A 57671-nucleotide genomic window follows, 5' to 3' on the forward strand; every position below is an offset into this window, starting at 1 on the left:
CGTGGGCCGGTGGATGGCAGTGGCGGCCCGTGCGTGAGCGGCTGGAGGCCCGCGGGCACCGCGTCCTCGCGCCCACGTTGAGCGGGATGGCCGACCGTCACCACATCGTCGCCGACGACATGGGGCTGCACACCCATGTCGAGGACGTGAGGGCCCTCCTGGTCTGGGAGGACCTCCGCGACGTCGTCCTCGTCGGGCACAGCTACGGCGGGATGGTCGTCACCGGGGCCGCGGCGGCCCAGGGCGCACGGCTGTCGCACCTGGTCTATCTCGACGCGTTCCTCCCGCGCGCCGACGAGGCGGCGTGGGACGTGCTGCCCTGGCAGCGCGAGGCGTTCCAGGAGCTCCGGTTGCCGGAGAAGCCGTGGCTCATCCGTCCCGTCGACCAGAAGACGTTCTTCCCCGAGCTCGGGGAGGACTTCGACGCCGAGCTGCTGACGCCGATGCCGATCGCGACGCACACGGATGCCGTCGGTGCGGCGCCGGAGCCGGGGGCGATCCCCTCGACCTACGTGCACGCGACCGCGCCGGCGTACTTCGACGACAGCGCGGCCCGGGCCGCGGCGGACGGCATGCGGGTCGTCAACGTCGCCGCCGGGCACTACGTGCACTGGACGCACGCCGACGTCGTCGCCGACCTCCTGCACGAGCTCGCGACGCCGGTCACGGCGTCGGCCTGAGGGACGCCGCGCGCCTCGAGCGTTCAGCCGAAGAGGACCGGGTCCAGCTCGTCGATCGTGAGCAGGAGCCCGTCCGGGCTGACCAGCCGGAGCTGACGCCCGCCGGCCTCGTCCGTCGTCGGGCGGGCGATCGTCACGCCGCGGGCGCGCAGCCGCGCCTCGACCTCCTCCAGCGGGTCGGTGCACTCGAAGCCCAGCTCGACGGCGCCCTCGCCCTGGCCGGGGTAGGGCGGGTGCGCCAGCAGGCCGACCCGGGCGTCCCCGATCTCGATCAGTGCCCGGTCGCCGTCCCGGCGCCCGTGCACCACGCGGGCGCCCAGCTGCTCGTAGAACGCGAGGGAGGCGGTCAGGTCCTCCACGTGCACCATCGGGCGCAGTCGCACCCCGTATCCGTTGTCGTTGCGGTCGGTCACGGTGTCCTCCTCGTCGTGTGGTCGAGGGCCTTGCTCGCTGCTGCCCCGGCACCACGGCCGGGGCGGGTCACCGGACCCGGGCCTGCGCCGAGGTGGTGGCCGTGTCGGTGTCGTCGCTGTCGGTGTCGTCGCCGGGCAGGTGCAGGTCGACGACGTTGACGTTGACCTCGACGACCTCGAGGCCGGTCATCTGCTGGACGGCGGTGATGACGTTGCGGCGGATGGCGCGGGCGAGGTCGGCGATGGCGATGCCGTAGTCGACGACGATGGTGAGGTCGACCGCGGCCTGGCGTTCGCCGACCTCGACCGAGACGCCCTGGGTGGTGGAGGAGCGCCCGCCGGGGATGCGTTCGGTGATGGCGCCGAAGGCGCGGGCGGCGCTGGTGCCGAAGCCGTGGACGCCGTCGACCTCGCGGGCGGCGAGGCCGGCGATCTTGGCGACGACGCCGTCGGCGATGGTGGTGCGGCCCTGGGTGCTCTCCAGTGGCGAGGTGCCCGCGGTGGCCGGGCTGGTGGCGGGGCTCGTCGTGCTCATCGCGCTGTCCTCCCGCTCGACGGGGACCACGGCGCCGCCCGGGGCTGGACGGCGCTGTCCGTCGAACTCCTGGGTTGGACACACCGGCTCGGTGATCCTCACGAGATCGCACCGTGACCGCGACCACGCCGGCGCGTGGTGCAGGGCCGCGTACTAGGTCCGAGCGCGGAAGACCAGCTTGTCTGCACGGGGACGCCGTTGACGAGGGTGCCGCTGGTCGACCAGCGGTCGGGCAGGGTGGCCTGCCGGCAACGGTGCTGCTCACGAACCCGGACCGCGTCCACGGGCGGGGTGCTGGTTGATCTCGATGCCGGGTTCGTCCGCGGCTGGCCGCGGATCACCGGGCTCGGCCATCATGCTGCACGCCTGTGCCGTCGGGAACGAGCCGGAGGTCGACATGCCGCAGCCGGACATCTATCTGAGGTCCTACCCGATCCCCGACGGCATGGCGGCCCACGCGGCCGCGGTGGAAGAGGACGGGTGGGACGGACTCTTGTTCACCGACACCCAGAACCTCAGCATGGACGTGTACGGATCGCTCTATCTCGCGGCGGCGGCCACCTCGCGGCTCAAGCTCGGCACGGCGGTCACCAACCTGACGAGCCGCCATCCCGCGGTGGTCGCCTCGACCATCGCGACCCTGCACCACGTGAGCGGCGGCCGAGCGCACATCGGTGTCGGGCGCGGTGACACGGCGCTGGAGCTGATCGGGGTCGAGCCGCCGTCGGCCGGCACCTTCGAACGCCAGCTCGACGTGCTGCAGACCTACCTGCGCGGGGAGTCGGTCGATGCCGACGGTTTCGCCAGCCACATCACCTGGCTGCCGCTGCCCGGGGAGTCGAAGGTCCCGGTCGACGTGTTCGGTTCCGGACCGCACGTGATCGGGGCGGGCGCGCGGATCGGCGACCATGTCACCGCCACCGTCGGCGCCGAGCCCGACCGTGTCGAGTGGGCGATCCGCACGGCGCGGGACGCGTGCGCCGCGGGAGGAGGGGACCCGGCGGCTCTCCGGGTCGGTGCCTTCCTGGTCGTGTGCGTGGGCACCGACGAGGAGGCCCTCGACGAGCTCGTGCGCGGCAACGCCAGCATCTCGGCGCACTTCCAGCGCAACGTCACCGCATCGCTGTCCCGGGGCGACGTCGCCGCCGTGGACCGGGTGACGGGGGAGTACGACCTCTATCACCACGGGCTCGAGCACGCCACGCAGGCGGCGACGCTCCCCGACGACTTCCTCCGCAGGTTCTGCGTCATCGGCACGCCGGACGAGTGCATCGCACGACTGCACGAGCTGATCGGGCTGGGCCTGTCGCACCTGGTGTTCGTCGGCGCCTCCCGCGACGTCGACCACACCGTGCGCGAACGGTCGGACCATCTCCTCGCGACCGAGGTGCTCCCCGCGCTCCGCCAGGTGACATGAGTCCCACGGTGGGAGCACCGAACTCCTGCGACCCGCGCCGCGCATGCCGTCCGGGCCGCCGGCCAGCGAGACTCGCCGAGGGGGTCGACGACGCCCGCGGCGTCGAGGACGCCGTGGTGCACGGCATCACCCCGCGGCGGACTCGAGGGCCGGGGGCAGCGCCGCGAAGCCGGCCGGCACGGCGCCGTGGAACGGCCGCAGCCGCCGCAGGTTGGCCAGCGTGGTCGCGAGGTGCTCGGGCCGGCCCGCGGCCTCGTCGACGTGCAGGGTGCCGCCGAGCGCGACGACGCTCTCCGGGGCGTCCTCGCCCCAGATCAGCTCGCCGCGGCTGACGGGCCGGCCCGCCGCCGGAGGATCGACAGGCGAAGCGCCCCACCCCCCACGTCGGCCACGGCGCCAACTCCACCGCACCGTCGCGCCCGGCGCCACGGCCTCGCCCGACCACGTACCGTGCCGATCGGCAACGACGGTGACGAGCAGCGGGGCGAGCTCGCCGCGATGTCGGGACGGCCGACTGTGTCGAGCTCCTTCAGCAGGTTCACCGTCCTCGGACCCGGACAACTTTTCTTGCCCTTTCCGACGAGGACCTGGAGCAGTGGGCCCGTTTCGACGGCGACAGATTCCCCCGACGAGCCCGGAGGCCGTCCCGGAGATGCTCGGTTCCGGGCGGGAGGATCAGGGCATGAGCCGCAGTCCACATTGTGAGAATTGCAGCGAAAGTCCCGACTGGTGATGACCGCTCGCCAGCGCCTCGGCACGGCAGGGGCATCACGGGCGTTTCCGCGACGTGCACCGAAGACGGTGCGTAGGGCCCGGAGCAGGGCCACCCGTCGGTGAGAGACCTTAGTCTGACGGCCGCGAGGCGGAACGTGCCCGCGTCGGAGCGGGCCGGCAGGGGAGGCGACGTGGGGCGAGGCGGCGTCGGAGCTGAGCAGCGAGGAGACGGGCGGGTACGGCCGCGATCGGTGGGGGAACGACCGCCGATCACCGCCAGGCTGTGATGAGCGAGCCGATCGGCCCCAGGGCCTCCAGCGCTCGGCGCCGCTCGACCGAGACGGAAGCGCTCGTCCGGCTCGGCGTCGGCGTCATCGCTCTCGCGGCGATCGTCCTCGGGATCGTCGGTTTCGAGCGCTTTCTCCCGGCACCCGGCATCGAGGCCGGCCAGGGGTGGACCGACATCCTGTACTACACGCTGCAGCTCTTCCTCCTCGACTCGGCACCGCTGCAGCAGGCGTCGAACCTGCCCGTCGAGCTCGACGTGGCCCGCTTCCTCGCACCGTCGACGACATTCCTCGCCGTGTGGTTGACCGCGAAGGCGGTCTACGACTCGACATACAACGCGGTCCGCGCGCGGCGGCTCCGCGATCACACAGTGGTCTGCGGGAGCGGTACCGCGGCACTGCTGCTCGCGCGCACCGTGACCGAAGAGGGCCGCACCTGCGTGGTGGTCGACGGTTCCACCCCGGGGGCCGGGGGTCTGCGCCACACGGACACGACGAAGGCCGACGCAAGGGTGCTGGGCGTGGACGGCGATCCCCGAGACGTGGACGTCCTGAGGGAAGCTCGCGTCCACCGGGCCCGGGAGATCGTCGTGATCACAGGTGACAGCACACAGAACGCTGACGTCACCGTCGGGCTCCGCTCGGCTCTCGCCGGTCTCGAGGAGCCACCACGGTGCTTCCTCGAGATGACGTCGTCGGCGCTGGGTGCCGCGCTCACCGCGCACGAGCTCACGTCGGACTCGCGAGTCCGTGTGGAGGTCTTCGTCCCCACCACCCGGGCGGCACGCCGCATGCTGGACGTCCATCTCCCGTCTCCGGGCCACGAGGGTTCGGTGCTGGTCGCGGGCTCAGGGGCGCAGTTCGACGCCGTGGTGCACGAAGTGGGGCGACGAGGCGACCACGCCGACGACCCGATCTCCTGGGCAGCGGTCACACCGGCCGACGCAGCCCACCTCGAACCGCCCGCGGATCTCGCTGTCGCGGTCGTCTGTCTCGACGACGACCTCATGGCGGTCCAGGTCGGACTCCGACTCATGCGGACCGTGCGCGACCGGAGCGTCGACGTGGTCGTGGCCGTCAGCTCGAGTACGGCACTCGGCGGAGCGGTCACCGGCAGCGACTTCGCGGTCTCCTCGGTCGGGCGCGCCCGCTTCCACCTGTTCAACACCACCGACTACGTCTACTCGGTGACGGCTCTCCGCGAGGGCCTCTACTCCGACATGGCCCGCGCCGCGCACGACGCCTACGTGCGGAACGCTCGCAGCCGTGGAGAGACAATGGACGACAACCCCTCCACCGTCCCCTGGGAGCAGCTCCCCGAGGACCTCCGACAGGCCAACCTCGCGCAGGCTTTCTCCGTCAGTGACAAGCTGCGCGCACTCGGTTGTGCGGTCATTCCTCTGGACGAGACCGACGGGTGGTTCGAGTTCGACGAGGAAGAGATCGATCAGCTCGCGAGGAACGAGCACGAGCGGTGGGTGCGAGAGCGCCAACGACGCGGGTGGCGCCAGGGTGCACGTGACGACGCGGCGCTCACCCACCCCGATCTCGTGGGGTGGGACCGGCTGACGGAGAAGGCACGCCAGAAGGACCGCGACGCGGTGGCGGCGATTCCCCAGCAGCTGCGGCAGGCCGGTCTCCAGATCATCCGAGGCGGACCCGGAGACGGGCGGCACCAATAGGATTCTCTCGTGCCGATGGTCGCTGTGCGCTACATCCTTCGGCGGAATCTCAGGTGATGTTCCCGAACGGCGGATTGACCACGTCAGCGCGAGCCTGCGACGGTCACTCTACGAAATCAGATGCCCGGTTGCGTGACGTCGCGGCGGGCTCGTGTCGGGGGTGCGCGAATGGTGACCGAGCAGCGGACGAACGCGGCCGGCGAAGCCGTGCGGAACATCGTCGGGTGGGTGCTCTTCCTCGCGTGGACGATCCTGACCGTTCTCTGGATCGCCAGCATCGTCCACGCTCTGGGTGAGGGCGAAGTCGCTCCCCTGATCATGGGGATCGTCGCGATCCTCCTGATGCTCCTGCTCGCGGTGATGGAGGGTCTGGAAGTCGCGGTGATCGATCGCTGGGACCAGCTGTACCCCGACCGTGCGCAATCGGAGCTCGCCGGCTGGCTCGCCGCTCGCCAGCTGTTCGTGGCACTGATCGTCACCACCGCGACCATCCTGGCGGAGCCGAGGTCCGTCCCGTTGCCTTTCAGTAATCTCACCGGGATCGCGGAGATCCCCGAGGGGGTATGGCTCAAGGCGTTCACGATCGTGTGGACCACGATCACGGTCCTGTGGTACATGCAGATTCTGCCGAAGCACATGGCCGCGACCAATCCGGACCGCTATCTGAGCCGCACCAGGCCCATCTTCTTCCCGGTGGTCCAGGTCGTACACCACCTCGGCATCGCCAAGCCTGCGGAGACAGTCGCGAAGATCATCGAAAAGCGTCTCGACTGGCACGCCACGGAGGGCGTCGAGACCGGCGTGGAGCTCGAGGGTCGCCGCGTCCCGAGCGGGAACCTCGCCAGTGCGTGGGCTGCCTTGATCCCGGAGAGCGCCCCGTCATCCGCCCGGCGACGTCGCGACGATGAGGCGGCCGGAGGCTGACTCCCGCTGAGCGACGGATCGCGGCCAAGACGATGCAACGGGGGACACGGGCGTGACCCGGCGGAACTGGGTCAAGGAGTTCCGTGCAGCCACTGCCACGTTCGACTGGACAGTCGTGGACGAGCTCGCGCGCTCCTACGCCGACCACCTCTATGCCGTGCCGAGCCTGCCCGACAACGTGGGGGTCGTCCTCCAGACCCTTCGCGAGGCTCTCCGGTACGCCGAGCTCGAGATCGTCGCCGACGCCGCTCTCGCGCACAGTCTCTGCCTGCCGGCGGTCCGGAGGCAGTACGCACAGGCTCTGGTCGACCGCGGCAAGCCCGCCGCAGCGCTCCGGCTCTACCGCGAGCTGGCCGACGACGAGGCACTATCGCTGTTCGACCACCTCGAGGCGCAGGGCGGGATCGGACGTTGCTACAAGGAGCTGTTCCTCGCCTGTACCGAGCCCGAACGCTCCAGGCAATTCTTCAGCCGCTCCCTCGACGCCTACTTGACGACCTTCTGGAAGTTCCCGGACCGGGTCTGGCACGGGATCAACGCGGTGGCGATGCTCGCCCGCGCGGAGCGTGACGGGCTCGCTCTCACCGTGCAACCACCGGCCGCGGCCGACCTGGCGGCGGCCGTGCTGCAGATCGTCGACGAGGCGCCGCGGGACACGTGGACCGAGCTGTCGGCGTGTGAGGCAGCCCTCGCGCTCGGTCGAGATGAGGACGCGGTCGAGCGGCTCGAGGCCTTCCTCGCCACGAAGCCCGACGGGTTCACGGTGGCGTCTTTCCACCGTCAGCTCCTGACGGTCTGGGAGCTCGACACGTTCAGTTCGCCGGGTACAGAGCTCCTCGCCCTGTTGCGGGCCGCACTGCTCGAGTTCACCGGCGGACAGGTCACGGTGGGGTCGGCAGACGTCCGGGCCTCGCGTCTCGACGACGACCCGCGAGGGGTAGGTCTGGAGCACATCCTCGGAACCGAGCGCTTCCAGTCCCTCGAGTGGTACCGCAGGGGACTCGTCCGATGCCGGGCCGTGACCAGCATCCAGAACCTGAGCGGCGTCGGCATAGGCACCGGCTTCCTCGTCGCAGGACGCGATCTGCACCGGGACCTACCGCCGCTCGTCGTTCTCACGAACCATCACGTGGTGCCGGGGACGCTCGAGCCCGAGGACACCCTCTTGGCGTTTCACGGCCTCGACGACGATCCGGGGCGGCAGGCTCGCTTCCGTGTGAGGCGTGAGTGTTGGTCACAGCCTGCGGAGCGCGGAGGGCTGGACACGACGATCCTGGAGCCGGACGGCCAGCCGGAAGGCGTCGTGCCTACCCCGCTCGCCGCGAAGCTGCCTCGCAAGCCGCTCAAGGACCGGCGGGCGTACCTCATCGGACATCCGCGCGGATTGTCCCAGCCTCAGTTCTCCCTCCAGGACAACATCCTGCTGGACTACGACCGACAGTGGGTCCACTATCGCTCGCCCACGGAGCCGGGCAGCTCCGGCAGCCCCGTCTTCAACGACGACTGGCAGCTCATAGGGCTCCACCACGGCGGTGGCCACGAGCTGAAGCAGTTGAACCACCGCGGTGGAATCTACGCGGCGAACGAGGGAGTCACGATCGAGTGTATCCGCAGGTGGCTGAAGACAGTTCCTCCGCTTCCGCGCTGATCGTGCTCATCGAACCGAATGATCGACGAGCAAGGTGGGATTGCTCTCCGGAGAGGAGGAGCCTTTCTGTCACTTGACGTGACCGCTGGGGGGCGTGGTCGGGTGGGAAGTCATGTCGCCTCGAGCGGTGGGATCGCTCCGCCAGCGAGCTAATGACCATGGAGCTGAGGACCGTGCTGACCAACACCTACCGATGCGGCCCTGACGAGCGATTGACTGTGACCTGGCCGAACGGGAACACCTCATCCGCGACGAGTTGCTCAATCTGTCGAAGGTCGTGCCGCCTTCTCAGCGGCCCTTCCCGGCGTGGGACCGCAGCAAAGGACACCGGAACTGGCGGCGCGCCGTGACGCCCCGATCGGCACAGAGAGCCGCAGTGTTGACCGCTGTGGTCCTGGGTCTCGCGCTCGGCGGATGCACTTCCCGTGAGCCGGCCCATCCGGCAGAGATGCCGGCACCGGGACCCGCCTTTCCCGCTAGCGGGCCACTGCAGCCCGGCGGCGTCCCAGGGTCGGCTTTGCCGCCCGATGTCGAGGTTGCAGCCGACGGTCCCGGCGTCCCAGGAGTCGGGGGTGGTCCGGCCGCAACCCGAGGGCCGGGCGCCCCCGGTGGAGCAGAAGTCCCGGCTGGAGCAGAAGTCCCGGGTGGAGCAGGCGGTTCGGGCGGAACGGGAGCGCCCGGTGGTGGACCTAGCTTCTACCCCTCGGTGTACACCAATTCGGCGTTCTTCAACGCGAACGGGTTGCCCTGTGAGAGTTCAAGCACCGATTGCACTATCGACTCATTCGACAAGGCGATAGATGCCATCCTCCATGCGCCCGATGACCCGACGGGTAGTGGGGGCGCACCGGACGACCCAGCCTGTTACACGCAGCCCCGATGTTTGCAGGGAGTTGTCGAGCTCTTCCTTTTCGCGGACTTCCATGAGAACGATACGATGATCGGCTGGGACCTGTCGACAACGCCCCCGACCTTCAACTATCCCTCGAGCTGGCACCTCCCATCCGGCCTCGGGAGTGCGTGGAGCAGAGAGCGCGTGCAGACGATGGTGCAGCTGTTCGCCAGCAAGAATGTACCGCTCGATACGGAAGCACTTCGAGGACTGCTCAAGACATTGCATGACAACGGCGGGTCCCCGGACACGGTGAGTGCATTCATCCAGGGGTTGTCAGCGACCAACGTGACGGTTCAGCAACTGCGGGATGCGGGTGTCACGGAACAACAATTGGGCGCGGCTGGAGTGGCGCATCAGCGTCCGTCGAACGCGGAAACTGTTCTTCGCGAACAGTTGGCTGCGGGAGTCACGCCGCAACAGTTGTTGGCGGCGGGGGCCACGCCGCAGCAATTGTTGGCGGCGGGGGCTACGCCGCAGCAACTCATCGATGCGGGGGTTCCCCAGCAGGCCCTCGTTGACGCGGGCGTTCCCCCTAGCAGCGGCTCGAGTGGCAGCGGCACCGCGAGCGCCGAGGGCTCCACGGGCAGTGACTCCAGCGGCAGCATCGATCCCGGCGGCACCACCAGTTCGAGCGGCACCGACGGCAGCAGCAGCGGCTCCAACGGCAGTAGCGGTTCCAGCGGCAGCGACGATGTCAGCAGCAACGGCTCCAGCGGCGATGCCGGGGGCCGCAGCGACCCCACCGGCAGCAGCGACAGCAGTTCCGGCGATGCGAGCGGCTAGCTGGCTCGAGCGGGTGGTGCGGTACGTGTTGCGCCGGAATTCCGAGGTGCTGTGGAGTTCCCTTCCCCGTGGCCTCGCGAGCGCGGTCGCCGTCCTTACTAGGCCTGAATGGCCATGCACTGCTTTCCTGTCGGCGGAGCGAGGGAAGAACACGCTCGCGGGCCCATCTCTCATCCACAGGTCACGTGGTCGTACCGTTAGCGATCAGAGGAAATCGACCGAGGAAGTGGAAGGACGGTTCAGTGGCGAGGGTCTTCGTCAGCCATGCGAGCGCTGACCAGAGGCTCCCCGAGTCGCCGATCTCTTGCGTCCGTGGACGGTTCCAGGGTCGCAAGGGCGACCAGACCGTTGCGAGCGCTGCGAGGAAACATGCTGTGATCATTCGTCGTCGTGCGCCCGAGCGGCTTGGGTTCCGAACGGCGGATTGACCACCTCGTGCTCCGCTGCGACCGTCATTGCGCGAAGTCAGTTTCGGCACATCGCCACGCGGCGGACAGACGTGTGAGGATGCGAGATGGTGACCGAACAACAGGCGTCCGGGGCCGCTGGAGACGTCGTGCGGTCGGTCGTGGGCTTTCCACTCCGCGCGGCCGATGTTCGTGGCTCTGATCGTCACCGCCAACGGCTTCCTCGTGGAACCGGACGCGATCTACGTCCCCTTCTCCTCTCTCGTGATCGACTCGAATCACAACAGCGCGCTGCTCCTGTGGTTCGCCATGGTGTGGTGCACGGTCACCGGTCCTGTGGTTCGCACGTCGTGCCGAAGCACATGGCCGCAACCGAAGCGGACCGTCATCCCACGGTCACGAAGCCACTGCTGTTCCCCGCCGCTCAGGTCGTCCACCACGCGGGGGTTCCCCAGCCCGCCGAGACCGTGGCGAAGCTCGTCGAGCGCCGGCTCCATCGGGAGCCTACGAGGGCGTCGAGGACCGGCGCCGAGCTCGAGAGCCTTCCGATGTCGCGGGGTCAGACCCTGGCGAGGGTTGATCCCGGAGGCCGGGTCAGCGCAGGGACGGCGGGCTCGCGACGACCGGGCGGGAGCCGGACCATCCCGCCGGGGGCTCTCGAACCACTCGAGCCGAGGGAGTTCGCGTGATGCGGCGGAACTGGATCAAGGAGTTCCGCGCGGCCACGGCCACTTTCGACTGGCCGGTCGTGAACGAGCTCGCCCACTCGTACGCGGCACACCTCTACGCTGTGCCGTCTCTCCCGGGCACCATAGGGCCGGTACTCCAGGAGCTCCGACAGACATTGCGCTACACCGAGCTCGAGCTGGTCGCCGACGCCGCCCTTGCGCACGGGCCGGGCCTACCGGTGGTCCGCCGGCAGTACGCGCAAGCCTTGGTGGACATCGGGAAGCCCGCTGCCGCGCTGGCTTTGTACTCCGAACTGGCCAGCGACGAGATGCTCGCCCCGGTCGACCGCGATGAAGCACGCGGCGGCGTCGGCCGCTGCTACAAGGAGCTCTTCCTCGCCTGTACCGAGCCCTCCCGCCGTCGTCAGTACCTCACCCTGTCGCTCGACGCGTACCTGGCCGCGTACCGGGCGGACCTCGAGCACACCTGGCACGGGATCAACGCGGCGGCGCTGCTGGCTCGTGCCGACCGCGACGGCATCGAACTTCCGCAGATGCCTGCGGCGGCCGAACTCGCCGGAGCCGTGCTGAAGACCGTGGACGCCACGGGCGCGCCGGATAGCTGGACCGAGGTGACGGCGTGCGAGGCAGCGATCGCGCTTCGGCGGTACGACGAAGCGATCGAGAGAGCCGAGGCATTCATCGAGTCGAAGCCCCACGGATTCACCGTGGCGGCGTTCCACCGGCAGCTCCGCACCGTATGGCAACTCGACACCGCGAGCGATCCGGGGAGCGAACTGCTCGCCCAGTTGCGGTCCGCGTTGCTCGATAGGGTCGGCGGGCACGTCACCGTGGAGCCCGAAGACATCCGCATCGCGCGTCTCGACAGGGACCTCCACGGCGGGCGGCTGGAGCGGATCCTCGGAGTCGACCGCTTCCAGTCGTTGACGTGGTACCGCAACGGGCTGCTTCGGTGTCGGGCCGTGGCCAGCGTCCAGACCCCGAGCGGCGACGCTGTCGGCACCGGATTCCTCGTCGCGGGCCCCGACCTTCATCCGGACCTTCCGCCGCTCGTCCTGGTGACGAACGGCCATGTCGTACCGGAGGGGCTGCGGCCCGACGACACCGTGCTGGCGTTCCACGGCATCGACGACGACCCGGTTCCGCGGGCCCGTTGTCGAGTGAAGCGCTTGTGCTGGCATCAGCCGTCGGCCCAGAACGGGCTGGACACCGCGATCCTGGAACCGCACGGGCACCCCCCGGGTGTCGCTCCCGTGCCCCTCGCCGCCGAGCTACCGAACAAACCACTCGATCATCGACGTGCCTACGTCATCGGCCACCCACGGGGACTGTCGCAGCCCCAGTTCTCCTTGCAGGACAACCTCCTTCTCGATTATGACCGGCGCTGGGTCCACTACCGCTGCCCCACGGAGGCCGGCAGCTCCGGCAGTCCGGTCTTCGACGACGATTGGCACCTGATCGGCCTGCATCACCTCGGCGGCAACAGGGTGAAGCGACTCAACGGGGCCGCCGGCACCTATGCCGCGAACGAAGGCATCACCATCGACGCCATCCGCAGAGCACTGGTCGAGGAACCCCCGACCGCCCGCAAACCTTGAGACACGAGCCGCAGATCATCTACGCTGCGCCCTCAGCCCTCCACCGCTTCTCCGAGGGGCACGCCGTGAACGAGTACAACGTCCTCGTCGCCGACACGGCGACCAACATCCACGACGAACTCGACCGGACCGGCGACAGCGCTCTCGAGTCCTTGCAGTTGGCCCTGGCCGAGCCGATGCTCACCGCCCTGGCCGCGAAAGCAACGGTAGGCATCGCATCTTCCTTCGCGGGGAGAATCCTCTACGATCGATGGAAACTTCTGCGGGAGAAGGAGGACGTCGATCAACTCGGCGACGAGGTCCTGGCCGGGGAGCATTTCGAAGGAGACCCGGAGTTGGTCGGCCAAGCAAAGGTCGATGTCGTCGATCTGCTGACCGCACACGGCTTGACGGGGGAGCAAGCGGAGCGAGTGACATCGCGTCTGGTGGAAACGATGCGGATGAACGTCGGCGACCTCGAGCACTGAGCGAAGATTCGGCGCTCCAGCTGGCCGAGCCCCGGTGTGCCGGCACGCCCCCGACCGTCGGTGCGCCGCATCTCGTCATGGCTGGCGGTTGCTCGCGGCACTATCGTGATGTCGTGCCCGGTCTCGAGGGCGTGCCCGCCCTCTGGTGGTCGCCGTCCCTCGGCGCGTGGCTGGAGGGCGTCGACGGGCGGTGGCAGGTCATCGCGTGGCGTCGCGGCATCGTCCGCGATGACTCCCCGATGGTCGACTTCCTGCCCGACGACGCAGTCCGTCTGGTGCTCAAGTGCTGCGCACTCCACGTCGCCACCGACCTCTACGCGGCGTCCGCCGATGTCGAGGTCGCCCGCGCGCAGGCCGGCGCGCACCTCGCCGACGCCGAGCGGGCCCACCCTGCTCACCCCTCGCGGTCGGGCCCGTCCGACGGCGGGTAGCTGTTCCAGCGCCTGCCTGTCCAGGCGCATGCCCGCGGTCTCGACCGACCGCGTGGGAGATCAGCTGCCGCCCAGCTCGCCCAGCTTCTTCTCGCGCCAGCTCCGCTCGAACGGCAGCCGCCAGGCGTGCGGGGCGACCAGTTGGTGGATCGCGTTCGGGCCCCAGCTCCCCGGAGCGTACGGCTTGACGGGCGGCGGGGTGTCGAGCAGCGGGGTCGATCTGTCCCAGAGCCACTCGATGCCCTCCGCCGTGGTGAACAGCGTGTGGTCACCGCACATCGCGTCGAGGATCAGCCGCTCATAGGCCTCCATGACGTCGTCGGCGTAGTCGGTCTCTCCCGTCGAGAACTGCAGGCTCAGCTTGTCGAGCTTCATCCCGCGGCCGGGTCGCTTGCCGTAGTAGGACAGGGAGACCTTCGATTCGTCGGCGAGATCGAACGTGAGATGGTCCGGGCCGGCCGCCCCGACCCCGGAGTCGGCCGAGAACATCGACCGTGGCGCTTCCTTGAACGCGATCGAGAGGATTCGCATGCCCTCGGCCATCCGCTTGCCCGTGCGGAGGTAGAACGGGACGCCGGCCCAGCGCCAATTGTCGAGCTCGCAGTGCAGGGCGATGAACGTCTCGGTCTCGGAGTCGCGCGCGACCCCGTCCTCCTGACGGTAGCCTTGGTACTGACCGCGGACCACGTGCGACGGCGACACGGGTAGAAGGGCCCGGAAGACCTTGTTCTTCTCCTCGCTGATCGAGGTCGGTTCGAGTGCGTTCGGTGGCTCCATGGCCACGAAGGCCATGACCTGGAACAGGTGGGTGACGACCATGTCCTTGTAGGCGCCGGTCTTCTCATAGAAGTCGGCCCTTCGGTCCAGCCCGAGGGTCTCCGGGACGTCGATCTGGACGTGGTCGATGAAGTTTCGGTTCCAGATCGGTTCGAACAGCCCGTTGGCGAAACGTAGGGCGAGGATGTTCTGCACCGCCTCCTTGCCGACGAAGTGGTCGATCCGGAAGATCTGCGATTCGTCGAACGTGCGGTGCACCTGCGCATTGAGCTCGACCGCGCTCGCCAGATCCGTACCAAATGGCTTCTCCATCACGACCCGCGAGCGCTCGACGAGTTTCGCCTCCCGCACCGTGTGGATGACATCGAGTGCGGCGGCGGGCGGCACGCTGAGGTAGTGCAGCCGCAGGCAGCCCTCGCCGAGCTGCTCCTCCGCCTCGGCGACCGCCGCCGCCAGCTTCTCCGGACCGGCCGAGGTCGGCACGTAGCGAAGCTTGGCGGCGAAACCCTCCCACTCCACTGGATCGAGTTGCTCGCGGAGCCTGCGTTCGAAGGTCACGGTCTCGAGGTGGCCGTACTCGGCCGCGGCGGCCTGGGCGAACACGCGGAAGTCCTCGTTGCTCATCTCCTCCAGCGACGATGCCACGATGCGGATCGGTGGGGCCAGGTCGGAGGCGGCCAAGTGGGCGAAGCCAGGCAGCAGCTTTCGGCGCGCGAGGTCGCCGGTCGCCCCGAAAAGGACGATCACGTGGGGCGGGATTCGCTCAGGTTGTTTGTGATATTGACCTGAACCCAGCGCGGGGTACGTAATGGACTGCGCTCGGTAGGTGTTCACAGCCGTCTATTCTGGCAGCGTTGTCGCTGTCGACGGAAGTGGTCGTTCGAGCCCTGGCTCGGCGAGAAAGATCAGTGGTTCCTGCAGCACCACTGTTCGTGCCGGGAAGTCTGACTCGCGGTCATGACCCTGTGTCAGGACCCGCGCACCGGCACGGACAGTGCGGACACGCGGACGTACGCTGTCCCGAGCCGAGCGTCTGGGTGACGAATTCCGAGCTCATCGGGGGGACTCCTCGGCGGCGGAACGGCGTGTATCCGAGCTCGAGATCCTCGTCAGAAGGGGCGAGGAAGGCAGCCAACCATCGGGGCCGGTGCGCCTGCTGAATGATCTCGACCAGGATGGCCGAACCGACGATGATCACCGCCACGGCACGCGGGACGTTCCAGTCGCCGGCTCCCGGGAGTGCCACACAGAGAAGTCCTGCCAGGAAGGCGAGGATGCCGGTGTTGTAGGCCAGGCGCGTGAGGAGGCGGTGGTGACTGGCTATGGCCTCGTCTCGCCACTGTTCTGATCGAATCTGATGGATTCGCTCCGGGTCGCGAATCTTCTCGGGGTACAACGCGACGCGTTCGGTCACCGAGATGTGGCGACTGGCCGCCGCCGATCCGGACTGGATGGCGAAGACCAGGCATGCGATGGCCAGTGAGAAGAACGCTATCGCGAGGTCACCCCTGAGGCCCCGGTCCGCCCTGCCGACGAGCGTCACGACCGCAGCGATGGAGAAACCCGCCAGCAGAGGCGCAGCGATGGACGCGAACGTCGTCGTGCTGATGGCGTGCCCGAGAGGCCGCGGTTTGCTCCAGAACTCTTCTCGTGAGGCCATGTTTCATTCCCACGGACGCAGGTCGGTCCAGCCGTTCAACCTCGTGCTGTGCGTGTCGTACGGATCATGGGGCCGGCGCTTCAGGTCGAGGTCGTCCGAGGCTCCGATGGCCTGCAGGGCCATGACGAGCTTCTCGAGCCCCTCGGCCGACACCTGGCCACAGATGTCGTACTTCGTCGACGCTTCCTTGGACGAACTCTCTGCTCCTTCCTGGCCTCGACCCGAGCGGAGATAGTCGATCGCCCGTCGGATCGCGCCGTCCACTCCTCGCTCGGGTGTCAAGGACTCGTAGGTCATCTCGGGCTCGGGGCGCCGATCCCTCACCATCGTCGACTGCCACCTCCATCGCCGAAAGGTGACCAACACCTTGCAGCACATGCGGTCTGCGTGGGAGTCCGGTCGGTGTCGGCGCCCGACGGCGCGCCGAGGTGGTCGACGCTCCCTCGACGCCGTCCGGTCGCGGCACGGTCCCGTGGATGACCCGAGTCACCGGGGCTCCGCGGCCGCGGGACAGGTGTCTTCGAATTCCAGGTCCGGCACGGCTGCCGCCCACTCGTTCGGATCGACACCCCGCGCGACGATCGCGCAGGCTCGGGCTGTGGGGTGGGCGCGGAGGTCGTCGAGTGCGGAGACGTCCCAGAGCCGCACCACCCCGTCCGCGCCCGCTGCGACGAGCCAGGGCCGATCGTGCGGGAGGGTCAGCGCTGTGATCGGTGACCCGGCGGTCGGGGTCGTCGGCCCCAGAGGCCGCGGTGCTGCGGGGACCGACACGTCCCACAGCGTGATGGAGCCCGAGGAGCCGGCCGCGGCCAGGGTCGCGCCGTCGCCGTCGAACCCGACGGTGTAGATGGCTCCGCCGTCGGTGGATGGTGCCGGTGTCCGGCGAGGAGCACCGGGCGTCGATCGATCCCACACCAGGACCGAGCCGTCCCACCCGCCGCTGGCCAGGGTCCCGTCCGGGTCGAAGGCGACGGAGAACACCGGGGGACCGCCGGCGGTGAGCCCCGGCGGGATCGGTCGGGGCGCACCCGGGCCGGAGACGTCCCAGTCCACCACCGCGCCCTCCGCGCCGGCGGTGACCAGGGTGTGCCCGTCGGCGGAGAACGCGGCGGAGTACACGGGCCCGGTGTGCACGACGACCGGCCCACCGTCGGGCGCCGGTCGGGTCGGGTCGTCGATGTTCCACAACGAGACGCTGCGGTCGTCGCGGGCGACGGCCAGCCTGGCCCCGTCCGGGGCGAACGCCACGCCGTTGACGGCGCCACCGACCGCGGGCACGGTACCGACGATCCGGGGCATGCCGGACCCCTCCAACACCACCAGCGCCACCGACCCGTCGTTCGTGCCCGCTGCGAGGAGCCGGCCGTCGGGCGAGATGGCGAGGCTGCCGACGTCGGCCGGCATCGGGATCGGGGGCCCGGAGGGGCGGGGGTGGGCCACGTCGGCGAGGTCCCAGAGTCGGACGGCGGGCTCCTGCCCGCCGGTGGCGAGCAGCCGGCCCGGGGGCGTGACCGCGACCGCTCGGCCGGCGCCCGCACCGCCGGTGGTCAGCGTGCTCAGGAGTACGGGATGCGGTGGCCCCGCGAGGTCCCAGAGCACAGTGGTGCGGTCGGGCCCGGCCGAGGTGAGCCAGCGACCGTGGGGGGCGAAGGCGACGGTGTACACCTGGTCGGCGTGGGCGCGCAGTGGCTCACCGATGCGCATCGGTCGGGTCAGGTCGGTGGCGGTGAAGAGCCCGACTTCGTGGTCGGCGCCGGCGGTGGCGAGCATCGTGCCGTCGGGGGAGAACGCGAGTTGGTAGGCCGCCCCGGCGTGCACGCGGACCGGCGCGCCGACGAGGCGCCCGGAGCCGTCCGTGGACCAGGTGACCAGCTCGCCGGACTGGTCGACCGCCGACACGGTGGCGCCGGTGGGCGCGAACGCCGTGGACCAGACGGCGTTGGAGGCTCCGGCCAGCGGCGCGCCGAGCGGGGACGGGTGCGTCCGGTCGGTCACGTTCCACAATCGCACGGTGTCGTCCGCGCCCGCGGTGGCCAGGGTGCGTCCGTCCGGGGCGTAGGCGACGTCGTAGACGTGGCCGGCGTGCCCGGTCGGGACCTCAACTGTCGTGGTGGAGCGGCGGGGGTCGGTGACGTCACGCAGGATGAGGCGGCCGTCGAAGCCGACCGACGCCAGGGTGTGTCCGTCCGGGGAGAACGCAACCGCGTGGGCCTCGGCGCTGTGACCGGTCAACGGCGTGCCGAGCGGGCGAGGCGCGGCCCGGTCGGTGATGTCCCAGAGGCCGACGGTGGTGTCAGACCCGGTGGTGGCCAGCGTGCGGCCGTCGGGGGAGAACGTGATGTCGTAGACGTAGCCCCGCTGCACCGGCATGGCTCCGATCTGAGTGGGGCGACTCGGGTCGGTGAGGTCCCAGATGGTCGCGCTGCCGTCCATCCCGCCGGTGACCATCGTCGATCCGTCGGGTGAGTACGCGGTGGTCGTGACCTCGCTGGTGTGGGGGAGGGTGCGGGCGTAACGGGTGTGGCTCAGGGTGTCGACGAGGTTGGCGTCCGCCGCGGGGTCGGGCGCGATCTGGGCGGCGGCGAGGCCGAGGCGCAGGGCGGCGCGGGTGTCGGTCGCACGGGCGGCGTCCGCTTGGGTGAGCAGTTGGCGGGCGACGGCCTGCCGTTGCGCGGAGGTGGCCGATCGCGCTTGGAGGAGGGCGGCGACGCCCGCGACCACCGCGACGAGCAGCAGGATCGAGAGCACGGCCACGGCACGATGGCGGCGACGCCGGTCACGGATGACGCTGGTCAGCAGGAACTCACGCGCGCCCGGGCTCAGTTGGATCTGATCGGTGGCGAGGCCGATGCGGTGCCCGGGCCGCGTTCGATGGGGGCGAGCGCCGAGGTCGGCCACGACGCCGGCGAGCTGCGCGCCTTCCCACAGCCCACCCGTGCCGCCGCCGCGTGCCGCCCAGTCGCCCGCGGCCTGCTCGACCAACCGTCGGGCGCGCAGCGCGGTGGATTCACGGTCGATCGCCTCAGCCAGCGGAGGCCACGCGCTCAGGAACGCCTCGTGCGCGACCTCCACGACCGCACCACTGCTGCTGGGCTCGGAGTGTGTCGTCAGCAGGCGTCGGCGGACGAACTCGTCGAGCTCGCGGGCCGCCGGCACGGACAGTTCGTGCCAGGGCACCCGCCATCGGACGGGACGTCCCTGCTCGTCGACGACCACCAGGCCGAGGAGCTCACGCACGACCGCGTCGCGGTCGCGTCCCCCGGCCTTCTCGGCGTCCGCCAAGGCTCGGTCGGCCTGCTGCGCGAGTGCTCCGCGCACCCCGCCGAGCTGGTCGTACCGGGTGAGGCTGATCTGGGCGTGCCGGTAGATCCCGTTCCGTGCGGCGCCCTCGGTGAGCTGGGCCAGCGTGTAGGCGAGCAGCGGCAGGGCGTCGCCGCCGCCGGTGTCGGCCACCAGACGGTCGACCAACCCCTCGTCGAGCTCGAGGCCCGCGAGCTGGGCCGGCTTGACGATCGCCGCCACCAGACCCTCGCGCCGCATCGGCGCGATGGTGTGAACGCGCGTCGGGAGATCGGCGAGTTCGGCGCTCGAGAGCAGCCGATCGAGGAACTCCGGGCGCAAGGTGGCGACCACCTGAAGGGGTCGACCCAGCGCCGGCAGGAGCACCCGGGCGAAGTCGGCCCGCGCCGCCGCGTCGGCCTGGGTCAGCAGCTCCTCGAACTGGTCGACGACCACGAGCAGGCGGTCGCGGCGGCCTCCCGGCACGGCCAGCAGCAGATCGTCCACGACGTCGGCGAGCCCCCCGGTGTGCACCATCTGTCGTAGGTCGGGGATGGAGCGCTCAGGTCGGCCCAGGGAACGGGCAGTCATCGCCAGCTCCCGCACGACCGCGCCGAGCGGATCGCGACCGGGACGACACGGAGCCAGCGCCCAGGCATCCGGCTCACTGGCGACCGCGGGCACGAGCCCCGCCCGGACCAAGGAGGACTTGCCGCAACCCGACGGCCCGACCACCACCAGCACCTCGGCCTCCGAGCGTGCGCTCGGAGTGCGCAACGCGGAGACCAGAGTCCGGACGTCGTCCTCACGACCGAAGAACGCCCGATGCCGGTCGGCGTCGAACGGGTCCAGCCCGGGGTACGGCGAGAGGTCGTCGGGCCAACCTCGCCCACCCGCAACGTCGATCTCCCGCAGCACGGCGTCGAGCCGGTCGCGAGCGGCGGCCTGGTCCTTGGTCAGATCGAGGTTCTGCAACGACTGCAGCAACTCATGTCTCACCCCCGGCTCGGCGAGCATCGGCAGCAGCCGCGCTCCCTGCGATCGGGCGATCACCACCTCGGCCGTGCACCAGGCAGATCGGCAGTAGGCCTCGGTCACCACACAGACCACCACGTCCGCCCATCTCAAGCTCGCATACAGACGCTCCTCCCATTTCTCTCCCGGTGTGATGCCATCCTGCGGGTCCCGGTCGAGAAAAACGTCATGGCCTGCGTCGACCAGCCATCGACGCAACCGTCCGGAGGGTCCCCGGTCCGCGCTCGCATGGCTGACAAACACCCTCGCCACGGGACCGTCCTCTCAATTCCACAAGCGACATTGCCCTGATCAGAAAGGGTGGGTGTCCTGGCTAGCCTATGGGTGAGCCGATGGACGAGCGCGCCCGTCGGTGACGTGCTCGTTCGGGTGGCCCTCGTTGGTTGGTGGTGGTCGTCGAGGTCTCCTTGGCCGAGAGACTATTTCCGCTTGCGCATGGCTGGTCATTTGCACGACGAGTGAGGCGCGAGCCACCGCAACCGCCTGATCTGGATCAAGCGGCTGCGGCGCTACGTCCACCCGGTCCGCGAGATGCGGCGTGGCCGGCGCGAGGACCGGCCCTTTCTCCGGCAGACAGAATCAAGACCTCGGGCTCGAGCAAGCTAGTCGCTGGACCCGCCGCTGCTGGTGTCGCTGCTGGTGTCGCTGCTGGAGCTGCTGTCGCTGGAGCTGCTGTCGCTGGAGCTGCTGTCGCTGGAGCTGCTGTCGCTGGAGCTGCTGTCGCTGGAGCTGCTGGAGCTGCTGGAGCTGCTGGTGCTGCTGTCGCTGGAGCTGCTGTCGCTGGAGCTGCTGGAGCTGCTGGTGCTGCTGTCGCTGGAGCTGCTGGTGCTGCTGTCGCTGGTGCTGCTGTCGCTGGTGCTGCTGTCGCTGGAGTTGCTGGAGCTGGCGCTGGTGTCGCTGGCGCTGGTGTCGCTGGCGCTGGTGTCGCTGGCGCTGGTGTCGCTGGCGCTGGTGTCGCTGGCGCTGGCGCTGGTGTCGCTGGCGCTGGTGTCGCTGGAGCTGGTGTCGCTGGAGCTGGTGTCGCTGGCGCTGCTCTCGCTGGCGCTGGCGCTGGCGCTGGTGTCGCTGGAGCTGCTGTCGCTGGAGTTGCTGTCGCTGGAGCTGCTGCCGCTCTCGCTGGTGCTGCTACTGGTATCGCCGCGGCTCGTGCCTGTAGCGCCCGCATCAACTAGGGCCTGTTGGGTGATACCCGCATCCAACAGTTGCTCTGGGGTGGCTCCTGCTCCCAATAGTTGCTGAGGTGTGGCTCCCGCTCCCAGTAGTTGCTGAGGTGTGGCTCCCGCGGCCAGTAGCTGCTCTGTCGTGGCTCCCGCGGCCAGCAGCTGCTCAGGCGTGGCTCCCGCGGCCAGCAGCTGCTCAGGTGTGGCTCCCGCATCCAATAGTTGCCGTGGGGTGGCTCCCGCTCCCAGTAGTTGCTGAGGGGTGGCTCCCGCGGCTAGCAGCTGTTCAGGTGTGGCTCCCGCATCCAATAGTTGCTGTGGTGTGTCTCCCGCTCCCAGTAGTTGCTGAGGGGTGGCTCCCGCGGCTAGCAGCTGCTCAGGCGTGGTCCCCGCGGCCAACAGTGGCTGAGGTGCAGTTACTATCTCCGACCGCTGCTGAGACGGGGCTTTCGCGTCGCGCAGTCGCGACAGTCCCTGGAAAAAGGTTTTCACCAGCTGCTCAGGGCTGGCTCCCTGGTCGGCCAAGTCTTCCAAGACGAACGAAGAAAACGCGCCATTAGCGCTCAACGAGCTCACTAATGCGTTGACGCGCTGCGGACTCCCTGCCTCTCCGGTGAAGCTGTCGCTCTGAGTTGGGTGGTAGTAGAAGATTGGCCGCGCCCCGGGAGGCACGGGAGACATGTCCAGGAAGATCGACAAGTCGTCGTTGTGCACGCACCCGCTACTGTCCACCCAGCCGCCCCAGCCGACCTCGCCGTCCGGGGCGGGCATGAACTCCGCAGAGAGGAACAGCGCGGCGACTCCTTGCACGCACTTTGGCTGTGTAAAGCAGTCCCCTTCCTCGCCGGGCGGGGGGTCTTCGCCGTTCGGTAGGTTGGGAGCAGTAAGAATGAGTCCTACCACCTCGGCGAGCGAACCATCGCTTCCTTCCGCATTGAAGAACGCGGTGTTGGGTCGGGGGTAGAACGTAGGTCCACCGGTACTGGTTCCTCCGCCGGTTCCTCCGCCGGTTCCTCCGCCGGTTCCTCCGCCGGTTCCTCCGCCGGTTCCTCCGCCGGTTCCTCCGCCGGTTCCTCCGCCGGTTCCTCCGCCGGGGGCGCCGGGTCCTACGGTGAGACCAGGTCCGCCGGTGGCGCCCGCTTCGCCGGTGGCGCCCGCTTCGCCGGTGGCGCCCGCTTCGCCGGTGGCGCCCGCTTCGCCGGCTCCCGCTGCGCCGAGGCCGCCTGATGCACCCAGGGCGCCCGCCACACCGAGGGCACCCGACGTACCGACGACGCCCGGCACTTCGGACGCACCCGGCGTACCGAGAACGCCCGCTGCACCGAGGACGCTGGGTCCGCCGAGAACGCCCACAACGCTGGGACCGCCAAGTGCGTTCGCACTAATGGGCCCGAGTGGTAAGGCGACCCCGGGGGGAGTACCGGGCCCGAGGGGCAGACCAAGCCCAGGGGTGCCACCGGGCCCGAGAGGCAAGCCAACCCCGGGGGGGCTACCGGGCGGCACTGGCCCGCCGCCCGGGGCGAAAGGACCTGGTGCTGCGACGTCAGGCGGATGCGCCGGTCCGCGGGAAGAACACGCTCCGAGCGAGAGACTGAGGACCAGAGCCGCCAGCGCAGCGATTCCCCTGGCTGATTTCGGCGACGACAGCCGGTGCGAGCTCCGCATTTCGGGTATGGCGGTCATGCGTTGGGGCGGATTCAAGTGCATTCGGACCGACCTTGTCCGGCACTTGGGGCAGCCCTCTGCGGGTGTGATGATCCCGGTCGACGTCGTCACAGCGAAGCGCCCGTCGACGTTGCGTCGATAGGTGTTGGTCGTCATGATCCGATCTCCATGGTTCTATCTCGCCATCGGGGCCCCACCGCCCTTACGCGACACGACCAGCCCCATTTTGACCAGCGGACCTCAGGATCACGCTAGGTGGCAAAGGGTCCCCCTTCGGGACCGACAACTCCAGCGTGTCCCCCGTAATGGACTAGTGCCTTTTTCGCTACGCAGCCGACCGACTGCGGGGAGTGAGACTGAGTGCGTTCTGCTACCCGCGCGCACCTCGCTTTCACCCGGACACGAGAACGGGAAATGACCGAGGGGCGAACGGGAGGGCCCACTGCTGTAACCCGACCGAGCGAGGTAGTCGATGGTGGGACGGTGTTCGTCAGTCGACACGTCCCGCGCCGGCGACCCGCTGGGCCAGCTCAACGGAGCGGCCCCGCCGAGCGACCTGACGCGCGGCGGACCCCGCGAGTAGAGCGCGCCGGGTCTGGAGGAGGCCGTGTAGTGTCCGGGTTGCGTGGAGTCGGAGCGCTGGCAGCTCCGAGCCAAGACGATCTTGTTCGTTCTCGCATTCTGCCGGCGACCGCCAGCCCAGGCGCTGTGGCGGCGGCGCCGGTTCTGCCAACTGTCGAGGTACTCGAAGATCGCGGTCAGATCGGCCTTGTCCGCGCTGGTCAGACCCGGCTGCAAACCCCTTGTCGATGCGGTCCTCCCGGCGCCACGTCTAGATCGACTCCGCGCTGATCCCGAGATCCCGCGCGACGTCGACGACCAAGCGGTCGGCCTCGACCAAGTCCAGCACCTTGCGCCGAAACTCGGCGGAAAGCCACGCCTGCCCATCGCAGGGTCACGCGACCAGAACCCCAGCTACCCGACTCCACCGATTCCGGGGCGAACCACTGCACGTCTGACGCGGGATGGTGACGGAGGTAGGTCCTTCGTTCGTGACTTCCGAACCGGATCGGTTGCTCTACCCCGTGCTGGTCCGGGGGGTCGTGCTCCTCGGTTGTGATTCGGTCGCGGGCGTCGTTGTTCGTGACCCGGTCGTGGTTGTGGTGGCTCGCGATCTAGGTATGGCTGTAGTGCTTTGGGGTTTTGTCGTGGTCAGGGTTCGTGATCTTGTTGTGGTCGTCGGCGTTGGTGTGGTCCGGCGGGTCGTCGTGGGCGTAGTAGTGGTGGCCCCGCCGGGGCTGAGTGCGTTCGGTGAGAGTGCACGCTCCTCCGGTCCGGGCGGTGCAACCGGGGAAGTTATCTGATGTGGCAAGAGAAAGCGCTCTCTGAAATCGGAGTAGGTGAGCGCATCCCCAGGGTCCTTGCGGTAATCATCCAGGCACGCCGCGGTGTCGAAGCACTTGAAGATCGCCTGGACAATTTCGTCTTTCTCCTCGTGATTTGCCAAGGTTAGATCGCTATCGACACATGTCGCGAAGTGAGTACGCCCGTTATCGCCTTTTCTCCACCCGCAATCTTCTGGGCCGCCAACAGCGCGCCTGATATCGACACGTCTGAAGTATTCCAGTGCTGCCTCTATGCACTCTGCCTGCGTTCCTTGATGTTCCTCAGGTGGGTTCCCGCACCCCTCGTCAAGAACACTCATGAGGGCCTGCGCGTAACTCCCCGAATTGGACGCCTTCTCGAAGGCCCACGGGTAGTCGTGTTCAAAGGATACGGGCGAATACGGGCCGCCCGGGCCGCCCGGGCCGCCCGGGCCGCCCGGGCCGACCGGACCGACCGGACCGACCGGACCCACCGGACCGACCGGACCGACCGGACCGACCGGACCGACCGGGCCACCCGGGCCACCCGGGCCACCCGGGCCGACCGGGCCACCCGGACCGACCGGGCCGCTCGGACCGACCGGGCCACCCGGACCGACCGGGCCGCTCGGACCGACGGGGCCGACGGGGCCGCCCGGACCGACGGGGCCGCCCGGACCGACGGGGCCGCCGGGACCGACGGGGCCGCCGGGACCGACGGGGCCGCCGGGACCGACCGAGCCGTCGGACGCACTGTCACGACCGGGCCCCGTAGGGTTAGCGGGTGCACTCGACCCAGAGTCAGGGCGTCCGGGCTGGAGTGGCTCGCTCCTGGAGGCCGAGGCCCCTGACGCCGGAACAACGGGCGGCTGGGCTGGTTGTTCGCCGGGAGAACACGCCCCGAGCGAGAGGCCGATAACCAGGGCTGCGGTTCCCGCTAATCCTCGGGCAGACCGTCGCGGGTCGGCGCGCCGCAACCGTCGGGAGGTTGTCATTTTGGTCACGGCATACTCCACGGCCGGAGCGAGCGCCTCGTGCAAAGCCAAGCCTCAGGGTGAGCAGGTCGATAGGGCTCGGAAACCGCCATTAGTGTGACGAAGCGTGATGACGTGGCGCACGAATAGGCGAGTCAGCCCGGCGCTGAGCCATGCCGTTCCCATGAGCCACGAGGGTGGCTCATGAGTAGGAGCCGCGCTGCAATCGGCGTGAGCGAGCGAACCGTCGATGGGCACATCAGGTCTGGTGCGATCTGCGGCCTCGTCCACCTCCCGAAGCGCTTGATCGCGGGGGAGGCGAATTGGTCGCCTCTACCTCGTACGGCGCGAAGCCGGATCGGCTGTTCGACCTCTCGACCGCGTCATGACCACTCGGCCGACCGCGCGGCGATCGTCGTTGCTGTCCTTGCAAGCCTCGGCGAGGCTCCCCCGCTCACCTCGGAACAGCACGACTCACCGGGCCACGCCTACACGTGCTGTCGCACGCGAACCGGTCGTCGCTGACCATCTCGACCTGAGACGGACGCGGCTGATGTAGTCGCGCTCGCCGACGACGGCCTCGCCCTCCCGGCCCCGCGCTTCCATGCCGACCTGCGTGGCCGCGCCCGGCGCGTCTCACGCAAGCGGGTCGAGCGCCTGATGAGCACCGCCGGGCTGCAGGGCGCCTACTTGCGCAGGCGATGGCGGAAGCCCTCGACCAGGCATGCCCCGCGCGCCTCACCGCCCGTGACCTGGTCGCACGCGACTTCACCGCGCCCGTCCCGGACCGGCTCTTGGGTCGCCGATGCAACACGCATCCCCCGGGGCGAGGGCGTGTTCTGGCTGGCCACGGTGGGTGACGTGTTCTCCAACGCATTCTCGGGTGGAAGACCTCCGACCGCTACGATGCCGAGCTCGTTCTCGGGGCGCTCGAGCACGCGGTCTGCTCCCCGCGATGTCCGCGACGGCCAACTCCGACATCATTCCGACCGTGGGCCGAACCACACGTCGTTCCGTTTCTCAGCCCGCTTGGAAGAGCACGGGATCCTCGCGGCGATGGGCCCGATCGGTGATTCCCGCGATAGCGCACTGATGGAGAACTTCTCCAGTCTCAAGGGCCGAGCTGATCACGGCACCAGCTGGCGCACCCGGGAGCAGGCCGAGAACGCTGTTCGCCTACATTGAAAGCTGGCACAAACTACGAACGCATCTGGGCCCGCCTGGACTGGCAGTTCCCTGACGCGTACGAGCACACCGGCACACCAGCCAAGATCACCCCGAGCCCGCCCCAGCCAGGCAAGAACCACTCCGGGCGGCCGAGGGAACGTCATAGATCACTACCTTCCGCGCTCGGAAGTCATCCATGTCGGCGGTCAGGCTGGGACGGGCACATCAGCGCATTCCTTCAACGGAGAGCCAGCTGGCGGCTTGCGGCTTGACAACCGCTCTGTCATACCGAGTTCGGGCATGCGCCGGTACCCCGGGAGGGCACATGGTCGGACGAACCGAGCCGGGTGCGCGGTGGTATATCGCGCTGGCCACATCCCTCGTCGTCGGCGCTGCCGCCGCCGCGATCGTGCTGTACAGCGGCAAGGACTTCGCCGACCGGGGACCCCTCTCGTACCCGTCGCCAGGGGCCGTCGTCGCCGAGGACGCCCGGGTGATCCCGCCTGCTGTGGATCGGTGCTTCCCGGTCCGGCCTCCTGTGCCCTTTCGCTACGTGGCGGTCACCGCAGAGGTCCTTGGTCGACAGGTCGCCGCGTGCTACACCGTCGGTGTCGGCAGCGGGAACGTCCAGCTCGTCAGCGTGATCGATGCGGCAGGCGTCGGGGTCCGGGACCCTGCCGTGTTGAAGGCTGCCGGTGTCTGGCCATCCATAGCCGTCGTCACCACCGCACGAGGTCTGGTGCTCGGTGTACTGACCGTCGCGGTGATCGTGGCACTCGGCTGGGTCTACTACCGAAGTCCGCGGCCGGGGCCGCCCGTCCTACCCGCCGGCGCCCGACGGTCCTGGTGGCACGGACGGGGCGCCGGATGGCTCCTCGTGCTGCTCCCCGTCGCCAGCTGGATCCCCTTCTCCGTCACCAGCAGCATCACGCCCGCACGCAAGATCCGGATCGTTTTCCAGGCCTCCTTCGTCGTCACCGCTGTGTTCGTGGCCGTGCAACTCACGACCGCGGCCCCGCTCGGCGATTCGTGGGGCCTCGCGATCTTCGGGAGCGCCCTCGGTGCGCTCGTCCTCTGCTCGCTGGGCGGCTCGTTCTGGCTGACTCCCGCCGATTTCGACCATCCCGACCGTCGGCCTGCCGCCGCCCCGCGTCGGAGGCCAGCCCGCCTCACGGTGGGCTGGCAGACCACCGCTCGGAGCCGCTCGCGAGCCCACCACACAGTGGATCGCCCCCCCCCGCATCGCACGTCCGCTCACCCCCGACCACTCCCGAGCAGTCCGGTCGAGGACCGCATCAGCCGATGGCGCGCGGCAGCCAAGCCCCGCCTGAACCTCGGCCGGCTGCTTCGCCTCGTCGCGACAGTCCTCGCTGTGTTCCTGGCCGCGACGGCGATGATCGGGCTGGGCGTCGGGCTCGGCGTCCGGCTGGATCCCCTCGTTCGAATCGTGCTCCTCTTGCTCTTCCTGCCGTGGATGTACCTCTGGTTCTTCGTGTTCCCCGGATGCGTCACCGCCGTGCTCGCCGCACCGTTGATCATCGGGTGGCGGGCTCCGGCACGCATCCTGGTCCTCCGCCCCTTCGGGCGTCCCGACCACTCCCGCCCGCTGCGGGGGCTGGTCCGCCGCGAAGTCGCCGGGTACGGGCACACCTACACGCTGGCTGACGTCGCGATCAGCGTGCGTTGGTACATCGCGATCCCCGTCGTGCTCGGTCAGCTCGCGATGCTGTCGTTCCGCCAGCGCCGCCTACGCACACCGGCCGACCTCGACGACTTCGTGCTCACGATGACCCATCGCCGTCGGCGCAATCTGAACTGGGCGGTCGCGCGGAGCAAGGTGTTCCCGGTCCGTTGCACGGACGAGCTCTGGCGCGTTGCGGTCCTGCGGATGATCGCCGCCAGCGACGTCGTCCTGTTCGACGCCACCCACCTCTCCGGGAACCTCATCTGGGAGATCGACGCCCTGCGTCGCCTGCGACGGCTCCAGGATTGCGTGTTCCTCAGCTACCACGGTGACGAGGCGCGGACGGCCGCCGCGCTGGGGTGTCACGGCATCCGGGTGCGGCTGCTCGGCTTCGACGGCGCGGGCCGCCTCGTCGACCCCCAAGGGTTTCGGCATGCGCTCGCCGCAATCCTTGCCCGCACGACCGAGCCGGTGGGTCCGGCGATGCGGGCGCGGACGCCTTGAACCCGGCGGCCGTGGCCGGCGCTGCCCGACATCCACCCCTCCGCGGAAGCGAATGACCGGCAGATCGGTCTGCGCGCGCTCCACCAGGATGTGCCGGTACCCCTCGAGGGCTGACGGTCAGCAGGTCACACCATCCCACTGATGATCTCTTGGGGTATGCGACCGACCGGAGTGAGCGTGCCCGACAGCAGAGGGAGTCACCTTGACAGATCGCTCCGTAGTGCTGTGACCAGCAGAAAGAGTGCGCCGTCAGGGACTCGAACCCCGAACCCAGTGGACGAGAGTCACGGCGGCGCTGGTGATGTCCGGTGCTCGTTTGGGCTGGTCAGTGCAGGTGCCTGCGGGTTTCGATCATGGGCGGTGACCCGCCGAGCGCGACGCTGGTGTGACGTAAGCGGTACCAAGTGCGGGCGCTCTGCCTGATCTTGATCGCGTAGCGGTCACGCACCGCCGGCCAGCTCCGTCCTGCGCTCACGGACGAGGGCCCCGCGGACTCGGAGTCGGCGAGGCCCTCAGAGGACGGAGGATCAAGGCTAGACTTGCCCCAGCTCCAGCGTCGCCCGGTAGGCCTTGCCCACGTTGCTGCCAAAGCTGGTGTCGTTCACCCGTGCCGCCATCGCGCTGCCGCTCGTGTAGGTGAGCCCTACAGCCGCGGTGCCGTCGTTACGGAAACGGACTGTGCCCTGGACGCTGGCGGACGTGGTGCCGGTGGAGCCGACCGACGACGAGTAGGTCCCCTGGAAGGTCCCCTGCGGTGTCCACGTGCCGACGAGGCGGGGGTAACCGTCCGGCTGGATCATCGCGAAGCTTCCGTCGCTGCTGAAGAGGAAGCCTGAGCGGGAGAGCCGGGACTCGTTCTCGATAGCCCACTGGTGACCCGTCACCATCGTGAAGCCGTTGACGGCGGTCGGGGCGTAGGCGTGAACGTCGCTTTGGGCGGACGCCGTGCCGGAGAGCGCGAGGCCGACCCCGGCGGCGGCGAGGCCAAGAACGACGGCGGCCCGACGGGCGAGCGATCGGACGGTGGTAAACATCGGGGCCTCCTGGTGGTCGTCGGTAACTGACCACGAGCCTGCTCGGCCGCCGTGAGCCGCCCCATCACCTGCGCGGAGGGAAGGTCCGAGCCCGGAGGTGAGGGTTCTCTCACCTCGCGGTGAGTTCCATCAGCGAGCAGCTATCGGGCGACGCCGACCACCAGTGCCTCGTCCCGTCCCGGCACCGTGAGCCAGAGGTGGTCAAAGGCGAACCGCGCGTGACCGATCTCGGCGGTCGGCGCCGGGAAGGGCTCACCGACGGGCGCGCCTGTAGCCGCGTCGACGCGCTCGATGCGTGCGTCCTCGTCGTAGAGCACCCAGACGATCCCGTCGTGGACCTCGAAGTACGACAAGCCCTCGAGCGGCAATGGTGGCCGGGGGGTGAGGGAGCGAGCGTCCACGGGCACGATGCCGCCGTCTGCGGCCACATAGACGTCGCCGCGGTCGACCTCGAGACCGCCGGTCTGTCGGCCGACCGACGCGGTTCCCGTGCGGTTGGCGGTAGCCGCGTCGATGCGGCTGAGTGAGCCGTCCCCGGCGTCGAGCACGAAGACCGCGCCGTCGTCGAACTCCATCACGCCGGGTGCGGCGCCGACACGTATCGGTGGACCGGCGACGTTGAGGGTGTGGGCATCGAGGCGCGTCACGACGCCGCCGTCGCGGTGGCTGAGCCACACGGCTCCGTTCCCGACCGCCATGCCGCTGATCGGACCGCTGCCGGCGGCGAGCGGTGGGCTGATCGCGCCGGACGCGAGGTCCACGCGGGTGATCCGGTCGCCGAGGTTGCGCACCCAGACCGCACCCTCGCCGACCACGATCTGACCGGGCTGCCCTCCGACCACGACCGTGCTGGTGGCCCGCGAGACCGGGTCGATCCTCGTGAGCGTTCCGTCCCCGCTGTTGGACACCCAGATGAAGCCGCCACCGGCTTCCACGTCGGCCGGCGCGGCCCCGACCTGCACGGGCACGCCGGAGATGGCCCACGCGACGTTCGGGTCGGACTCCGCCGATGCCCCGGTGCTGCGGACGATCAGGATGGCCGTAATCGCGAATCCCACCACGGCGATCGACGTGAAGAGGGCCACCAGAGTCACCGCGGCTCGTCGAGTCGGCCGGCGTGTGCGATCGATCAGCGTGGTCACTCGAGCGTCCCGAGGACGACCACGCCGCCCACACCGTTGACGGGGTCAGGAGCCGCGGGGTCAGGATCGGCGGTCGTCAGCATTGCGGTGAGCACCGCTGCCGCCACCGCCACCGCGGCGGCGACCCCGCTCGCGACGACCAGGCGGCGCAGCCCGGGGCCGGCTCGAGGGCGATAGGTGTCGCCGTAGGCGGCCGCGAGTGAAGCGACGATCGCCGACGCGGAGGACGGGCGCTCCTCCGGGGCGACCGCGAGGGCATCCGCGAACACCCGATCGAGTGTGCCGGGCAGATCGCCGCCGACCTGGGGCGTCTTCCCGGCCTGACGGTCGAGGACCGACGCCGTCGTGAACGCCGGCGTACCCGTGAGCGCCTCGAACGCGGTGCAGGCGAACTGCGCGTCCTGGCCACGGCGGGCGTCGCCGTCGTCGCGGCCGCTGCAGTGGCCGCAGCGCTGGGAGACGGCCGCGGCGGGAGAGGATGGGGTCAGGTCTCCGGCTCGGCGAGCCATCGCTGTTCTTGGTCACAGAGCCGGCGATAGACACGATTGCGGACGCGCAGCACCGCGGTCGCCAGGATCGCCGAGATCAGCGACCCGGCCAGGACGCCGACCTTGACGTGTTCGTCGCGTTCGGTCCCGGCTCCGAACGCGAGCTCGCCGACCAGCAGCGACACCGTGAAACCGATGCCGGCGAGCAGGGCGAGCCCGAGCACGTCCCACCAGGACAGGCCCTCGTCGAGCTCGGCACGGGTGAACCGCTGCACCAGCCACGTGGCGGACAGCACGCCGACGACCTTGCCGACGACCAGGCCCACGACGATGCCGAGAGTCACCGAGTCGGCCAGTGTGGCGCCGAGACCGCCTGCACCGGCCACGGACACCCCGGCGGCGAAGAACGCGAACACCGGGACCGCGAAACCGGTGGAGATCGGGCGGAAGCGGTGTTCGAAGTGCTCGGCCAACCCCGGGCCTGCCTCGGGGCCACCGGCTGCTCGCGAGCGCACGACCGGCACCGCGAAGCCGAGCAGCACCCCCGCGACGGTGGCGTGCACCCCGGACTCGTGCACCAGTACCCAGGTCGCGGCGGCGAGGGGCAACAGCAGCCACCACGACCGGACGCGGCGCTGCACCGCGACGGTAAACAGGCACAGCGGAATCAGCGCCAGCACCAGCGGCAGCGTGGAGAGCGAGTCGGTGTAGAAGAGGGCGATGATGGTGATCGCGATGAGGTCGTCCACCACGGCCAGGGTCAGCAGGAAGGTCCGCAGCCCCGCTGGCAGGTGGGTACCGATAATGGCCAGTACCGCCAGTGCGAAGGCGATGTCGGTGGCGGTGGGGATGGCCCATCCCTGGAGGGCCTCGCCGTCGCCCGTGTTCAGCACGGTGAAGAGCAGGGCCGGCACGATCACGCCGCCGAACGCGGCCGCGACTGGTAGCACGGCGCGCGCCGGGGATCGCAGGTCCCCGGCGACGAACTCGCGCTTGAGCTCTAGGCCCGCGACGAAGAAGAAGATCGCCAGTAGGCCGTCGGCGGCCCAGGTGGCCAGTTCGAGGTCGAGGTGCAGGGCCGCCGGGCCCACCGTGATCTGCGTGAGGGAGATGTAGGCGTCCGACCAGGGTGAGTTCGCCCAGACCAGGGCGAGAAGAGCCCCGAGGACGAGCAGCCCGCCGCCGACGGTCTCCTTCCGGAGGATCTCCCCGATTCTGCCGACCTCGACGCGTGACCCCCGGGCCAGCATTCGGCGAGGATTGAGGGATCGGTTCACGGTGTGGGTCTCCCGAGCGGGTCGAGGGCAGGCGGACACCTCGCCGACCAGACTTCCCGGCACACCGTTCCCCACAGTACGGGTGCGCCCGGTGGGGCGATGACCCCGCTGACCCCGCTGACCCCGGTCGGCGGGTTCGGCTCGACGGAGATCATCACCGGCGCGGCGGTGTCGGGGAAAGCACGGTGTCCCCGGGAGCGGTGTCGATGTCGATGCCGCGCCGCAGGAGCTTGAGGGTGTAGATCGTCTGATGTGACACGAGGTTGCTCAGGCCGGTCGCGAGCACGACGGCGATCATCAGGGGCAGGATCACGTCGTAGTCGCCGGTCAGCTCGAAGACGATCAGTACGGCCGTGATGGGCGCATGCGCGGCGCCGGCGAACACCGCGGCCATCCCCACGAGACCGAACGCCCCTGGGGCGAGATGCAGGCCCGGGAAGAGCGAGGCGGCGAGGGCGCCGAAGGCGGTGCCGGCCATCCCGCCGACGAACAGCGACGGGGCGAACACCCCGCCGGAGCCGCCGATGCCGATGGTCAGGCTCGTCGCGAGCATCTTGCCGACGACCAGGAGCAGCAGGAAGCCCACCGCGTACTGCCCGGCCAGCCCCTCCTCGAGCACCGGATAGCCGACCCCGTAGAGCTGCGGCAGCGCCAGGAGCACCCCTCCCAGCACGATGCCCCCGACGGCCGGGCGGAGCCACTCGGGCCCGCGCCAGATCGCGTCGCAGGCGTCCTCGACCGCGTAGAGGACGCGGGCGAAGCCCCAGCCGAGCAGCCCGGCGAGCAGTCCGAGCGCGGCGTAGAGGAGCAGCTCGGCGCTGGACCCCAGGGTGTAGTGGGGGAGGTGCAGGATCGTGTCGTCGCCGACGAGCAGCCGGGCGACGACGTTGGCGGTGACCGAGGAGATCACGAGGACGCCGAAGCTCTGGGCGGCGAAGGCGCGCAGGATGATCTCGAGGCCAAAGACGACGCCCGCCATCGGGGCGTTGAAGGTCGCCGAGATACCACCGGCGGCACCGCAGGCGACCATGAGCGTGAGCCGGCCGGCGGGGACGCGCAGCGCCTGGCCGATCGATGAGCCCAGCGCCGAGCCGATCTGGACGATCGGTCCTTCGCGCCCGACCGACCCGCCGGTGCCGATGCACAGTGCCGAGGCGAGCGCCTTGACCCCGGCCACCCGGGCCGGGATGCGGCCGCCGTGGCGGGCGACCGCGACCATGACCTCGGGGACGCCGTGTCCGCGGGCTTCGGGGGCGAAGCGGTGGACCAGCGGCCCGTAGACCAGGCCGCCGACGACGGGGGCGAGCAGGAGGAACCAGGGGCCGAGTGCGCTGAGGTGGGTGCTGGCCACGCGGCCGGCGTCGGAGAAGTCCTCGCGGCCGGTGACGAGCCAGGTGATGCCGATGATCAGGTATCGGAACACCACCGCGCCGACTCCCGCGCCGCCGCCGATGATCAGCGCCAGCCCGACGAGACCGGGCCGTGTGGCCGTCAGCCACCCGTGCAGCAGCCGCGCCCACCGCTTCGCCCGCTCTGCCCAGCGGGAGGCGCTGGACTCTTCGACCGTCTTGGTCACAGCGCCACCGTGTGCCTGGCCCAGTCGGGCTCGGGCACCTCGCCCGCCGCGTCGGCGAGGGAACGCAGCCCGTCGATGACCGCCGTGCGCCGCGCGGTGGGCACGCCCGCCAGCAACGTGCGCAGCTCGGCGCGGCGGCGCTTGCTGACCTCGTCGACCAGGTCGCGGCCGGTGGGCGAGAGCGAGACGTCCACGGCGCGCCGGTCGTCGGCCGGGCGCTCGCGGACGACCAGGCCCTTGGCGTCGAGCCGCCCGCACATCCGCGTGCACGTCGGCGGGGTGACCGCCAGGGCGGCGGCGAGCTCGGCCGGCCGCATCCGCCCCCGCTGGCCCAGCACGACGAGCGCCCTGTACTGCGGCAGCGTGACGTCCTCGTCGACGGCCGCGAGCGATCGCACCACGACGGCCAGCAGCGCCCGGCTGGCGGTCATCACCGCGTCGACGAGCTCCTCGGCGGGGGGCTCCTCGGAATGTTGCACAGGCTCATCGTTGCTGTGGGCAATTCTCGCCGCAACCGGGCGGGCTGTCGCGTGTCTGCCGGCGAGATCTCGGGAGGCGGGCACCCCTGCCCGTCGTCGGGCAGGTCGCCCAAGAGATCGCGCAGGTTGCCGAGCAAGCTCATCGAGCCCTCCGTCGTCGTCGTATGCGTCCTCCACGGGAGCACTGGTCGTGTGAAGTCGGCCGAGGCCGTGCCTTGCGGCGGCCTGACATCGAGTCCGCGCCGATCACTCGGAGCGGTCGGCGCCCTCCTCGCCGACACGGAGGATGCGCCCGGTCGACGGGACGCCGCGGTCGTCGACGAGGAAGAGCATGTAGAAGCCGGTGGGCACCGTCCGGATCGCGGCGGGGACGTCGAGGTCCACCGCCCGGTCGTCGCGTCGTAGGTCGAGGGCGATCGAGCGCTGGTCGACGCTCGTGACGTGGGTGGAGCTCGCGAGCCGCACCAGCCGGGCGCGGTCGATGCGGGACGGGTCCGGGGTGGCGACGGTGAGCGTCTCGCCGCGCTCCGCGGTGTCCGGGGATTCGGTGATCTCCGGGCGTGGCCCGCGGAAGAGGTAGGGCGGCGAGTAGATCTCCACGCGCTGCTCGAAGGTGCCCGGCACGGTGTTGTTCTCGTCGTCGAACAGCGGGTCGGAGCCCGCCGTGAGGACCCGGCCGTCGGGGAGCAGGAGGCCTTCGGTGTGGTAGTTGCGCCCGACCACCGGGTCCGCGGCGGCGGAGAGCGTGCCGCCCTCGGGTCCCGGGTGGTAGAGCCGGGCCAGCAGGTGGTCCGAGGCGCCCTTGCCGCGGTAGTCCCGTGACCCGTTGCTGATCAGCATCGAGTCGTCCGGCAGCGTGACGAGGTTCGGGTAGCGGGTCGGCTCGGCGAGGGCGGGTCCGGACGTGAAGCGCGGAGCCGGCTCGTCGAGGTCGACGACGTCGATGCGGGCGGTGGAGCGCGGGCTCTCGCCGACCCCGCCTCCGCCCACGACGGCCATCCGCTGGTCCTGCACCGGCCCGACCCATGCGGCGCCGGAGGTCTCGAGCAGGTCGGGGTCGCGCAGGCCGGGGACCGGGGCGAAGGAGTTGTCGTCGAGGTCCCAGAGCCCGGGGACCCGACCCTGGTCGGCGGGCCCGTAGCCCGCCGTGGTGCCCGCGTAGAACATCTCGTCCTCGCGGGCGGTCGTGAACACGCCCGGGTACGTGGGGAAGTAGTGGGTGAGGTCCTTGCGCTCGGTCCAGGTGTTCGTCGCCGGGTCGAAGACCTCGGTCTGGCCGTTGAGGACCTCACCGACGCCGTCGAGCCCGGACGTCGCGAGGACGCGCCCGTCGACCATCGGCGTCAGCGTGGGGTACCAGCGGGCGAAGGCCATGTCCCCGACCGGCGACCAGGTCTCGGTGACCGGGTCGAAGGTGAAGGCCTTGTCGGTGCCCTGGTAGTCCTGCTTGTCCAGCGTCATCGGTGCGCCGAGCCCGTAGAGGTTCCGCGCCTGCTCGGGTGGTAGCCCCGCGATCGCGTACTGCGCGCGGTCGGGGTTCACCGCCGCGAGGCCGGGCGTGACGGACTCGACGAACGTCGTGACCTCGCTGGCGGTCACCGTCGCGCCGGAGCTCGTCGTGGTCTTGGCAGCCGGCGGGACGACCGCGTCGCGCACGCTGCGGTAGCGCCGGCCGTCAGGGGCGACGAACTCGCTGCCCGCGGGGACGGTGCGGGCGATGTCGGGGTTCTCGTTCTTCACCCGCATCGCGCCCGCGGCGTGGGTGACGGCGCCGGCAAGCTTCTCGTAGCGGGCCGTGCCGCCGGCGACGAGCAGCCGACCGTCGGGGAGCAGCGTCTGGCCCCCGCAGAACATGTCGTCGGGTACCGGGATCATCCGCGTCGACCCGTCCCGCGGGTCGTAGAGCAGGCTCTTGAGCGCCTTCGTCGCGAACAGGTCCTCCTTGTTGCCCGAGCCCGCGATGAGCAGGACCTTGCCGCTGGGCAGCAGCGCGGCGTGGATGGCGTTGACCCGGTCCCGGGGCGGGATCTCGACGACGTCCCAGCGTCCGTGCTCCTGCAGGTAGGGCAGGCTGTTGATCAGCCGCTGGTGGCGCCAGGACTGCACGTAGGCGAGCGCGGGGGGCAGGTTCACCGCGAGCAGCACGGCGGCGGCGAGCACGCCCAGGAGGATCGAGGGGCCCTTGCGGCGGGCGAGAGCCGGCACGTCTACGACACCCCCGTGACCTCGCGGGGGCGGTCGGGCTCGCTGTCGTCCATCCTCGATCTCCCTCTCGACGTGCGGCGCTGCGAGGGGCGATGCGCGGCCGCCCCCTCGACGACCGCGCACCGCCCTCAGGGATGAACGACGCCGGCTGGCCGCGTGTGAGCCGGTGACGCCTTGCGATCAGCTGACGTCCCGTGCGGGGCGTTCACCCACCGCCCGCTCTCGTGGTGGTGTCGGGGACGGTTCGTTACCGGGCAGAGAGGATCGCCGATGAATGCACGCCACGACCCCGACGGCCCAGCCGGCGCCGCTCCCGAGCCCGCCGTTCCCTTCGGCGAGGCCCAGGACGTCCCGCCGGGCTATCGCCCGGGCTCGGTGGCGTTCGCGACGCGACGCCGGCTCCCGTGGCCGTTCCGGGCTCGCCGGAGCCAGTCCGCCGCCTCGGGGCGCTGATCGCGCCGCGACCCCAGGAGGTCGCACCGCTGGTGGTGCAGCACACGAGCTCCGCGGGATCAGCCCTCGTCATCGCGGTCGGCGCCGCTGCGGTGCAGCGGGCCCATGAGGTCGAACCAGGTGTCGGCTGGTACGGAGCCCCCGGTCAGGTCGCCCTCGGAACAGGTGCTGACCGGGCTGGTGCACACCGGTTCCGCTCCGTCGGTGGAGAACGTCATCACCGCACCGGCGTAGCGGTCTGTCGCGCCGAGGAACGCGGCCGACGCCGAGCGCTGGGTGGTGCCGGTCTTGGCGATCATCGTGCGGTCCCACCCCGCGTCGTCGGCGGCGCGGGACGCGGTGCCATCCTCCACGTCCTCCGACAGCGCGGTCCGCAGCTCCCGGGCGACGGCGGGGTCGACCGCCTGCTCGCAGGGAGCGATCGCCGGTGTCACCTCCCGAGCATCGCGATCGGTGACCGCCTCGACGAGCGTCGGCGGGCACCACCTGCCGCCGGACGAGATCGTCGCGGCGACGTTGGCCAGGTCGAGCGGGCTGGTGGGGTCCGGACCGAGCGTGAACGACGCCTGCTCCGCCCCGACCCGCTCGGCGAGCGGCCGCCCGTCCGGGCCGGGGGCGGCGAGGGTGGTGCGCAGGCCCAGCCGCCGGGCGACGTCGACGATCGGGGGGACCGACCCGATGCGGTCCACGAGCGCGACGAAGGTCGTGTTCGGTGAGGTGGCGAGCGCCTGCCGCAGGGTCAGCTCGTCGGGGTAGGAGCCGAGGTTCTCCACCGTGTAGCCCTCGGCGAGCTCGGAGCGGTACTCCTCCGGGACGTCGAGCGTCGTCCCGGGGGACACCAGCCCCCTCTCGAGGGCGGCGGCCGCCGTGAAGATCTTGTAGATCGAGCCGGCGCCGCGCAGGGGTGCGGTGGTCAGCGGCAGCACGGTCTGTCCGGCGTCCGCGTCCGGGCCGTAGGTCCGGTTGGCGGCGAGCGCGAGCACCGGGCGGCGGCCGGGCCGGGGGGCCACCACGGCGGTCACGTCCGCCACGTCGGCCTCGGGGTCGACGGCGGCGCGCGTCGCGTCGCGGGCGGCGGCGGTCGCCCCCGGGTCCAGGGTCGTGCGGACCGTGTAGCCACCGGTGGCGAGGTCGAGGCCGGCGGCGGTGAGGCGCTCGACGACCTCGCGACAGAAGAAGCCGGTGCCCGGACGGGCCCCGGCACAGCCGTTCGGCGTCGGGATCGGCTCGGACACCACACCGAGCGGTGCGGCGCGGGCCGCCGCGGCCTGCGTGCGGGTCAGCGAGCCGACCTCGGTCATCGCGTCGAGCACCTGGTCCCGGCGTGCTCGGGCCGCCGCCGGGTGGTCGAGCGGGTCGTAGGCCGACGGGGCGCGCACGAGGCCCGCGAGCAGGGCAGCCTGCGGGACCGTGAGGGCGTCGGCGCCGGTGCGGAACCACGTGCGCGCCGCGGCCTCGACGCCGTAGGCGCCCCGGCCGAAATAGACGAGGTCGAGGTACCGCGCCAGGATCTCGTCCTTGCCCAGCTGGTCCTCGACGCGACGGGCGAGCCGCACCTCCGTGAACTTGCGGGCCACGGTGTCGGCGGTCGCCGTCCGGCGTTCCTCGTCGGTGTCGGCCAGCGTGTAGAGCCGCTGGTTCTTGACGAACTGCATGGTGATCGTCGACCCGCCCTGGCCCTCGAACGGGGTCCCGGTCACCGCGTTGGTGGCGGCGGCACGGGTCAGGCCCTGCGCGTCGATCCCGTCGTGGTCGTAGAACCGGCGGTCCTCGATCGCGACGATCGCCGCCTTCATGGTGTCGGCGACGCCCGTGGGCCCCACGGGGAGCCGGTAGCGGTCGTACACGGTCGCCATCGGCGCGCCGAAGACGTCGGTGATCACCGAGGCCGCGTCGGGCTCGCGGTCCAGCAGGCCGGCGGTGGTCGAGGAGACGTTGGCTGAGGCACGGGCCAGCAGGGTTCCCGCGCCCACAGCGGCGGGCGCGAGCAACCCGGCGAGGAGCAGGCCCGCGGCGGCGAAGGCCGTCGCCGCGCGCAGCGCCACCAGGGGGCGGTCGCGGCTGTCGTCGTCCTCGTCCCGGTGGGCGCCCCTCATGGCCCCAGCCGATCACGATCCGCTGGTCGGGAGCGGCGCTCGGCGCTGTCGATCTCCTGACGATGGCCTGCCGACGAGTCCTGTGACCCCCGGCGCCTTGCGATCCGCTGACGACGCCCGGCGGAGCTGGCGCAGACGGGGTCCCCGGCGGTGGACTCGGCCCCGACACCAGGGAGGAGGCGCGGATGCGGACCGCGGAACCGGCACGTCGGGCGTTCTCGCGTGCCCTCGTGCGGGCGCCCGTGCTCGTCTACCGGTGCGGCTTCGGGTGGGTCTTCGGACGACGCCTGGTACTGCTGACCCACATCGGTCGCAGAAGCGGGCGGCCGCGCCACGTGGTGCTCGAGGTCGTGGGCCGCGGCGAGGCACGCGATTCCTACGTCGTGGCCTCCGGCTACGGGGCTCGGGCCCAGTGGTTCCGCAACGTGCTCGCCCATCCCGAGGTCAGCTACCAGGTCGGGCGACGCCGTCGCGACGGCTGGGCCTACGCGCTCCCGTCCGCCGAGTCGGGCCGCTGCCTCGCCGAGTACGCCACGCGCCACCCCCGGGCCGCCGCCGCGCTCATGCGCATGCTCGACCACGACGTCGACGGCTCGCCCGGCGCCTACGAGCGCCTGGGGGCCGACGCCGAGCACGGCGTGCCCCTCGTCCTGCTCAGCCCGACCCCGGTCCCGGGGCGGGCGCACGCTCCACCCCGGCCGCCCCAGGAGGAACCTCTCCCGTGATCCGCTCCCTCCGCGAGCACACCAGCCCGCCGGTCTTCGTCTCCTCGGCGGTCCTCGCGATCGCCCTCGTGCTGTGGGGCGTGCTCGCGCCGTCCTCGCTGTCGTCGGCGGCGAGCGCGGTGAACTCGTTCATCGTCACGAACTTCGGCTGGCTCTACATCTTCAGCGCCAGCGGTTTCCTGATCTTCGTCATCGTGCTCATGGCGTCGCGATACGGCCGCATCCGTCTCGGCCCGGCAGATTCGCGGCCCGAGTACGGGACCATGTCGTGGTTCGCGATGCTGTTCACGGCGGGCATGGGCATCGGGCTCGTGTACTACGCGGTCAGCGAGCCCGTCAGCTACCTCCAGGAGCCGCCGGTCGGCGCCGCGGGCACGCCCGAGGCGGCTCAGCAGGCCATGTTCCTGACGTTCTTCCACTGGGGCCTGCACCCGTGGGCGATCTACATCGTGCTCGGCCTCGCGCTCGGCTACTTCGCGTTCCGCAAGGGCCTGCCGCTGCGCCCGGCCTCGGCGCTCTACCCGCTGCTCGGTGAGCGCATCAACCAGTGGCCCGGATTCGTCGTCGACGTGCTGGCGGTGTTCGGGACGCTGTTCGGCCTGGCGACCTCGCTGGGCCTCGGCGCCCAGCAGGTCGGCGCCGGCCTGGAGACGCTGTTCGGCATCACCAACACCACGCCGCTGCAGGTCGTCCTGATCCTCGGCATCACCGCGATCGCCGTGGTCTCGGTGATGCTCGGGATCGACAAGGGCATCCGGAACCTGTCGCTGATCAACCTGTGGCTGGCGTTCGCGCTGATGGTGTTCGTGTTCGCCTTCGGTCCGACGCGGGACCTGCTCAACACCACGGTCACCAACATCGGCTACTACCTGCAGAACCTGCCCGCGCAGAGCTTCCAGACCTACCCCGGCAACCCGGCGGCACAAGAGTGGCAGGCCAGCTGGACGCTCTTCTACTGGGGCTGGTGGATCTCCTGGTCCCCGTTCGTCGGCATGTTCCTCGCCCGCATCTCCTACGGGCGCACGATCCGCTCCTTCGTCGCCGGAGCCCTCTTCGCGCCGGTGGGTGCGTCGATGGTGTGGCTGACCGTCTTCGGCGACAGCGCGCTGGCCGCGCTGCTGTCCAACCCCACCAACCCGCTGGCCGAGGCCACCACCGAGACCGGGATGTTCGTGCTGCTCCAGCAGCTGCCGGTCGCCGGGATCGTGTCCCTGCTCGCCTCTGCCGTCGCGATCATCGTCGTGGTGCTGTTCTTCGCGACCTCGTCGGACTCCGGGTCCCTCGTCGTCGACATCCTCACCAACGGCGGTGACCCGAACCCGCGCTGGCAGCAGCGCCTGTTCTGGGCGGTGATGGAGGGCGTCATCGCGGCGGTCCTCCTCGCGGCCGGTGCCGCCAGCGGGGCGGATGCCCTGAGCGCGTTGCAGACCGCGTCGATCCTCGCCGGCCTGCCGTTCTGCCTCGTGCTGATCGCCATGGCCGTGGGCCTGGTGAAGGGGATGTCGACCGAGCGGTTCGTGGTGCGGATGCCGTCGGAGGCCTCGCCGATGCCCGGGCTCCGGGCCGCGGCGCGCCCGGCGGGCGCCGTGACCACCACCACCGGCAACGGCCGGCACAGCGACCAGGACGACGGGTCCGAGCACGGGGAGCCGGCCGACGGCTCGGGCCTCGACGGGGACGACCACCTCGACCCGACGCTGGGGGAGACCACCGTCGCCGAGCTCTCCCACGTCGCGCCCTCCTCACCGGAGCGGCAGAACTGACCACGGCGACAGCGCTCGAGGAGGAGCGATGGCACAGGAGAACCGGCGCGCCGCGCAGCGCGCCCACGACAACGTCGGGCTGCCCGACGAGTACTACGACGACGAGGGCCGCCCGGCGGCCGCCCGAGCCCGCGACGCCGACCCCCCGGCTGCGCAGGAGCGCCGCTCCCGTCCCGACGACGAGGAGGCGGCGGACGGCTGAGAGCGCCGGCTGCGCCGGCGAGGTCGTCAGCCGACCGCACGGCCGGGAACCCGCCACCGGGGCCGTGCCGGTCGAGAAGGTCCGGTGACGAACAGGCCGCCGGCCCGGCGTACGAACCCCGCGGTTCCGGGACCGGCTCCGACCGTCGAGCTCCCGCTCGGCGGCGGGACCGACGGGTCAGCGGGTGGCCGGCGGGACGGGGCGCCGCCGGAACGCGCACGGGCCGGCGGCGTCCCCCCGGTGCCCCGGGACATCCCGCTCCTGTCGGCGCCCACGACCCCGCCGCACCGACGACCCGCGGATGCCCCGGGTGGAGCGCTCCGCTTCGCCTCGATGGCCGCGCTCGCCCTCGCGGTCGGGTTCGTGCTCGGCGTGCTCGTCGCCTGGCTGACGGGTAGCGGTCCGGCCGACCCCGCCGACGGGACGGCTGGTCCGGCGCCGGTCGGGATCGTCCGGAGCTGACAGGTGACGGCCGTCGTGCCTCCCGTCGGCTCCTCGATCCCGCTGCAGCGGCCCTCGGATCAGGCGGGGGAGCGCGGCGGCGCGTCATCGCCGGTGCCGTGGCCGCGCAGCTCGCGCAGCGTCTCCGCAGCGAGATAGAGCGACAGCGTGAGCAGGTAGAGCCAGACGAGCAGGATCAGCCCGCCCCCGAGGGCGCCGAGGCCGCTCCCGACGCGCGCGACGACCGACACGTAGAGCGGGAACACCGCGCTCGCGGCCACCCAGGCCCCCACGGCACCCGACGCGGCGACGAGGGTGACCCGCCACGTTCCCCGGCCCGTGCGCATCCCGACCCGCAGCACCAGCACCGCCCACCCGACGAGGGCGAGGACGACGACCGGCCACCGCAGGAGACGCCACACGAGGTCGCCGGCCGGGACGTCGAGCACCAGCAACGGGTCCTGCACCGCCGCGGCGGTGACGGTGGCGCCGCCGACGAGCAGCATGACCCCGAGGGCGGTGGCCGCGCGCCAGGTCCGGGGCGGGCGTCCGGCGATCGTGGCCAGAGCGTGCAGCACCGAGCGCAGGGCCCGGACCAGCAGCACCAGCGCGGCCACGGTGCCGACGGTCAGCAGACCGGTGGTGCTGGTGGTCAGCAGGGTCGAAGCGGCGTCCGCGGCGGCGCTACCCCGTGTCGTGAGCACCACGCGCAGCAGCCGGGTCATGCCGCCGACGGCGGCCACGTCGGCGTCGGCGCCCAGCGCGGGGCCGGCCGTGCGCAGGATCGCGACGACGGTGAGCAGGGCGGGGAAGACGGCCAGCGCCGCGAAGAAGGCCGACTCCGCCGCCATCGCCGGGACCTGGTGCCGCGAGGCCGCGGCCACGACCCGGCCGACGCGCGTCCGTGCCGGTCGGCGGCGGAGCAGGCTCACGGTCGGTGTGGCGGGGGAGGGGTCGTCGGGTTCGACGGTGTCGGGGCGGGCTCCTGGGTCACCGAGGGCGGCATCACGACCGGGGCGGTCGGGGGCAGCGGCTCGGGTTCGCTCTCGGGCCGCACCCCGCATCCGGCCAGCACCGCCGCGAGGCCCAGGACGACGAGCACCCGTCCGGTCACGAGGCCACCTCCGGCAGCGTGACGAGGAACCGGGCGCCGCCGCCCGGTCGGTCCTCCACCCACACCCGCCCGCCGAGGCCGTGGACGTGCTGGGCGACGAGAGCGAGCCCGAGTCCGGTGCCCCCGCTGTAGGCGCCGTTGCGCCCGGACCGTCCGCCGCGCGTGAAGCGTTCGAAGACGCGCTCGCGCAATTCCGCCGGCACCCCCGGGCCGGCGTCGTCGACCTCGATGGCCGCCTCCCCGTCACGGCGGACGACACCCAGACGCACCACGCCGCCCCCGTGGTGCCGGGCGTTGTCGCAGAGGTTCGCCACGACCTGGTCGAGGCGGCGACGATCGGCCGTGACCAGCGGCGCCGGCTCCGGGACATCGATGACCGCGCCGGGGACCAGCGACGCGGGCACGTTCCGCACGACGACGCCGAGGTCCACCGGGGCGAGGTCGTGCCGGTCCGGAACCTGGATGCCGCGCGAGATCTCCAGGAGATCCTCCACCATCCGATGGAACCGCTCCACGTCGGCGCCGAGCAGGTCCACGGCGCGCCCGGCGGTCTCGGGGAGGTCCCCGCGTCGCCGGCGGAGCACCTCGACCGCGTTGATCATGGTGGTCAGCGGTGTCCTCAGCTCGTGGCTGACGTCGCCGGCGAACCGCGCGTCGCGCTGCACCCGCTCCTCCAGGGCGTCGGCGGTGTCGTTGAACCGCGTGGCCAGCGGCGCGAGGTCGGCCTCCCGGCGCACCGGCAGGCGCGCGCCGAGGTCGCCCTCGGCCATACGCCCGGCGGCGTCGGTGAGCTCGGTCAGGGGTGCGAGGGCCCGCCGGGCGGTCCACCAGCCCAGCAGGACCCCGAGCAGGCCGGCCAGGACCGTGCCGGCGACGAGGACGATCGACACGAAGCGCAGCGTCCGGTCGAGCTCGGTGAGGGGCACGAGCCGGACGAACAGGTCGCCGTCGGGGGTCACCGGCAGCGCGACCGCGAGGACCGGCGCTCGGTCGAGCTCCAGCCGCTGGCGAGCCGGTGTCCCCGAGGTCGCGAGGGCGAGCAGGAGGGTGGGGACGCTGTCCACGTCGACCTGACGTCCGGCGGTGGTCCAGCGCCCGTCGGACCGCAACAGCACGGCGGTCTCGGGCTCGCCGGTCAGCCCGACGAGCAGTGTCGGCAGATCGTCCGATCCCCGCCGGAGGCTGTCGGCGACGAGGCGCGCGTCGACCACGGCCTGGTTGGTCGCTCCCCGTTCCCGCTGCTCGAGCATGTAGCTCGACGCCAGCTGCCAGGTGGTCACCGACAGCAGCCCCGCCACCGCGGTGGTGACCAGGCCGAAGGCGAGGGCCACCCGCCAGCGCAGCGACACCGACGCGAAGCGTCGGCGCAGGCCGTTCACGGTCCGACGCGGTACCCCGAGCCGCGCACGGTCAGCACCAGCGTCGGGTCGTCGGGGTCGGGCTCGATCTTGCGGCGCAGCCGGCGGATGTGGACGTCGAGCAGGCGGGTGTCGCCGAAGTAGTCGTAGCCCCAGACCCGCTGGAGCAGCTGCTCGCGGGTGACGACGTCGCCCCGCGCGGACACGAGCTCGATCAGCAGGCGGAACTCGGTGTGGGTCAGGTGCAGCCGGTGCCCGTCGCGCTCGACCTCCTCGCGACCGGTGCTGATGACCAGGTCGCCCACGCGCAGCTCCGACGAGCCCGGCGCGTCCTCCGATCCCGGAGGGCGGCGGCGCCGCAGGAGCGCCTTGATCCGGGCCGCCAGCTCCCCGGCGATCAGCGGCTTGGTGACGTAGTCGTCGGCGCCGGCCTCGAGCCCCGCGATGACGTCGGCGGTGTCCGAACGCGCGGTGGCGATGATGATCGGCAGGTCGCCGCGGGAGCGCAGCGTGGAGCACACCTCGATGCCGTCGATGCCGGGCAGCATCAGGTCGAGCAGCACCACGTCCAGGTCGGGGTCGACCAGGTCGAGCGCCTCCTCCCCGGTGGCGGTCTCGACGACGTCGTACCCCTCGTCGGCCAGGGCGAGCCCGAGGGCCTGGCGGATGCGCTCGTCGTCCTCGACGAGCAGGACGCGCGTCCCCATCTGGCGGCCCTCCCGCGGTGTCGGTGGGGCGACGCTACCCGCCCTCGACCGGTGGGACGGTCTCGCGGAGCTGCACCGACCCCGTCGTCAGGTGATCGTCAGGTGCGCGTGGTCGCGCGGCGCTCGGCGGGATCCATCTCGACCACCTCGCCCGACCGTCGTGCCGCCCGGAAGGCCGCGACCTCCTCCTTGACCACCGGGGCGAGCAGGTAGAGCCCGATGATGTTGAACAGGGCGAGCAGGAACAGCACGGCGTCGGCGAAGTCCAGGACAGCGCCGAGCGTGAGCACGGAGCCGATGACCACGAACAGGCAGAACACGACCTGGTAGATGCGCTCGGAGACGGCGCTGCGGCCGAAGAGGTAGGTCCACGCCTTCTGCCCGTAGTAGCCCCACGTGATCATCGTCGAGATGGCGAACAGGGCCACCGCCAGCGTCAGGACGTAGGGGAACCAGGGCAGCACCGTCTCGAACGCCGACGAGGTCACCGTGACACCGGACGGGTCCTCCCCGGCGGCGGCTGCTGCTTGTGCGTCGCGCCAGAAGGGAGTGTCGGCGACGACGATGGTCAGGGCGGTCATCGTGCAGATCACGACCGTGTCCACGAACGGCTCGAGCAGCGCGACGTACCCCTCGGTGGCCGGGTGCCGTGTCTTGACCGCGGAGTGCGCGATCGGCGCCGAGCCGAGCCCGGCCTCGTTGGAGAACGCGGCGCGCTGGAAGCCGACGATCAGTGCGCCGATGACGCCGCCCGCGACTCCCGCGCCGGTGAACGCGCCGCTGATGATCGCACCGACGGCGGCGGGGACCAGCGGCAGGTTGACCAGCAGCACGGTCAGGCAGGCGGCGACGTAGACCAGGGCCATCGCGGGCACCAGCCGGCTCGTGACCCGCCCGACCGAGCGGATGCCGCCGAAGATCACGACGCCGACCACGAGGGCGAGGACGACGCCGAACACCAGGGCGGCGCCGTCGCTGCCGAGGACTCCGGTCTCGCCGCCGGTGACCTCGGTGAGCTGCGCGAAGGTCTGGTTGGCCTGGAACATGTTCCCGCCGGCGACCCCGAAGAACAGGATGAAGACCGCCGCGAGACCCGCGAGGACCTTGCCGAGGTTGCGGCCGAACGCCGACGGGTAACGTTCGGCGATCCCGCGACGCAGGTAGTGCATCGGCCCGCCCGACACCGTCCCGTCCGGGTGGTGCTCCCGGTAGCGCACGCCGAGGGTGCACTCGACGAACTTGGTGCACATCCCCAGCAGTCCCGCCACGATCATCCAGAATGTGGCACCGGCCCCGCCGATGGTGACCGCGACGCCGACGCCGGCGATGTTCCCGAGGCCGACGGTGCCCGAGACCGCGGAGGTCAACGCCTGGAAGTGCGGGATCTCGCCGGGCTCGTCGTCGCCGGTGTAGCGGCCGCGAGCGATGCGCACAGCGAGCCCGAAGTTGCGGAACTGCGGCGCCCGGAAGTACACGGTGAAGATCAGGGCCGCGAGGATCAGCCAGCCGACGATCCACGGGAGCGAGACGCCGAACAGCGGGATCTCGGCGAACACCACCGCCGACAGGCCCTCGGCGACGGGAGTGAACACCGTGTCGATCGCGTCCTCGATGCCGGCGAGCATCCCGCCGGTCGCTCCGGCCGAGGCGAGTGGTGTGGCGGTCATCGGCCCAGCCCAGGGCACCGGCCCCTCGCGGCCAAGGCCTGCGCCGGCTTCGTCAGGGAATCGACAGACCCGGGCCGGGTGGCATCACTCGGACTGCTCCGTGCGGTCGAGTCCCCGCATGGCCGCGCGTCGCTCCCGCAGCCCGAGCGCGGCGAGGGTCCTGACCTCGCCGCCGAGGTGGTCGCGGGCGACGAGAGCCCGTACCGCCGCCTCGCGCGCGGTCACCCCGGTCTCCGGGCAGACGATGGCCGAGAAGTCCATCCGTGCCCCCGCCCGATCCGTGCGCGTCGTCCTGCCGCCTCGACGGTAGGTGCGGGTCGCGGGTGCGGACGGGCCGCCGGTCGGTTCGTCAGACGTTCGTCAGGTAGTCGCCCGCGGCGGGGCAGTCACAGCATCCCTCGCCGCATCGCCCAGATCGCGACGCACGTCGGGCCGAGCATGACGATGGCGACGACGAGCCCAGCCAGCCAGGCGCTCGGCATCAGGGCCACGGCCAGCACGGCGACCACGACGACCTGGATCACGAGGTCCCGGGGGCGGGGGCCGGTCCGACGCCGCGCGGGCTCCGTCCCCTCGGGACCACGGTCCGGTGCATCGTCGTCACGCAGGGACGCCTCGAGCCGGGCGAACGCGTCCTTCTCCTGCTCGCTCAAGGGCCGAGCCGGTTCGGGCGGTGTCGGTCGGTCGGGATCGCTCGCCATCGTCGCCGTCCTCGGGTCGCACGCCACTGCACCGCCGACCAGACTTCCCGGCACACCGATGTCCACTCTGCCCGATTTCCTGCACCGAGGCCACGGGTCGGCGTGCCGCCGAGGCGATGGGCTCAGCGGGCTGCTCTCCGTGTGCATCGCACTCACCAATTGGGTGATCAGAGTGCTGCGCAGTCGTCTCCCGACATGAGAAGCTTGTCTGGTTCCTCACGCAGTGTCATGACGCCGCGACGACCGGAGGCGCAGATGACCGATGTACAGCCGCAGGCGGCGCCGACCGAACCCGCACCCGTGTCCGGTGCGCGGATCAAGCCCGCCGTGTTCTACGGGTCCGCCGCGGTCACCCTGGCCATCGCGCTCTGGGCGATCATCGCGCCGACATCGGCCTCGGACACCATCGGGGCGGTCGTCGGCTGGACCTCGGAATGGTTCGGCTGGTTCTACATCCTGCTGACCACGCTGGTCCTGGTGTTCGTCATCGTCGTGGGCGCGTCCCGTCTCGGGCGGGTGCGGCTCGGCCCGGAGCACTCACGACCGGAGTTCAGCACGTTCGCCTGGGCGTCGATGCTCTTCGCCGCGGGCATCGGCACCGACCTCATGTTCTTCGCGGTCGTCGAGCCGGTGACCCAGTACCTCACCCCGCCGCGCGGTGAGGGCGGCACCCTGCTGGCCGCCGAGGACGCCACGGTGTGGACGCTGTTCCACTACGGCATCAGCGGGTGGGGTCTCTACGCGCTGATGGGCATGGCGCTGGCCTACTTCGCCTACCGGCGCAACCTCCCGCTCGCCATCCGGTCCGCCCTCTACCCGATCTTCGGCAAGCGGATCCACGGCGGTCTGGGGACGGCTGTCGACCTCGCCGCCGTGCTCGGCACCATCTTCGGCGTCGCCGCTTCCCTGGGCATCGGCGTCGTGCTGCTGAACTACGGGCTGTTCTTCCTCTTCGGGATCCCGGAGGGGACGGCCGCCCAGGTCGGGCTGGTGGTCGTGGCGGTCGGCATGGCGACGGTCTCGGCCGTGACCGGCGTCGACCGCGGGATCAAGCTGCTCAGCCAGCTCAACGTCCTGCTCGCGATCGGGCTCGCGCTGTTCCTGCTGGTCGCCGGCGACACCGTCTTCCTGCTCAACGGCCTGGTCCAGAACGTCGGCGACTTCGTCAGCACCTTCCCGAGCCTGACCCTGGAGACGTTCGCCTTCGACCGGCCCGTCGACTGGCTCAACGCCTGGACGCTGTTCTTCTGGGCCTGGTGGATCGCCTGGGCCTCGTTCGTCGGGCTGTTCCTCGCTCGCATCTCCCGGGGCCGCACCATCCGGCAGTTCGTCGCCGGCACGCTGATCATCCCGTTCACCTACATCGTCATGTGGATCTCGATCTTCGGGAACAGCGCGATCGACGTGATCCGTGACGGGAACGTCGCCTTCGGCGCGAACACGATGGAGAACAACGCCCAGGGCTTCTACGAGCTGCTCGCGCAGTACCCGGCCGTCCCGTTCATCGCCGGGCTCGCCACGTTCGTGGGGCTGCTGTTCTACGTGACCTCGGCCGACTCGGCCGCGCTGGTCATGGCGAACCTGACCTCGCACCTGGCGACACCGCAGTCCGACGGGCGGCCGGCGGTGCGCATCTTCTGGGCGGTCGCGACGGGCCTGCTCACCATCGGGATGCTGCTGGTCGGTGGGGTCACCGCGCTGCAGAACGCCACGATCATCATGGGGCTGCCGTTCGCGTTCGTGCTGGCGCTCGTCGCCTACGGGCTGTGGAAGGCGTTGCGGGTCGAGGCCCTGCAGGCCGAGAGCCAGCGCATGGCGCTGCGCTCGTCGATCTCGGGCCGCAGTCCCGGCGACGGGCACCGGCCCGGTGTCCCCGGGTGGCGGCAGCGGCTCGACCGGGCGTTGTCCTTCCCCGACTCCGCGCGGGCGCAGGAGTTCCTCGACGAGGTGGCTCACCCCGCGGTCGAGGAGGTGGCGTCGCACCTGCGCGAGCGGGGCGTGTCGGCGGAGGCGCGGGAGCACGGCGAGGGCAGCGCGAGGGCCGTCGAGCTCGTCGCCGACCTGGGGGAGGAGCGGCAGTTCCTCTACCGCATCGAGCCGCGCGAGGTCCCGATCCCCGTCTACGGCCACGCCGTACCGAAGGGCACCGACACCTACTGCCGCCTCGAGGTGCACCTGCGTGAGGGCGGGCAGGGTTACGACGTCATGGGCTACACCTACGGGCAGCTCACCGACGACATCCTCGACCAGTACGAGCGGGACCTCGAGTTCGTGCGCATCCAGGAGGTCCGGGGCTGACCGCCCCTACCGGTCGAGACGCAGACGGTCCCACGCCAGGGCGGTGAGGGCGCCGAAGGCGAGGGGGACCAGCGCGACCAGGGCGAGCTGGTGCGGTGCGACCTCGCCGAGGCGCAGCGCCCACAGCGCGGGCGCGGCGAGCGGGAACCAGCCCGCCCGGTCCGGGGCGGCGACCACGGCGACCTGGGCGGCGACGATCAGCCCGATCGTGGCGGCGACGCCGGGCAGCAGGCCACGCCCGAGCGTCGCCGCCCAGGCGGCCGGGACCGCGAGGACGCCGGTGAGCAGGCCGAGGGCGAGCAGTCGACCGAGCTGACCGAGCACCGGGCCGTCGAGCGGCCCCAGGTCGAGGGCGAGGCCGAGTGCCGCGAGCGTGGCGGTGAGCGCGGCGGCCACGGCGACGGTCCACAGGACGTGGACGACGAGCTTGGCCACGGCGATGTGGGAGCGGGGCACGGGCAGGGCGAACAGCCCGACGACGGTGCCGTCGGCGAACTCCCGGCCGACGTTCCAGCTCAGGGCGACGCCGAACGCGAGCAGTCCGCCCGCGGCGGTGATCTGGGCGGCCACCCCGGTCAGCAGCGCCCAGCCGTCCCGCGCCCCGAGCGGCCCGAGCTGGGCGAGGACCTGCGCGTTGCCGGCGGTCGCCGCGCCGACGAGGGCGCTGCTGAGGATCGCGACCCCGGCGACCAGCAGCACCGTGGTCGTGCGCAGCACGCGCGAGGCGAGGGCCTTGGACAGCTCGACGGCGACGGCGGTGGTCAACGGGCGCACGGCGCGCGGCTCTCGTCATCGGCGTGCACGACCCGGAAGAAGGTCCGCTCGAGGTCGGCGCCCCCGGGGTCGAGGGTGCCGATCACCCGGCCGTGGTTGAGCACGGAGATGCGGTGCGCGACGCGGGCGACCTCGTCGAGGTGGTGGCTCGAGACCAGCACACCGGCACCGGCCGCGGCGCGCGCGACCAGCAGCTCGCGCACCAGCACCACGCCCCGGGGATCGAGGGCGTTGGTCGGTTCGTCGAGCACCACGAGGCGCGGCGCGTGCACCAGCGCGGCCGCCAGCCCGACGCGTTGCCGGTTGCCCTGCGACAGCAGCCGGGCGCGGACCCGCGCGTAGCGCTCCAGGTCGAGGGCGGCGAGGACGTGGTCGACGGCCCGCCGCGCCTGCGGATCGGGCAGGCCGTGCAGCCGGGCGGCGAGCCGGATGTTCCGCCGCACTGTGAGGTCGGGGTAGGCGAACGCGTGCTCCACCATGTGCCCGACCCGCGACCACGCTCCTCTCGGGAGCCCGGCGACGGGTACGCCGTCGATCCGGGCGCCGCCGGCGTGGAGGTCGACCATGCCGAGGGCGGCGCGCATGAGCGTGGTCTTGCCCGAACCGTTGAGGCCCACCAGCGCGTGCACCTCGCCGGGTGCGACGGTCAGGGTCGCCCCGAACAGGCCGGCGTCGGGACCGAACACCCGCTCGGCGTCGCGGATCTCGAGCCGGTGTGAACTCCTCGGCATACGCGTCTCCGCACGCCGACCAGGCTTCCCGGCACCCCGTCGCCCGAGCCTCGGGCGTGCAGCGGACGCTACTCCGCCGGTCGCGCGCGGAGTAGCGTCCGCCGTGGCGTGCCGGGAAGTCTGGTCGGCGAGGTCGGTGTCCGCGTTCCCGGATCGATCGGCGGCTCCCGTGCGCGTCCTCGTCACCAGCTTCGGCACCCGCGGCGACATCCAGCCCTACCTCGCCCTGGGCGGCGCGCTGCGAGCGCGTGGCCACGACGTGGTGCTCGCCGTCCCGGAGACCTTCCGGGACGAGGCCGACCGCGTCGGCGTCAGGCTCGAGCCCGCGGGCTCGCGGATGCTCACCCTGCTGCGGGAGGTCATGCCGCAGCTCCGTGGCGCCCGGGACGCGCTGCGGACCCTCGGGGTGATGCGCGAGGCGATGCGCGAGCACCTCGACGAGCAGTGGGCGGCGGCGCGGGCGGGCGACCCGGAGGTGATCGTTCACCACCCCAAGTGCCTGGCGGGGCCGCACGTGGCCGAGGCGCTCGGGGTCCCCGGGGTGCTGTCGATCCCGCTGCCCTTCTACACCCCGACACGGGCGTTCCCGATCCCGTTCCTGGGCGGCATGTCGCTGCCCGGCCCGGCGAACCGCGCCACGTACGCGTTCACGCGGATGGCCACGGTCCTCTACGGCGGGATGATCAGCGACTACCGTCGCCGGCTCGGCCTGGGACGCATCGGCCGGTTCGCGGACCCGCTGCGCAACCCGGACCGCTCGCCCGTGGACGTGCTGTACCCCTTCAGCCGCCACGTCGTCCCGGTCCCGGCCGACTACCCGCCGTCGGCGCACGTCACCGGGTACTGGTTCCTGCCGCCCGATCCCGCGTGGCGCCCGGACGCCCGGCTCGTCGACTTCCTCGCGGCGGGGCCGACGCCGGTCTACGTCGGGTTCGGGTCGATGGGGTTCGGCCGGGGCGCCGACGAGCGGCGCGACGCGGTGCTCGGAGCGCTCGCCGCAAACCGGCTCCGCGGGATCGTCGCCACGGGATGGGGCGGGCTGACCGCCGGGGACGCGCCGTCCGGCGACGTGCTCGTGGTCGACGCGGTACCCCACGACTGGCTCTTCGACCGTGTCGCCGCCGTCGTCCACCACGGCGGTGCCGGCTCGACCGCCGCCGGGCTGCGGGCCGGGAAGCCGACGCTGGTCTGCCCGTTCCTCGGGGACCAGCCCTTCTGGGGCGCGCGCGTCCGCGCCCTCGGCGCGGGGCCGCCACCCCTGCCCGCCGGCGAGCTCGGCGCCGGGCTCACGGCACGCCTCGGCGACCTCGTCGGCCGTGACGACTATTGGGTGACGGCCGCCGCGATCGGGCAGCAGGTCCGCGCCGAGGACGGGCTCGACCACGGCGTCAGGGTTCTCGAGGGCCTTGCTCGCGGACGACGTCGCTGAGCCGCTCCCGGCGCTGCGCGGCAGCGTCGGGCGAGCACGAGGAGCCGCGGATCGGGGGACGACGTCGTTCCCGGGGTTTCAGTCGCCCACGAGCGCCAGACTGATCGCCGGGATGGCCGTGACCAGCACGAGCGCGACGAGCAGCACGGCTGCGCTGGGCAGTGCCGCCTTCGCGACCCGCAGCACGCTCATCCGGGAGATCCCGCTCGCGACGAACAGGTTCAGCCCGAGCGGCGGGGTGATCATCCCGATCTCCATCGTCATCACGATGATGATGCCCAGGTGTACCGGGTCCACTCCGAGCTCGAGCCCGATCGGCAGCAGGATCGGGGCGAGGATGAGGATGGCGCTGGACGTCTCCATGAAGCAGCCGACGATCAACAGCAGGATGACGACCAGCGTCAGGAACATCCACGGCTGCAGGTTGAGATCGAGCAGGGCCGCCGTGATCTCGCCGGGGATCCGCTCGTAGGTCAGGACGAACGAGAACAGGATCCCGTTCGCGATGATGAACATGATCATTGCTGACAGGCGGGCGGACCGCAGCAGGATCGGTCCGACGTCCCGCCAGCCGATCTCCCGGTAGACCAGCAGGCTCACGAGCAGGGCGTAGAGGACGGCCATCGCCGCGGCCTCGGTGGGGGTGAAGAAGCCGGTGTAGATGCCGCCGAGCACGAAGACCGGAAGCAGCAGGCTCAGCACCGAGTCCCGGATCGCGCGGACCTTCTCCTCCCGCGTCATCACGATCGCCTCCGAGCCGGCGCCGTAGCCGCGGCGCCGGGACACGACGGCGACGAGCACGAGCAGGAGGGCACCCGCCAGCAGGCCGGGCAGCACCCCGGCCAGGAACAGGTCGCCGATCGACGTCTCGGTGACGATCCCGTAGACGATCAGCGGGATGGACGGGGGGATGAGGATCCCCAGCGAGCCCGAGGTGGCGATGGTCCCGGTGGCGAACTCGCGGTCGTACCCGGATCGCGCCATCACCGGGATCAGCACGGTGCCGACCGCGACCACGGTCGCCGGGCTGGAGCCCGAGACGGCCGCGAAGAACATGCAGGACAGCACGGCGGTCATGGCCAGCCCGCCGCGGTAGCCGCCGACGACGGCCAGGCCGGCCTGCGTCAGTCTCGTGCTGATCCCGCCCCGGCTCATGATCGTCGCGGCGAGGACGAAGAACGGTACGGCGACCAGGGGGAAGCTGTTCAGCGCGTTCGTGAGCGTGTCCGGGACCTGCGTGAGCGGGACGGTGGTGAAGTAGAAGAAGTACAGGAACGCGGTCAGTCCCAGGGCGACCGCGATCGGCGCGGACGACAGCAGCAGGACGACCAGCGTCACGAGCAGGGCCAGCGCCGCGGCGCTCATCGCGTCGCACCCGTGGCCGGGGGCAGGTCCCCGGCGTCCTGTTCGGCCTCCGCCGTCCGTTCCGGGTACGGGTCCTGCCCGCGGAGCAGGTGCACGGCGATCTGGATCGCGCGCACGAACATCAGCGTGAGCCCGACGGGTATCGGCAGGGCCACCAGCCACAGGGGAGCGTCGAGGGCCGGCGTCTCGGTCAACCGCGCGTACGGCTCGGCGAGGACCAGCCAGGCGAACGTCCCGACCAGCCCGAGGTAGACGAGCGTGACCGCGATCCCGATCAGGGCGAGCACCCGGCGGCCGCGCTCGCGTACGAGCGGCGAGAGGACGTCGACGCCGACGTGCTCGCCGTGGCGCAGCGCCACCACCGCGCCGAGGAACGTCGAGGTGATCACGAGGTGGATCACCGCCTCCTCGGACCAGAAGATCACGTAGCCGGTCGTGCTCCGGAGCAGCACGGCCACGATCGCGATGAGGGCGGCCAGCCCGAGCGACCCCGCCGCGAGCACGTTCTCGATCCCGGTCAGGACACGGTTCGCGCGGCTCACCGGCAACGCCTCCGGGCTCCGGTCGGGCTCACCGGCGTCGCTCGGCGAGCAACTGGTCGATCACGTCCTGCCCGATCACCGGGGCCATCTCCTGCCAGACCCCGGGCACCACAGACGCCTCCAGCGCGGCCCGCTCGGCGGGACTGAGCTGGACGATCTCGGTCGTCCTCGCGGCGACGATCTCCTGCTCCGCCTCCTCGTTGATGCGCGCGGCCACCTCGCGGTTGAACCGGGCCGACTCGGTGGCTCCGTCGCGCACCACCTGCTGCAGGTCCGGCGGCAGGCTCTCCAGGAACGGGCGGTTCACCACCAGCACGTAGCCGACGTAGCCGTGGTCGCTCTCGGTGATGAACCGCTGGACCGTGTGCATCTTCTGCGACTCGATGTTCGACCACGGGTTCTCCTGGCCGTCGATCAGGCCCTGCTGCAGGGCGGTGTAGACCTCGGAGAAGGACAGGGGCGTGGACTGCGCGCCCCACGCGGCGAACTGGGCGCGCAGGACGTCCGACGGCTGGATGCGGAACCGCAGGCCGGTCATGTCCTCGGCGCGCACGATCCGGTTGTTCGAGGACAGCTGCTTGAGGCCGTTGTCCCACAGTTCGAGCACCTCGATGTCCCGCCGCGCGAGCTCGGGGTTCGCGAAGATGGCGCGCCCGACGGGGGTGTCGCGGGAGGCCACGCGCGGGATGTCGTCGACCTGGCGGAACAGGAACGGCAGGTCCAGCACCTGCAGCCGGGGCGCGATCGTCGTGAACTTCGCGCTGGCCGGAGCCAGTGCCTGCACGGCGCCGGACTGCAGGCCCTGCAGCTCGTCCTCGTCGCCGAACAGCTCCGAGTTCGGGTAGACCTCGACCGCGATCCGGCCGCCGGAGCGTTCCTCGACGACCTGCTCGAAGCGCAGCGCCGCCTGTCCCTTCGGCGTGCTCGGCGACACCACGTGGGACAACCGCAGGGTGTAGGACGACGAGCCGCCCTCCTGACCGGCACCGCGCAGACCGCACCCGGCCAGCACGGCACCGACGAGGACCACGACGGCACCCACGACGAGCGGTCGGCGGAGGCACGATGTGCTCGGCACGGCGACTCCCTCGTCGTCGTGGTGAACGGGGGGAGAGCTCTCGGCGGGTGGGTCCGATCGGTGTGAGGTGACGCTAGTGGCGGCGGCCGAACTGTCAACGCCCGGTTCGACCCTTCTCGCCCGGGCCCTCGACCTCCCCGTCACCCCGCGGCGGTGTCCCCGGCGTGGTGAGCGGTGGCCAACGGCGACGGGACCGGCGTGCTGGTCCCGCCCGGTAATCCCCGGGCCCTCACCGAGGCCTTCCTCGATCTGCGCACCCCTGTCCGAGACCGAGACGGTGCACATCGCCGACCTCCGTGGTCAGCCCGTCGTCGCCTTCCCGAGTCCTCGGGCTCGGCAGTCCGCGGGGTACTCGTGTCGAGGTGCCACGCAGCCAGTTTCACCCCACGCATCGCCCAGACCGCCCCCGATAGCTGGACGTGCGTCGCGCTCGTCTTGGCCGGAGTCGGCCTCCATCTGACGACGGCGAGCGCCATGGCCCAGCTGCCGCTCGAGGGGGTCTCGATCAGGGAGGTCGCCGACCGGCTCCCGCCGATCTCGGTCTATCTCGTGTGGCGGTCGGACGACGACGATCCGGCTCTCGGCCACGTCCTCGCCACGGCCGATCGAGTGCTGCCGCGACGTGGTCATGCGGGGTAAACGGCCCGCTCCGGGATCTTCAATCAGTCGAAGATCGCTCTGTAGAGCTTTGAGCAGCAGAGAGGGTGCGCCGTCAGGGACTCGAACCCCGAACCCAGTGGACGAGAGTCACCTGCTGCGCGGTGACGTGCGGTGCTCGTTCGTGCTGGTCAGCAACGGTGCCGCCAGCCGTCGATCATTAGCCGTGACCGGCCGCAAGCGGCCGTGGTGTGACGTAAGCGGTCCCCTAAGCGCGCCGTCGTGTTTGGTGTTCCGCGACGCCACCGCGGCTACGCGGCGGGACTTGCTCGTCGTCAGCGCCGTCGCCGCCGCGTTCAACCCCCGACCCCTCAAGACCTTCGGCTGGCGAACCCATGCGGCGCGGCTGCGGAAGTGCGCCTAGGACTGTGTCCGCCACCTCATTGCCGTAGGACTCGGCCAAGCGCTTGAGGAGATCGTCGACGGTGCAGTCGTACTCCTGGGTGCCCGTCGTCTCGAAAGCGCAGCTGGCGAGGACGCAGCCCACGCGGACGGAGACGTCGACGGCCAGTCCGATCGAGAGTGCTGCG

At 71.0% G+C, this 57671-nt stretch carries 49 protein-coding genes (2 of these 49 running past the window's edge); 18 read left to right on the forward strand and 31 right to left on the reverse strand.

Annotated features, from left to right (window positions below):
* Window positions 1-680 carry the 3' portion of an alpha/beta fold hydrolase gene (locus ACFPK1_RS12470; protein ID WP_378021239.1) on the forward strand. It extends 28 nt beyond the left edge of the window, so only the last 680 of its 708 coding nucleotides appear in the window; the start codon falls outside the window, past its left edge; its stop codon occupies window positions 678-680.
* 23 nt (window positions 681-703) lie between these two features.
* Here the strand turns inward: ACFPK1_RS12470 and ACFPK1_RS12475 are convergent, their stop codons facing one another.
* Window positions 704-1093: a VOC family protein gene (locus ACFPK1_RS12475; RefSeq protein ID WP_378021240.1), complete on the reverse strand. Its 390-nt coding sequence runs from the start codon at window positions 1091-1093 to the stop codon at window positions 704-706.
* Between the two features lie 67 nt (window positions 1094-1160).
* Window positions 1161-1628 (reverse strand): Asp23/Gls24 family envelope stress response protein, encoded by a 468-nt coding sequence (locus ACFPK1_RS12480; RefSeq protein WP_378021241.1) that lies wholly within the window; start codon window positions 1626-1628, stop codon window positions 1161-1163.
* Window positions 1629-2025: 397 nt separating this feature from the next.
* Here ACFPK1_RS12480 and ACFPK1_RS12485 point away from each other — a divergent pair, with 397 nt between their 5' ends.
* Window positions 2026-3045 (forward strand): LLM class flavin-dependent oxidoreductase, encoded by a 1020-nt coding sequence (locus ACFPK1_RS12485; protein WP_378021242.1) that lies wholly within the window; start codon window positions 2026-2028, stop codon window positions 3043-3045.
* Window positions 3046-3171: 126 nt separating this feature from the next.
* Here ACFPK1_RS12485 and ACFPK1_RS12490 read toward each other — a convergent pair whose 3' ends face one another.
* Window positions 3172-3474: a hypothetical protein gene (locus tag ACFPK1_RS12490; protein WP_378021243.1), complete on the reverse strand. Its 303-nt coding sequence runs from the start codon at window positions 3472-3474 to the stop codon at window positions 3172-3174.
* A 571-nt stretch (window positions 3475-4045) separates the two neighbouring features.
* On the opposite strand from ACFPK1_RS12490, the gene ACFPK1_RS12495 reads away from it, so the two are divergent.
* The 4 genes from ACFPK1_RS12495 (at window position 4046) to ACFPK1_RS12510 (ending at window position 9978) form a co-directional block, all read left to right on the forward strand.
* On the forward strand, window positions 4046-5728 hold the full coding sequence (locus tag ACFPK1_RS12495) for a RyR domain-containing protein (protein WP_378021244.1): 1683 nt from the start codon (window positions 4046-4048) through the stop codon (window positions 5726-5728).
* A gap of 168 nt (window positions 5729-5896) precedes the next feature.
* A complete protein-coding gene (locus ACFPK1_RS12500; RefSeq protein ID WP_378021245.1) occupies window positions 5897-6652 on the forward strand; it encodes a hypothetical protein in 756 nt (251 codons plus the stop codon).
* 52 nt (window positions 6653-6704) lie between these two features.
* The gene (locus tag ACFPK1_RS12505; RefSeq protein ID WP_378021246.1) at window positions 6705-8300 is read left to right on the forward strand and encodes a serine protease; all 1596 of its coding nucleotides are present in this window, start codon (window positions 6705-6707) and stop codon (window positions 8298-8300) included.
* 706 nt (window positions 8301-9006) lie between these two features.
* On the forward strand, window positions 9007-9978 hold the full coding sequence (locus ACFPK1_RS12510; protein WP_378021247.1) for a hypothetical protein: 972 nt from the start codon (window positions 9007-9009) through the stop codon (window positions 9976-9978).
* A gap of 685 nt (window positions 9979-10663) precedes the next feature.
* Here ACFPK1_RS12510 and ACFPK1_RS12515 read toward each other — a convergent pair.
* Window positions 10664-10882 (reverse strand): hypothetical protein, encoded by a 219-nt coding sequence (locus ACFPK1_RS12515; RefSeq protein WP_378021248.1) that lies wholly within the window; start codon window positions 10880-10882, stop codon window positions 10664-10666.
* A 191-nt stretch (window positions 10883-11073) separates the two neighbouring features.
* Between ACFPK1_RS12515 and ACFPK1_RS12520 the strand changes: the two genes are divergently transcribed.
* From ACFPK1_RS12520 to ACFPK1_RS12530, 3 genes are all read left to right on the forward strand, one after another.
* Window positions 11074-12672, forward strand: a complete 1599-nt coding sequence (locus ACFPK1_RS12520) for a serine protease (RefSeq protein ID WP_378021347.1) — start codon at window positions 11074-11076, stop codon at window positions 12670-12672.
* A 65-nt stretch (window positions 12673-12737) separates the two neighbouring features.
* Window positions 12738-13139: a hypothetical protein gene (locus tag ACFPK1_RS12525; RefSeq protein WP_378021249.1), complete on the forward strand. Its 402-nt coding sequence runs from the start codon at window positions 12738-12740 to the stop codon at window positions 13137-13139.
* Window positions 13140-13252: 113 nt separating this feature from the next.
* Window positions 13253-13570, forward strand: coding sequence for a hypothetical protein (locus tag ACFPK1_RS12530; RefSeq protein ID WP_378021250.1), 318 nt, complete (start codon window positions 13253-13255; stop codon window positions 13568-13570).
* A 60-nt stretch (window positions 13571-13630) separates the two neighbouring features.
* Here the strand turns inward: ACFPK1_RS12530 and zwf are convergent, their stop codons facing one another.
* The 6 genes from zwf to ACFPK1_RS12560 all read right to left on the reverse strand — a co-directional run bounded on the left by zwf (window position 13631) and on the right by ACFPK1_RS12560 (window position 26422).
* Window positions 13631-15094: a glucose-6-phosphate dehydrogenase gene (gene zwf, locus ACFPK1_RS12535; protein ID WP_378021251.1), complete on the reverse strand. Its 1464-nt coding sequence runs from the start codon at window positions 15092-15094 to the stop codon at window positions 13631-13633.
* A gap of 208 nt (window positions 15095-15302) precedes the next feature.
* Entirely contained in the window at window positions 15303-16007 is a 705-nt protein-coding gene (locus ACFPK1_RS12540; RefSeq protein WP_378021252.1) for a hypothetical protein, read from the reverse strand.
* Window positions 16008-16010: 3 nt separating this feature from the next.
* Window positions 16011-16304: a hypothetical protein gene (locus tag ACFPK1_RS12545; protein WP_378021253.1), complete on the reverse strand. Its 294-nt coding sequence runs from the start codon at window positions 16302-16304 to the stop codon at window positions 16011-16013.
* 189 nt (window positions 16305-16493) lie between these two features.
* Entirely contained in the window at window positions 16494-20573 is a 4080-nt protein-coding gene (locus ACFPK1_RS12550; RefSeq protein WP_378021254.1) for an nSTAND1 domain-containing NTPase, read from the reverse strand.
* Between the two features lie 350 nt (window positions 20574-20923).
* Complete coding sequence (locus tag ACFPK1_RS33065) at window positions 20924-23302, reverse strand: hypothetical protein (RefSeq protein ID WP_465252222.1); 2379 nt, start codon at window positions 23300-23302, stop codon at window positions 20924-20926.
* A gap of 2868 nt (window positions 23303-26170) precedes the next feature.
* Complete coding sequence (locus tag ACFPK1_RS12560) at window positions 26171-26422, reverse strand: hypothetical protein (RefSeq protein ID WP_378021256.1); 252 nt, start codon at window positions 26420-26422, stop codon at window positions 26171-26173.
* A gap of 554 nt (window positions 26423-26976) precedes the next feature.
* On the opposite strand from ACFPK1_RS12560, the gene ACFPK1_RS12565 reads away from it, so the two are divergent.
* Window positions 26977-28839: a type 1 periplasmic-binding domain-containing protein gene (locus ACFPK1_RS12565; RefSeq protein ID WP_378021257.1), complete on the forward strand. Its 1863-nt coding sequence runs from the start codon at window positions 26977-26979 to the stop codon at window positions 28837-28839.
* A gap of 533 nt (window positions 28840-29372) precedes the next feature.
* Here the strand turns inward: ACFPK1_RS12565 and ACFPK1_RS12570 are convergent.
* From ACFPK1_RS12570 to glxA, 7 genes are all read right to left on the reverse strand, one after another.
* Window positions 29373-29873 (reverse strand): hypothetical protein, encoded by a 501-nt coding sequence (locus tag ACFPK1_RS12570; RefSeq protein ID WP_378021258.1) that lies wholly within the window; start codon window positions 29871-29873, stop codon window positions 29373-29375.
* Between the two features lie 140 nt (window positions 29874-30013).
* Window positions 30014-31015 carry a Vgb family protein gene (locus ACFPK1_RS12575; protein ID WP_378021259.1) on the reverse strand — a complete coding sequence of 334 codons (1002 nt, stop codon included), beginning with the start codon at window positions 31013-31015 and terminating at the stop codon, window positions 30014-30016.
* Window positions 31012-31524: a serine/threonine-protein kinase gene (locus ACFPK1_RS12580; RefSeq protein WP_378021260.1), complete on the reverse strand. Its 513-nt coding sequence runs from the start codon at window positions 31522-31524 to the stop codon at window positions 31012-31014. The genes ACFPK1_RS12575 and ACFPK1_RS12580 overlap by 4 nt, the downstream gene beginning before the upstream one ends.
* Complete coding sequence (gene nhaA, locus ACFPK1_RS12585; RefSeq protein WP_378021348.1) at window positions 31500-32753, reverse strand: Na+/H+ antiporter NhaA; 1254 nt, start codon at window positions 32751-32753, stop codon at window positions 31500-31502. The genes ACFPK1_RS12580 and nhaA overlap by 25 nt, the downstream gene beginning before the upstream one ends.
* A gap of 181 nt (window positions 32754-32934) precedes the next feature.
* Window positions 32935-34356, reverse strand: a complete 1422-nt coding sequence (locus tag ACFPK1_RS12590) for a chloride channel protein (protein WP_378021261.1) — start codon at window positions 34354-34356, stop codon at window positions 32935-32937.
* Window positions 34353-34835 (reverse strand): MarR family winged helix-turn-helix transcriptional regulator, encoded by a 483-nt coding sequence (locus ACFPK1_RS12595; RefSeq protein ID WP_378021262.1) that lies wholly within the window; start codon window positions 34833-34835, stop codon window positions 34353-34355. The genes ACFPK1_RS12590 and ACFPK1_RS12595 overlap by 4 nt, the downstream gene beginning before the upstream one ends.
* Window positions 34836-35081: 246 nt before the next feature.
* A complete protein-coding gene (gene glxA / locus ACFPK1_RS12600) occupies window positions 35082-37040 on the reverse strand; it encodes a radical copper oxidase GlxA (protein WP_378021263.1) in 1959 nt (652 codons plus the stop codon).
* Window positions 37041-37310: 270 nt separating this feature from the next.
* Between glxA and ACFPK1_RS12605 the strand changes: the two genes are divergently transcribed.
* The gene (locus ACFPK1_RS12605; RefSeq protein WP_378021264.1) at window positions 37311-37493 is read left to right on the forward strand and encodes a hypothetical protein; all 183 of its coding nucleotides are present in this window, start codon (window positions 37311-37313) and stop codon (window positions 37491-37493) included.
* Between the two features lie 59 nt (window positions 37494-37552).
* On the opposite strand, the gene ACFPK1_RS12610 is transcribed toward ACFPK1_RS12605, so the two are convergent.
* The gene (locus ACFPK1_RS12610; RefSeq protein WP_378021265.1) at window positions 37553-39589 is read right to left on the reverse strand and encodes a transglycosylase domain-containing protein; all 2037 of its coding nucleotides are present in this window, start codon (window positions 39587-39589) and stop codon (window positions 37553-37555) included.
* Between the two features lie 185 nt (window positions 39590-39774).
* Between ACFPK1_RS12610 and ACFPK1_RS12615 the strand changes: the two genes are divergently transcribed.
* From ACFPK1_RS12615 to ACFPK1_RS12630, 4 genes are all read left to right on the forward strand, one after another.
* Entirely contained in the window at window positions 39775-40314 is a 540-nt protein-coding gene (locus tag ACFPK1_RS12615; protein ID WP_378021266.1) for a nitroreductase family deazaflavin-dependent oxidoreductase, read from the forward strand.
* Window positions 40311-42077: a BCCT family transporter gene (locus ACFPK1_RS12620; RefSeq protein ID WP_378021267.1), complete on the forward strand. Its 1767-nt coding sequence runs from the start codon at window positions 40311-40313 to the stop codon at window positions 42075-42077. Before ACFPK1_RS12615 ends, ACFPK1_RS12620 begins: the two co-directional genes overlap by 4 nt.
* 28 nt (window positions 42078-42105) lie before the next feature.
* Entirely contained in the window at window positions 42106-42279 is a 174-nt protein-coding gene (locus ACFPK1_RS12625) for a hypothetical protein (protein WP_378021268.1), read from the forward strand.
* Window positions 42280-42612: 333 nt separating this feature from the next.
* Entirely contained in the window at window positions 42613-42741 is a 129-nt protein-coding gene (locus tag ACFPK1_RS12630; protein ID WP_378021269.1) for a hypothetical protein, read from the forward strand.
* 59 nt (window positions 42742-42800) lie between these two features.
* On the opposite strand, the gene ACFPK1_RS12635 is transcribed toward ACFPK1_RS12630, so the two are convergent.
* The 7 genes from ACFPK1_RS12635 to ACFPK1_RS12665 all read right to left on the reverse strand — a co-directional run bounded on the left by ACFPK1_RS12635 (window position 42801) and on the right by ACFPK1_RS12665 (window position 48219).
* On the reverse strand, window positions 42801-43652 hold the full coding sequence (locus ACFPK1_RS12635) for a YhjD/YihY/BrkB family envelope integrity protein (protein WP_378021270.1): 852 nt from the start codon (window positions 43650-43652) through the stop codon (window positions 42801-42803).
* Window positions 43649-43834, reverse strand: a complete 186-nt coding sequence (locus tag ACFPK1_RS12640) for a hypothetical protein (RefSeq protein WP_378021271.1) — start codon at window positions 43832-43834, stop codon at window positions 43649-43651. Before ACFPK1_RS12640 ends, ACFPK1_RS12635 begins: the two co-directional genes overlap by 4 nt.
* On the reverse strand, window positions 43831-45213 hold the full coding sequence (locus ACFPK1_RS12645; protein WP_378021272.1) for a sensor histidine kinase: 1383 nt from the start codon (window positions 45211-45213) through the stop codon (window positions 43831-43833). The genes ACFPK1_RS12640 and ACFPK1_RS12645 overlap by 4 nt, the downstream gene beginning before the upstream one ends.
* A complete protein-coding gene (locus ACFPK1_RS12650; protein WP_378021273.1) occupies window positions 45210-45899 on the reverse strand; it encodes a winged helix-turn-helix domain-containing protein in 690 nt (229 codons plus the stop codon). Before ACFPK1_RS12650 ends, ACFPK1_RS12645 begins: the two co-directional genes overlap by 4 nt.
* 98 nt (window positions 45900-45997) lie before the next feature.
* Complete coding sequence (locus ACFPK1_RS12655) at window positions 45998-47566, reverse strand: alanine/glycine:cation symporter family protein (protein WP_378021274.1); 1569 nt, start codon at window positions 47564-47566, stop codon at window positions 45998-46000.
* Window positions 47567-47650: 84 nt separating this feature from the next.
* Window positions 47651-47827 (reverse strand): hypothetical protein, encoded by a 177-nt coding sequence (locus ACFPK1_RS12660; protein WP_378021275.1) that lies wholly within the window; start codon window positions 47825-47827, stop codon window positions 47651-47653.
* 125 nt (window positions 47828-47952) lie between these two features.
* Window positions 47953-48219 carry a hypothetical protein gene (locus ACFPK1_RS12665; RefSeq protein WP_378021276.1) on the reverse strand — a complete coding sequence of 89 codons (267 nt, stop codon included), beginning with the start codon at window positions 48217-48219 and terminating at the stop codon, window positions 47953-47955.
* A 303-nt stretch (window positions 48220-48522) separates the two neighbouring features.
* On the opposite strand from ACFPK1_RS12665, the gene betT reads away from it, so the two are divergent.
* Entirely contained in the window at window positions 48523-50565 is a 2043-nt protein-coding gene (betT, locus tag ACFPK1_RS12670; protein WP_378021277.1) for a choline BCCT transporter BetT, read from the forward strand.
* A gap of 6 nt (window positions 50566-50571) precedes the next feature.
* On the opposite strand, the gene ACFPK1_RS12675 is transcribed toward betT, so the two are convergent.
* On the reverse strand, window positions 50572-51339 hold the full coding sequence (locus ACFPK1_RS12675) for an ABC transporter permease (protein ID WP_378021278.1): 768 nt from the start codon (window positions 51337-51339) through the stop codon (window positions 50572-50574).
* A complete protein-coding gene (locus tag ACFPK1_RS12680; RefSeq protein ID WP_378021279.1) occupies window positions 51327-52070 on the reverse strand; it encodes an ABC transporter ATP-binding protein in 744 nt (247 codons plus the stop codon). The genes ACFPK1_RS12675 and ACFPK1_RS12680 overlap by 13 nt, the downstream gene beginning before the upstream one ends.
* 169 nt (window positions 52071-52239) lie before the next feature.
* Between ACFPK1_RS12680 and ACFPK1_RS12685 the strand changes: the two genes are divergently transcribed.
* The gene (locus ACFPK1_RS12685; RefSeq protein WP_378021280.1) at window positions 52240-53499 is read left to right on the forward strand and encodes a glycosyltransferase; all 1260 of its coding nucleotides are present in this window, start codon (window positions 52240-52242) and stop codon (window positions 53497-53499) included.
* Window positions 53500-53577: 78 nt separating this feature from the next.
* On the opposite strand, the gene ACFPK1_RS12690 is transcribed toward ACFPK1_RS12685, so the two are convergent.
* From ACFPK1_RS12690 to ACFPK1_RS12700, 3 genes are read right to left on the reverse strand one after another with little or no spacing between them, the layout of a single operon-like run.
* Window positions 53578-54864 (reverse strand): TRAP transporter large permease, encoded by a 1287-nt coding sequence (locus ACFPK1_RS12690; protein ID WP_378021281.1) that lies wholly within the window; start codon window positions 54862-54864, stop codon window positions 53578-53580.
* Complete coding sequence (locus tag ACFPK1_RS12695) at window positions 54861-55406, reverse strand: TRAP transporter small permease (RefSeq protein ID WP_378021282.1); 546 nt, start codon at window positions 55404-55406, stop codon at window positions 54861-54863. Before ACFPK1_RS12695 ends, ACFPK1_RS12690 begins: the two co-directional genes overlap by 4 nt.
* 28 nt (window positions 55407-55434) lie before the next feature.
* Window positions 55435-56448 (reverse strand): DctP family TRAP transporter solute-binding subunit, encoded by a 1014-nt coding sequence (locus ACFPK1_RS12700; RefSeq protein ID WP_378021283.1) that lies wholly within the window; start codon window positions 56446-56448, stop codon window positions 55435-55437.
* A 234-nt stretch (window positions 56449-56682) separates the two neighbouring features.
* Between ACFPK1_RS12700 and ACFPK1_RS12705 the strand changes: the two genes are divergently transcribed.
* Window positions 56683-57123 carry a LysR substrate-binding domain-containing protein gene (locus ACFPK1_RS12705; RefSeq protein ID WP_378021349.1) on the forward strand — a complete coding sequence of 147 codons (441 nt, stop codon included), beginning with the start codon at window positions 56683-56685 and terminating at the stop codon, window positions 57121-57123.
* A 226-nt stretch (window positions 57124-57349) separates the two neighbouring features.
* Here the strand turns inward: ACFPK1_RS12705 and ACFPK1_RS12710 are convergent, their stop codons facing one another.
* Window positions 57350-57671, reverse strand: partial view of a PfkB family carbohydrate kinase gene (locus ACFPK1_RS12710; RefSeq protein ID WP_378021284.1) — the end only. The gene runs 1007 nt beyond the window's last position; the window shows 322 of its 1329 coding nt (coding positions 1008-1329); its start codon lies beyond the right edge, outside the window — the gene reads right to left on this strand; its stop codon occupies window positions 57350-57352.

This window comes from Actinomycetospora rhizophila (genome assembly GCF_042657905.1).
GTDB classification, from domain to species: Bacteria; Actinomycetota; Actinomycetes; order Mycobacteriales; family Pseudonocardiaceae; genus Actinomycetospora; species Actinomycetospora rhizophila.

Bases quoted from the DNA above. Each gene is read 5' to 3' on its own strand.
- ACFPK1_RS12615 (WP_378021266.1), top strand. From the start codon at position 39,775: ATGCGGACCGCGGAACCGGCACGTCGGGCGTTCTCGCGTGCCCTCGTG.
- ACFPK1_RS12485 (WP_378021242.1), top strand. From the start codon at position 2,026: ATGCCGCAGCCGGACATCTATCTGAGGTCCTACCCGATCCCCGACGGC.
- ACFPK1_RS12565 (WP_378021257.1), top strand. From the start codon at position 26,977: ATGGTCGGACGAACCGAGCCGGGTGCGCGGTGGTATATCGCGCTGGCC.
- ACFPK1_RS12540 (WP_378021252.1), bottom strand. From the start codon at position 16,007: ATGGCCTCACGAGAAGAGTTCTGGAGCAAACCGCGGCCTCTCGGGCAC.
- ACFPK1_RS12650 (WP_378021273.1), bottom strand. From the start codon at position 45,899: ATGGGGACGCGCGTCCTGCTCGTCGAGGACGACGAGCGCATCCGCCAG.
- ACFPK1_RS33065 (WP_465252222.1), bottom strand. From the start codon at position 23,302: ATGACGACCAACACCTATCGACGCAACGTCGACGGGCGCTTCGCTGTG.
- ACFPK1_RS12480 (WP_378021241.1), bottom strand. From the start codon at position 1,628: ATGAGCACGACGAGCCCCGCCACCAGCCCGGCCACCGCGGGCACCTCG.
- ACFPK1_RS12605 (WP_378021264.1), top strand. From the start codon at position 37,311: ATGAATGCACGCCACGACCCCGACGGCCCAGCCGGCGCCGCTCCCGAG.
- ACFPK1_RS12495 (WP_378021244.1), top strand. From the start codon at position 4,046: ATGAGCGAGCCGATCGGCCCCAGGGCCTCCAGCGCTCGGCGCCGCTCG.
- ACFPK1_RS12630 (WP_378021269.1), top strand. From the start codon at position 42,613: ATGGCCGCGCTCGCCCTCGCGGTCGGGTTCGTGCTCGGCGTGCTCGTC.
- ACFPK1_RS12680 (WP_378021279.1), bottom strand. From the start codon at position 52,070: ATGCCGAGGAGTTCACACCGGCTCGAGATCCGCGACGCCGAGCGGGTG.
- betT (WP_378021277.1), top strand. From the start codon at position 48,523: ATGACCGATGTACAGCCGCAGGCGGCGCCGACCGAACCCGCACCCGTG.
- ACFPK1_RS12660 (WP_378021275.1), bottom strand. From the start codon at position 47,827: ATGGACTTCTCGGCCATCGTCTGCCCGGAGACCGGGGTGACCGCGCGC.
- ACFPK1_RS12515 (WP_378021248.1), bottom strand. From the start codon at position 10,882: ATGGAGCCGGCGCTCGACGAGCTTCGCCACGGTCTCGGCGGGCTGGGG.
- ACFPK1_RS12610 (WP_378021265.1), bottom strand. From the start codon at position 39,589: ATGAGGGGCGCCCACCGGGACGAGGACGACGACAGCCGCGACCGCCCC.
- ACFPK1_RS12570 (WP_378021258.1), bottom strand. From the start codon at position 29,873: ATGTTTACCACCGTCCGATCGCTCGCCCGTCGGGCCGCCGTCGTTCTT.
- ACFPK1_RS12580 (WP_378021260.1), bottom strand. From the start codon at position 31,524: ATGGCTCGCCGAGCCGGAGACCTGACCCCATCCTCTCCCGCCGCGGCC.
- nhaA (WP_378021348.1), bottom strand. From the start codon at position 32,753: ATGCTGGCCCGGGGGTCACGCGTCGAGGTCGGCAGAATCGGGGAGATC.
- ACFPK1_RS12690 (WP_378021281.1), bottom strand. From the start codon at position 54,864: ATGAGCGCCGCGGCGCTGGCCCTGCTCGTGACGCTGGTCGTCCTGCTG.
- ACFPK1_RS12520 (WP_378021347.1), top strand. From the start codon at position 11,074: ATGCGGCGGAACTGGATCAAGGAGTTCCGCGCGGCCACGGCCACTTTC.
- ACFPK1_RS12655 (WP_378021274.1), bottom strand. From the start codon at position 47,566: ATGACCGCCACACCACTCGCCTCGGCCGGAGCGACCGGCGGGATGCTC.
- ACFPK1_RS12545 (WP_378021253.1), bottom strand. From the start codon at position 16,304: ATGACCTACGAGTCCTTGACACCCGAGCGAGGAGTGGACGGCGCGATC.
- ACFPK1_RS12500 (WP_378021245.1), top strand. From the start codon at position 5,897: ATGGTGACCGAGCAGCGGACGAACGCGGCCGGCGAAGCCGTGCGGAAC.
- ACFPK1_RS12625 (WP_378021268.1), top strand. From the start codon at position 42,106: ATGGCACAGGAGAACCGGCGCGCCGCGCAGCGCGCCCACGACAACGTC.